Here is a 57,671-nt window from a genome sequence, read left to right as displayed (position 1 = left end):
CACAGTGGCACCGCTATTCGACTGAATATATTTCATGTCTGCGACATGATCTTGATGACAATGTGTTAAAAAGATATAATCAGGTTTTAAAAGATTGATATCAATATCTTTTGCCAACGAATTATACCTAATAAAAGGGTCTAATAAAACCTTAGCATCATTAAAATCAAATACTACACACGACTGTCCATAATAAGTAACTTCCATATATCTTCCTTAAATAAAGCTGTAAGCCGGTGCCAACACTATTTATTGCCACCAAATAAATTTCCTAAACCGCCAAGACCACCTAATAAATCTTGTGAAACCACTTGCATCTCCGCTTGGCTAACATTTTCTGCTTGCTGCAAAGCCTTGTTCAATGCAACGACCAACAATTCTTCCAACTCTTCTTTATCATGGAGCTGCTCAAGAAATTCATTATCAATCGTAATCTCTCTTATTTCTTTACTAGCAGAAGCTACGACTCTCACTTTGCCTCCTTCTGTTTCTCCAAAAACAGAAATGCTATCTAAACGTTTTTTAACCTCTTCAGCTTTTTGCTGCGCTTGAAACAACTTGTCAAACATAATATTCCTCGTTTTATAATGCAATTTACGAAACCTATGACATAGGGGCAAAAAAGAACAAACAAAAACTTAACTTTGCAGGAACTTATAGGAGCGTAACATACATGCAGAATCTTAATTTTTACACGACATTACTCCACCACATACAACAGACGGAACCCGATATGGCCGAACATTTGGAGGAGGAGGTCAATATTCTCATACACAAACTCAAATTCATTTCCGAAGACCAACGTCCCTCGGTTCTCATATTAACACAAACGGGATTTCATCCCCTATTTAATGAACAGTTGGCGGACAGTGTAGCTATCGCGGGAGGAAAATTACTTACGGAAAAATACGATAACCCTTCACTACTATTCATTGTTCAAGAAAACGATAAACTTTATGCGGATGTTCCCGACATTCTTCAGGACGAAATATTAAGTAGGACTGACGCTTTACAATCAAATAACATTTATATTATCCAAAAAAGAAATTTTGGAACACAAAGTATCGATTTTCTACACGACGTCGAAATTTGTGCAGAAATTGTACAGCCAAAATATTTTGTTTACGGGCGAAAAGGAACAGACTGGGTCCAGTTTGAGATAGCATAAAAGAAAGGCGACAGGCCTTCTTTTTTATAACATAAATTTTTTGCGCAGAATAGCATAAAGTTTCTCTACCGTTTGCGGTTTATCCGCCCAGTTATTTTTCAATGCATAGTTCGTCTGTAGAAAGGCATCCGCTTCCGCAAACGTAACGTATCTATTCAAAAGCTCAATGGCTTCACTATACGCTAAGGAATACCCGTTAAACAAATCCTTAATAAACAACAGCTTGTCATTTAAGCTAATAGATGATTTGAGATCAACTATTTTATCTTTATCTACTCCAGAAGTTATATTCGAATCTACTACTCCAGTTTTACGCTGCTGCTGAAGAATTTCGTTCAGTGTCAGGGGACGTACTGGTTTTTCCTCCTCAACATTCGGTATATTCAGACTTTCGTCCAATATAATCTGCTTAGGTTCTTCCACCACTTCGTTCACAACAACCTCTGGTTGAGCGCCTTCCGCAGGAGCTTGCTCAGACTTAACTTCTTCCTGCACAGGACGCGACTCTTCCACTACAAGATGGGGCTGTTCCTCTTTTTCAATAGGCGTAGATTGTATTGATGGGGCCAAAGGCTCCTCCTTATCATCGGCAATATCAGACGGATCTTCTGCTAACGGAGCCACGTCCGTCTGCATTTCATGGATCGGAGTATCGGCTTCTTCGGGTTGCCGTCCCTCTTTCTCTATTACCTCTTGAATTTCATCATGTACGGGTTGTGTATCTATTTCTCCCTCTAAAGCAAATGAAGACGTAGACCTTTCTTCATTTACGGACGCGCTTTCTTGTCCAACCGTCGCAACTAATTTTCGTAGTATTTCAATATGGCTGGTCAAATAGATAGCTTTTGCTTCCAATAATAACAAAACTTCATCTGAAGCTGCCATACTTTTATCTGATAACGTCGTGTAATCGTCATTAATCTCGACCAACAACTCTCCTATTTTTGAAAATATAGTTTCCTTTGTGTATGCCATTAGATACCTTTTTTGATATAGAACACTCAAATTTACATAAAATGCGCTGTATTCACGAACCGAATTTTAAATGAGCTCATGCACGCCTTTAAAAATAAACAAAAATGCATAAATCCTAATTAAAAATAATTGAGCCACATATAAAATGAATTTATATAATTACTTTCAGAGAACTCGCAAGCTCGGTTCTCCTCAGCAATCAGCTGTATTTAATAGAAGAAATTTAAGGAAATAATTTCGATATTAGTGTCGATTGTAGGAAAGAATAATTTAAAGAATCATCATGCTATTTTCCGAACATAGCTTTATCCATAGAAACAGACAGGTAGGCACGATAGAAGTTATTTGCGGTTCCATGTTTTCCGGCAAAACGGAAGAGCTTATCCGACGAATGAAAAGAGCACAATTTGCCAAGTTACCCGTTGAGATTTTTACGCCAACAATAGATATTCGCTATGACCATCACGGTATTACATCGCATGATAGCAATACCATCGCCTCCACTCCCGTACCACATTCCTCCGCAATTTTACTGTTAAGTGCCGAAACAAAGGTAGTCGGTATTGACGAAGCGCAATTTTTCGATGAAGAGCTGCCCCATGTCTGTTCACAGTTAGCCAATAAAGGCGTCCGTGTCATCGTTGCCGGGTTAGACATGGATTACAAGGGGGTTCCTTTTAATCCAGTTCCCGCACTGATGGCTCTAGCAGAACATGTTACAAAAGTACACGCCGTCTGTGTTCAATGTGGCGCACCTGCAACCTATTCTTACCGAATAACAGAAAGTCAGGAACGTATACTTTTAGGGGAGAGAGACAGCTATGAACCACGTTGCCGCGCGTGCTATTTTGGGTTAATCGACAGCGACTTATAATTTGCCGACTATAGCTACATCTAAAGGATTGACGCGAGATCGATAGCGATGTACCAGTTTCCCTTCTTTATCTATTAAAAACTTTTCAAAATTCCATTTGATATCTCCTGTAAAGTCAGGGTTTTCCTGTGTGGTCAAAAACTTAAACAGGGGATTGATGTCTTTCCCCTTCACATTAATTTTTTCAGACAACAAGAAATTAACCCCATAATTTTTTTCACAAAAATCTAGGATTTCCGCATTGCTATCAAGTTCCTGCCCACCAAAGTTATCAGACGGGAAACCAATAATCACCAAGTCATTACCATACTCGTCGTTTAAAGCTTGTAAGTCTTTATATTGCTTCGTGAAGCCACATTTTGAGGCCGTGTTGACAATTAAAATGTTCTTTCCTCTAAAATCCGATAGCTTGATCTCTTTGCCATCAATGGACGTGAAACTGAAATCATAAATCGACATTGTTGGCGACATCACCGAAGCCCACAATATTATGCTCGCTATTATATTCATTTTATCTCCTTTTATGTGATTGGGTTTCCCACACACCACGGATTATGCTTTATTTAATAATCAATCTCGTTTCTCTTTCAACAACGAAATGAAATAATTGTTCTATTGGATTACTTAAAATCGACCCGACACGAACGCCCAACACTTCACATACTTCACGCAATTGCAGATCAAAATGATAGGCAATACCACCGACAAAGTTAACCTTATATTCCCAAAAGTCTGGATAAGTAATAACATGTGTTCGAATAAACTCATCAAATCCATTTTTCAACAAAGTATCAATATAGGGGTGTAATCGGTTTTCAGCCATAAACTCTGCGAAAGAAGCTAAATACGCATTTGGTCTATCCTTTTGGTATACATTCTTAATGACAACGTCTTTGCTAACACGGTATTTCTCAGCGAATTTTTTTTGGAGATCTTTCGGCATCTTTTCATAAAGAAAATCAATTATTAATCTCCTTCCAAACCAAGCTCCCGAGCCCTCGTCACCGAGCACGTAGCCTACTCCATGCAAGCTAGGATGTAACCCTTCGCCATCGTAAAAGCCAATATCGGATCCTGTACCTATAGTACAAACATATCCTTTATTATGTCCACAAGTGGCGTAGGCACAACCCAACATATCACTTTCAACAGAAATAAATGCTGTTGGGAAAATTTCGGTAAGCGCATTGGAAACAATCTCTCTTCTATCCGGTGTCACACATCCAGCGCCAAAAAAATAAACTTCATGAATCTCATTCGCATAAGGCAGTATTTCCGGCACCTCCTGCATCACACGGGCAATTTCTTTTTCATTTACAAAAAATGGATTCAGTCCCTTTGTACGAAAGGATAGAGGTGCGCTGTCCGGTAAATTAAGCATCCAATCAGAACTGGAAGAACCACTATCTGCAACTAAAATCATATATGGTGTTTAAATTTACATTGTGCACCCCAAAGGTAATAATTTTTCGTGTATAAAATACTTTTGAAGCTTTGCTTCAATCTACGTAGATTTGCGATAAAAATCAACAATCATGTTAGAACCCCGCATACATTTCACCCTCTCTTTTACAGAACCTCAAGCACATTATATGGACGTTGAAATGGATCTATTCGATTTTACCGAAACAACATTGGATATTGCGATGCCCGTATGGACACCCGGATCCTATCTAATTCGCGAATATGAGCGTCATGTGGAGAATGTGGAAGCATTTTCCGAATCAGATAGGGTTTCTTGTATGAAGATTTCTAAAAATATATGGCGTATAGCACAACCGTCTCGTCATACCAAAATACGGTATAGAATATATGGTTTCGAAATATCTGTGAGAACCAACATGATCAATGCCGATCGGGCATTTATTAATCCGGCGGCAACCTTTATGCATGTAAAGAACTGTATCGATCTTTCTTGTATGGTGAAAATTGTGCTTCCAAAAAGATGGCATCATATTTCAACTGGATTACCAAAAAATACCGATCATGAACACACTTTTTATGCGGAAGATTTTGATATTCTGTACGATTCACCCCTCGAAATTGGAAACCAAGAAATATGGCACTTCGACGCAGCAGGCGTGCAACATGAGTTCGCGATGGTAGGCGGTGGAAATTACAACAAGCAGCAACTAACCGCTGATATAACAAAAATCGTAGACGAAGAGACTAAGATATGGGGCGAGAATCCAAACACGAATTATGTTTTCATCACCCATAACTATCAAACAGGTGGTGGCGGACTCGAACACCTTAACTCTACAGTGTTGGGTGCGAGCCGAAATGCCTACAAAGCACCAAACTCCTACAAAAATTTTTTGTGTCTCGTAGCACATGAATACTTTCATCTTTGGAATGTTAAACGGCTTCGGCCAAAAGAGCTGGGACCTTTCGACTATAGTGAAGAAAATTACACAACTGGCCTTTGGATTATGGAAGGATTCACTTCATACTATGATAATCTCATCATCCGGCGATGTGGATTTTTTTCTGTACAAGAATACCTTGATATGCTCGCCAACGATTTCAACCAAGTGTATAATCGTCCAGGGTACCGAGTCCAATCCGCCGCTTTAGCCAGTTTTGACGCTTGGATAAAGCATTACAGACCGGATGAAAATTCGGCCAACACCAGCATTTCCTACTATAATAAAGGAGCGATGCTCGCCGTTGCACTGGATCTTCATATTCTAACGGAGACACGGGGAATAAAGCGGCTAGATAATGTGCTTCGAGCGGCCTACCAAACTTTCTACAAAAAAGAAAATCGAGGTTTCGAAGAAAAAGAATTTCAATCATTGGCGGAAATTGTAACAGGCGTCGATCTTTCTGCGATCTTTTATGCGGCGCATAGCACAGAAGAGCTTGATTATAACGTATATTTTAATCGGGTTGGTTACGAATTAGTCGATTTAAACCATGACACGCAAGAGCTTTCGTTGGGTATCAAAATAGCAAACCAAGAGGGACGGATACTTATAAAGAATGTGGAACGTAACTCAAGTGCCTGGGACGCAGGGCTAAATGTTGACGACGAACTTATTGCCATCAATGGAAACAGACTCGATCTGGCAGGTAAAGAACTGGAATTTATACTACAACATGGTCAAATAGATGAAATTGTTGACGTGTTGGTTTCCCGAGATGGATTGGTACGTACCATCCACGCACCTCTTCGCCGCTCTATCAAACAGCAGTGGTCAATTCGAGAAAAGCTGGATGCCACCGCGGCAGAGAAAGAATTGGGGAATCTTTGGTTATCGATATAAATAATGCAGAGACGCTACATCTAGCGTCTCTACACTATCTTCACACCCACTTCAACCAAAAATTTATTTCAAAATTAAAATATTCGCGAACATTTCAACAATAGCAAATTGGTCTAGTAACCATTTTCGCTCATTTTTCTTCTCTCCTTTCCAATCCTTGTAAAAAAGACCATTTTCATCTCTATTGGCCATCCATGCAAAATCTAGATTTTTACGAAATGCTTGTAAGTAAGTGGGATTATTGTCTAATTTATAGAGCTGGACAAATCCACGCATCATGACAGCGATAAACCAATTATCACTATTTTTTAACCGGTGTGAGCCATCTGTCTCAAAAAAATGATGGAAAGACGCTTTGGCTACGTGCTGCGCTTCTTCAAGATAATGCGGTTCGTTCGTTATCTTATACAACAAAGCAGCAGCTTCGATCATTTGCCCCGAGTTATAGGGATACTTTGCCCGATCTCTGCTCCCATCTAAGCGGACATTATCCATATAGACGCCATCTGTATCTTGCAGATGGGTCTTGGTCCATTCATATAGGGACTTACCCATTCCTAGATACTTACCTTCCTTAGTGGCTTCATATAATTTAAGTGCAAAAACTGCCGCTGGTGCATTCGAACAGGTATTTTTAGATGTCTTTTTTTGCTCACACCAATAAATGCCACCGCCCAATAAATCATCATGACCACTATAAACGAAATCCCAAACTATCTTTGCTTTTTCCAGGTATTTCGTCTCACCTGTTAACAGATAAAGATTGGTGAAGTCGATCCCGATCCAGATATTATCATCATAAAAACGGTCAGATACGGGTGCAGATGAGATGTAAGAAGCATATCCTGCTGGCTTTCTTTTATCGTCATAATATTCTTCTAATCCAGGGATGAGCCGTTTATCAATGATGGATTTATATTTTTTGCTTTCACTGTGTTCATAGAGCGCAACCGTAGCAGACAAACCTCCTGAATACGGCCAAAGGTAGGCATACTCTTGTTTACCGCTGGCACCATCGCCTAAATAGTCTGCTTTGTACCCCCCATCTACTGGGAAATTCTCCCGAAGTAAAAAGGTTTTATTGCTTCCATACTTTTTTAGAATCACATCCAATGAGCTATCCGCAGATTTCAACATATCTACCGATGTTGATCCATGTATTGATGAAGACTCTTGGGAAAAAACGTTTCCTGTCAAAAAAACTAAAATTACTATTGTGCAATATTTTATCATGTTTTTTTCGTATAAATCTTGCGCTAACTTACGCCATGCGCGTTTGCTGTTATTTTTTTATTTGCTAAATCGACTCAGCCAATCTTTAATCTATTAGCCCGTCACCCTTTAATATTGCCATTGCTTCCATTAGCATGGCACCACTGAGGGCAGACCGCAAGTCTCCCCAAGTCTCGGCATCACCCGGATTTTTCCACCAGCTGTAGCTAAACTTGATATCGGGCGACTTTTGTGTACCCGCCATCCACAGATATTCGGCATTGTTCGTGATAAATTCAATGTAGCGATCTCTGTCGGCAGTAGGGAGATCAGGATGCTGTATCAATAAGGTAAAGTAACGGATAAATATGCCTTTGAACAGATTGACATCGTGACCGCTGCCTCCGCCGGGCTGCTCCCCGTAATCAGTCAGTACACCATAGCTTTTGTCTACATTGTAGGTAATATGATAGTTCGTAGCCTTTATAGCATCGTCTAAATAGATTTTATCTCCAGTAATATCATACAATTCCAACGCTGCTCCTATATATGTTCCCACATTATAGGAAAAATCATTATTGGTGTTGTCTAAATGTTCAAATACCCTTCCTGATGAAAGGATAGTACGGTTGTATTTCATCCAATCATAGATTCTTTGAGCCCATTCGAGATTGTTAAATCCTCCATGACTTTCTTCGGGATATTTTACATATCGCCTTGCAGCAATGATTGCCGCAGGGCCATTTGCCGGGATACCCTTTGCTTCGCCGAGGTTATCCGACGGTTTGCGCCACTTGATCCCGCCGCCTTCGTAATCGGTCCAGCCTTCCGTAATCCAGCGCCATAAGTTTTTTGAGGACTCTGCATATCGCTGGTCATTTGTGACTTCCAACGCTCTCATGTGCGCTAAGCCATGCCAACCCATGTCATCATAGTATTCATTTTCCCAAGTATTGCTATACCAGTTTTTAATCCGAACTCCTTCATAAAAATCAAAAATGGCCTGCTTAAACTTATCGTCGTTCGTTCTTACATAGGCGTCTACCAGTACATCGAGACCGTGCGCTTCTGGCCAGTAATCGTTCCAGGCTACTTGCGCGTCATACGTATTATTGAAAACATGCGATGTGGTATTCCAATATCTATCAAAAAAAGAATTCGTACTGCTATCTGCTGCCGCGGTCCAGTCGACTGCATAAAAATTGTCCTTTGCAGATGGCGATGGCGTGTAAGTGTCATCATATTTAGTACATGACGCAATAAGCATAACCATAACCGCAAGACAGGGTATTATTACATTCCTTTTCATATATTTCTTCCTTATTAATATAAAGCGCGCTGAAGATATCCGACCGTATCGTAAATAGTGTTCAGCGGCATGCTTCCATTTGATTTATAGCAGGTTTTCCAGAGCTATGTGTTCCGGAAAAGCTCCTGATCTTAGTTAACCTTCACCAAATGGGTATATGGCCCACTCGCATTCATAGTTACGGTAACCGTGGTATTAGCACCATCTACTGCTGATGAAAATTTCCACTTGTCATCCCACTGCGTGGTCTGGTCAAGTAATTTGACATAGTAGTAAGAAGCTGGACTAGCTGCGGTTGGCTGACTATCTGTTCCGTTCACAGTTCCCAATTGCCTGGTTCCTAACGATGTTTGTAACTGGAATTTATAACGCTCATCTTTCCCCCAGCTTTCCTGTCTGAAATTGATAACGCCCGTTCCGGACCATACACCTGCACCTTGATAGGGAAGGTCAAGTATCACCTTGTTTTCTGGGCTGAAGAATACCCCCATACTGGTAATTTTCATCGTGCTCACACCTTTATTGGTGAAATCTAACGTGATCCGATAAACAGCAGTTTCGTCTACATTGGACTGTTGTTCGCCGTCAGATTCTGAAAGTTTAGCATTTTCATCAATATAGTAGCTCACCGCCTCTCCGGTCGTACGGTCTACAAACCGATATCCACCTTCGTTTTTCAACTGCGTATAGATTTCAAATCTGCCGTCGTCTGTTTTTGTCAAGGACAATGCTTGTGAAATATCGCTACCCGTTTCTGTCGCCTCTCCGGTAATGAACACGGCATCCGGTATCACTTCAAAGCCTTCCAGACGTTTGATAGTTAATTTATTTTTTTGGGCCGATACCGCAGAGCTTAAACCTCTCCAGGAGGCTACAGACCAATAGATTGTCCCTATCTCGCCAGTGGGTATCCCTGCTGCGGAAGCAGCCCTGTTGATATCGAGGTGTGAAATAGAGGCGTAAAGCTCCTTCCCTCCTTTTTCAGAAACAATACGATAAACCGGTTTTTCTAGATCAGCTTCGTTGTAGAACACCACTTCGTACGAAACAAGTTGTCCGTCCTGAGAATGGCTTGATGCCCACTGAAACAGTGCGGTTGCACCCTGATCCGAGCGCAAAGTAATCTGCTGGTTTTGTGCCGGAGCATATAATGCGTCAACAGCACTAACTGCAGGATCTTTATACTCCATATCATTTTTACTACAACCTGCTACAAAAAGTATCAGGAAAAGTACGATAGAACTGTTGGTTAATTTAGCTTTCATATTTTTTTAGTATTACGTATTCACCTATTTAATTTGTTATTAATAACCGGGATTGTTTGGCTTAAGATTAGCGTTTAAGTCCATTTCGTCCAATGGTACCGACCATAGATAATCGCGATTGTCATTAAACTGGTATTGCTCTACCAGCACATGGCCCTCATTTACGCTTGGATCGCTACCCGCGAATCTAAAACCGTACACTGGGCCGTTTAAAACTTGTTGGCCTATTCTCCAGCGTTTAATGTCGTACCAACGCAACCCTTCAAACGCCAATTCAACTCGTCTTTCGTTGCGGATAATAGCACGTATCTCTTCCTGCGATTTTGTCGCTGGGTAGTTTAAAGCCGCAGCCGCTTGAAATCCAGCACGCTCACGTATAGGCTTGATAGTCATATCCCACTCATCTTGGGATATTTTCCCGATCTCATTACACGCCTCCGCGTACATCAACAAGATATCCGCATAACGAAACATGATAATATTCAACCCAGATCTGTTATTTCTCGTCATGTTCCAATCGTAGTACTTACGCAGATAATAGCCGGTTTTAGTCTGACGTTCGACAGGCCCTTTGTAAGAGTCGTCGGTATTCGTGCCTACCGCTGTCCTTATAACGTCTACAGTGCCATCTTTATTTAACCAACGATAGTTATCATACACGATGGATGCGGTTAGACGGGGATCCCGGTTAGTGTAGGGATCGTTTACGTTATATGCAGGATCACGATCTGAACCAGTCACGGGTAACCCATTCAGCGTCATATACGAATCTACTAGGCTTTGAGTCGGATTGTCCGCAGATATTTCTGCATATTTTGTGATAGGAGCCATAGCACTCATGTTCGTCCAAACTTTGGATATACCGTCATACGTGATATCCAATATAACTTCGTCGTTATACTCGTTCTCTGGCGTAAAAAGGTAAAAATAGCTTTCGTTTTGTGTCGCGCGTTGGAACAATTGGTATGTACCGTATTTTGCTTGCTCATTGATCAGTAAGCCGGCATACTCCCTCACTTTCGGAAAGTTGCTTTCGTACAGATACGCACGTGCTTGAAAGGCTACCGCCGCTCCCGTTGTAATGCGCCCTCTTTCGGCTGTCGCCAAGTTATCTTTCGTCGGCAGATTGCCATTTTGAATGATCTCGTCAAGCTCCTCATGGACAAAAGATAGGACTTGGGCACGGGGCGTGCGACTGACAGTGTAGGCATCATCAAGCGATACCTGCGTTAGAAAGAATGGTACATCACCATAGTAATTTACCAATCTGAAATAAATGTACGCACGGATAAAGCGGATTTCGTCGATCATCCTATTTTTAGCATTCTCGGACATGTTCGGTACGCGATCTACATTTTCTAGAAACACCAGACATGTCTTGATGCCGCCATAAGCATCATCCCACTCCGTATTGAACAAGTTGAGCGCGGAGGTCGCCTGTCCTTTTCGGATCACGTAAGGATCGTTTGTACCATAGGTATGCACTAGGTTATCGCTCAAGAATTCATCCCTCCACATGCGGTCTGCACCATACATTTGGTTGTATGCCATATTAAGTACCAGTTGTGCTTTTTCGGTACTCTCCCAGTAGTTGGCATCTGTAAACCTGTCGATAGGCGCTATATCCATGTCCTGACAAGAATGGAGAAACAATAGGGTTATCGGTGCAAGAATAATATATACTATTTTTTTCATTTTCATACTTTTAAAAATCCACGTTAATACCTCCTCCAAAGAATTGGAGGGTAGGATAGTTTCTCCCGCTGTTGCCTCCGCCAGCACCCAGCGTATTGCTAAACTCTGTCGATTCAGGATCGATAAAAGAGTTTTCGCTAAAAGTGAAAGGGTTCTGCGCATTAGCATACACACGTATTTTACCCACGCCCAGCTGTTGGGCCACTTGATTTGGCAAGGTGTATCCTACCTGTATATTTTTCACACGGATGTATTTCGCATTGAGCATATACATGTCTGAGGCCGGGCCCCAATTGTTGGCAAAAGAATTACCGCTGTTGGTAATTAGCCGCGGATACCTCGCATCGGTATTGGTTACGGTCCAGGTATCAAGCTGGTGCTGGAAAATCACCGGATACCAACCCCCATTGTGAAAAGGAGTGTAAATATCCCCCCGCAACGATTGTAGTCGTTTTCCCACACCTTGTATGAGGATTGAAAAATCAAAGCCTTTGTAATTCATGTTATAATTAAGACCAAAATTGTAATGAGGGAGCCCATCACCGAGGTAATAGCGGTCATCGTCGTTGATGACGCCGTCCCCATTGCGATCTATATATTTTACGTCGCCCGGTTGAGGAGATGCTCCAATAGGCACTGCAACATTCTCAATCTCACTATAGCTTTGGAAAAGCCCGCCAGTTTTCAAACCGTAATATGCACCTAAAGGCAATCCATTGCGCCGGATAAATCCGATGTTGTCCACCGTATTGATCTGCGGATTACCAAGATCTACAGCGATATTTGTGGTGTTTCCAATATTGAACGTCGCCCCATGTTTCACAGCGCCGGTGACGAAATTATAATTAACATTTAGCTCCCAACCTTTGTTTTCCATAGAACCAATGTTAACATCCCCGAGAGCTGTTCCAAATACACCAGGTGTTACGGGTTGCAGTAGAATGTCCGTCGTTTTATTCGTGAATGCATCGAAGCTTACTGCCAAAGATCTGTTTAAGAAGGTTAAATCTATCCCGATATTTTTACTGTTGACCTTCTCCCATTTCAGGTTTGGACTGGCTTCCTGAAATCCAGTACCAGAAACGGGATTGTTATTAAATCCTGCGATATTGTTATAGACGGTATAAGTCGTGAAATACTGGAAATCGCTAATTTCCTGATTTCCTAAGATCCCCCATGATCCGCGAAATTTAATATCGCCGACAGTCGTCTTATAGCTGTCCATGAAATACTCCTCTGAAAGCGACCAGCCCAACGAGACGGAGGGAAAGGTTCCCCATCTGTTTTCGGCGGGAAAACGACTGGATCCATCCATACGGATAGTAAAATCGGCCGAATAGCGGTCGTCGTAGTTGTAGTTGACACGGGCAAATGCAGACTGGATTACCCGGCGTAGCGTATTATTGACTTCGGTGCGACTGTCTTCAAAAATGGTTTTGTCATCTTCGCCGTTATTGATCGGAATACCAAGATCCGCATCGGTATTTCTGGTTTTAACATCTATTCCCCTATTATGTAAAACTTCTTGGGATCCTCCCCCTAGGGCCGTTACGGTATGCTTACCAAAGGTTTTGTTATAATCTAAAAGTGCCTGCGAATTGATGAATATCCCCTTAAAAGCATAGTTCTCCGTTTCCCTATTTACGCCCTGTAAGATAGGGGTTGTGCTTTCTGCACTATTATAAACAGGATACTGCAACCTTCTTATAAATCGCCAGTCGGATGTATTGTCCAGTCCAAATATTGCCCTCGCCTTGAGGTCGTTCGAAATCTTGAACTCTAGTGCTGTGCCTACGTTGATCCAATCGTTATTGTGCCTGTTGTATCCACCCAATTGGAGCGCTGCGCCAGGACTTGTTCCCACCGAACTCACCAGATATCTTCCATCTTCCGTCTGAGCGGTATTGTAATAATATTTGGGTGTACGGCTGGCATCAGCTATTTTAAAACCAGCGTTAGCCTCATCACCTTTTGCGTCGTTACGTACATAACCGAGGATGAGATCAATCTTCAGCCGCTTGTACTCTGTACTTAGCTTTGTGCGAAGATTGTATCGTTTTACGCCATATCCCGGGCCGATAAAGTTACTGCCTTGATCGTAATATCCACCCGATATCATATACGTACTATTTGCCGAACCGCCAGATATATTCAAATCATAATTCTGCTGATGCGCGCTCTTAAAGATATAATCCATCGCCCACTCTGCATCTCCATGCTCCTTAAGGTCTTGTATTTGTTCTGGGGTATATGTGGGATCTTGCCCACCATTTGCCAACGCAACGTTCATCAATGTTGCATTCTGCCAACCTTCAACTGGACGATATAGGATATCCGGTGTCTGCACACCGTACGAAGCTCCGACGCGTATATGAGGTCCAGAGTTCTTTCGCCCTTGTTTCGTGGTGATGAGAATGACGCCACTCGCCGACCGCGACCCATAAATCGCCGCCGTTCCAGCATCTTTCAATACAGAAATATTATCGACATCGTTCGGGTTCAGTTTATTCATATTGTTGATATCGGATATCATTCCATCGATAACCACCAAGGGCGAAGCACTCGTAACGGTGTTGACACCACGAATATTAACATTCATGGCGTTATCGTTGGGATTCATGCTTTTTTGCTGGATGAGCAAACTAGGCGCAGCACCTTGTAAGGCTTGGGTAAGATTACCCACTGGCCGATTCTCTATCTGGTCTGCAGCTATTTGGTCTACAGCTCCGGTAATCCGCTTGCGAGTCGTAGTTCCATAACCGATAACAATCACTTCATCCAGCTCTGTATTGGCGGATTCTTTCAGCACAACATTTAAGTTAGTTTGTTGCGTTAAAGTTACTGTCGTCTGCTCGTAGCCCAGGAACGAGATCTCAATAACTTCTCCCACGGATGCACTTATTGAAAAATATCCATTATGATCTGTCGATGTACTAGCTACCCTACCTTTCACCGCTACACTAGCTCCCGAAATAGCGACTCCTAATTCATCTTTTACAACCCCGATATAGGTTGATTGATTTAGATCATGCTTATCTTCCTTGATCGGCTTTGCAGTTATAGCGTAACCAAGGACGCTAAAACCAAAAAGGTAAATAAGCAACGGAATTATGATACATATTCTTCTCATAAAATAATCTATGTATGGTTTATAATAATGTTATTTAACGTAACAACTCCGGTTTCTCTTGGTACACCTTCCATAGTAATTCACCAAACAACGTGTTTGTCCAGGCAAACCAGTGTCGGGTAAACTTCTTCGGATCATCCTTATGGAACGATTCGTGCATAAATCCGGTGTCACCATGCGTGTTTTTCAATGTCTGGATACATTGCCGTATTTCGGCATCACTTGTGGACGTTAGCGCTTGAATAATCAGTGCCATCGGCCATATCATATCACGGCCAATATGTGGGCCACCGATGCCAGCAGCTACCTTTCCTTTGAAATAGAACGGATTGTTTTCCGACAGCACAAAGCGCCGGGTACGCTGATAGACCTCGTCATTGACGTCCACCGCACCCAGATAAGGTAACGATAACAGACTAGGCACATTGGCGTCGTCCATCATCAAGTAACTACCGAATCCGTCTACTTCGTAAGCATAGACACGTCCATGCACTGGATGGTCAATGATACCATATTTGTTAACCGCATCCTCGACTTCATTGGCCAATGCGTCCATTTTAGCCGCCAATTCCGTATTGTTTTTGACTTTACGCAATATTTCGGCCGACTGTCGTAGGCTAACTACCGCAAACAGGTTGGCTGGGATCAAGAATAAGAATATACTACAGTCGTCGGATGGGCGAAAACTTGAACAGATCAAACCTACTGGATTGACAGGATAACCATATCCGTCGACCTGCAAAGTGTCTGTTCCACGCGACGTCGTACGTTCGAATTTATACGGCCCTAAGTTTTCCTTGCGTTGTTGCTCGACAAATGTCTTATAGATATTTTCTTGCGCTCGCACCCATTCGTTGTCAAAAGGACTCGTATCTTTTGTTTCCTTCCAATAGGCATAAGCGAGGCGTATGGGATAACAGAGTGAATCAATCTCCCATTTACGTTCATGGATTCCCGGCTTCATATCGGTATGATCAGAAAACCATTCGCCTTTTTTGTTTGGGTCGTTATAGAACGCGTTGGCGTAAGGATCAATATTAATACATTTAGATTGTTTGTTGATCAATCCGAGAATTAGGTTCTGAAGGTGCTCGTCCCTTCGCATAAAAGGGAGATACGGCCATACCTGCGCACTACTATCCCGCAGCCACATCGCATCAATATCTCCTGTAATAACATAAGTCAGCTTTTGTTGTGAGGTTGATTCATCATAAATAGTCGTGTCCAACGTATTCGGCAAACAATTGTTGAACAGCCAGCCCAGCTCCTTGTCTGCTACATTAGTTTGGAACTCTTTAATGAGTTTCTCAATGACCGGGCTTTTAAAGTGCCGATCTTTCTCGCTAACTCTGACGACGGGAAATACCTGACTAGGGCCGCCAAAAGAAAAATTGTGGGCTAACATACCTGCTCCAAGTATAGCCGAGTTTTGAATAAAGGTTCTTCGTTTCACAGTTTATTAGTTATAAAGTGTAAATTAATTGTATGCTATCGGAAATGCGAGTATCCCCTATAAAGTCGCTTTCGCATAATTCGGGATAAGCGAGGTAGCGGATACTTCCTGATATCGGATATTATGCCGGCATTGTTCATTTAGTAAGTTTACCATGGGCAAAGATTTATAAGTTAGCTTTGAGAAATCAAAGTTATCAGATTTTCAAGCGTTCTTTTATACTGATTCTTTCAATGTAGTAAGAATATAGAACATAGAATATTTAAAATGCTAATACACAGAATATTAACAAACAAACAACCTATGTATAATGTAGAAGATGAATACTTTAGTTTTAATCATATTGGAGATTTTCAGTCACTTTTCCAATAAAAACAGCGACTAAAGAAGCCTTTTTTTACACATACAAGTGGTTATGAAATAATATTATTTTTGTAGCTTTGGAGAAGCGTATTATCCGATTATTTTTATACAAACCTTCTATTGTATTTAACTCGCTCTGTATTATACCAAGTATGAAAAATTCATTGTTATTAATTATATTCCTGATATCTTCAATCTTTACAGCTCCTGCATACAGTAAACAACTTGATTCCTTACTGCATGTATTGGATAATGCTATTCAGGATAAAGATATATATACAGCAAAAAAAGAAAGCAGTATAGATAGTTTAAAGACAAGGCTACACTCTTCCTCCGATGTGAAAGATCAAATCGCTATTACAAAAGATATCTGTCTTCATTATATTGTATTTATGACCGATTCAGCACTTTTGTATACCCGAAAATTAGAAAAGTATGCATTACAGGCCAACGATTATGAAGAATACATTGATTCTGAGCTTTTCCGCGTCCGTATATTAAAAACGATGGGATTACTTAAAGAATCGACCGATATATTGAATAGTGTAGATACATTGAGAATCTCTGATGATCTAAAAACATTTTATCTATATACAAAACTGTCTGTCTATAACTTATTAATTAAAACTTCCGAAAATAACGATGAAAAAAAGAAATATGAAACCATTACGACCTCACTAAGGAACAGACTGGTCTCAGGTGAAGTTTTATCACCGATGGACTATATTTATGTTAATACAGAACGCCTTATTCAACAAGAAAAACAGTATGATCAAGCCTTAAAGGATCTTCATGAGGCATACGCTGATCTAGATCCTGAGGAGCGTGAGGCGGCCATTTTAGCCTATTCTATAGCTAAAGTATATGAAGAGAAAGGAGAGATGGACACAGCTATCGAGTATCTTGTAAGATCCGCAATAGCTGATATCAAAAGTGGGGTAAAGGAGTATATGTCACTCCGAAGACTAGCGGCTGTAGTATTTGAAAAGGGGGATATAAACCGGGCATATAGTTATATGAAATGTGCAATGCAAGATGCGATATTCTATAACGCCAGACTCCGCACACTTGAATCTTCCGAGATGTTCAATTTTATTGACAAAACGTACCAGAAAAAGGAAGAACAACGCCAAATATTATTGCTAACTATCCTTATCGTTATCTTAGTATTGTTAGCTTTCATCTTTTTTACACTACTGTATGTGTATAAGCAAAAGAGAAAATTATCCATCACTAAAGATGAATTGTCACGATCCAACAAACTGCTCACGGAAAGCAATCAAGGGCTCGCAGATTCGAATATTCTCAAAGAAGAATATATCGGTTTATATATCGGACTTTTTTCCGACTACCTTTCAAAGATAGAGCAGTTCAGACTGAAAGCGCATAAGATAGCTAAAACACAGGGGGAAGAAGCACTAATGAAATTTATTGACTTATCGCTAGACCCAAAGGATAATTTGGAGGAATTCTATAAGAATTTTGACGAGACCATATTACGCCTGTTTCCAAATTTTGTTGAGGAAATAAATAAGCTATTGTTAAAGGAAGAAAGAATCAGTTTTAAAGTCAATAGCAACCTTACGCCCGACCTTCGCATTTTTGCGTTGATCCGTTTAGGTATTACCGACAGCATAAAAATTGCTTATTTTCTCCGTTACTCTGTCTCAACTATTTATAATTACAGAACGAAAATGAGGAATAAGGCCGCAGGAAACAGAGACGAGTTTGAAGGTCTGGTTATGAAAATAGGTATCGATAAAAATATAACATAGCTTTAATAGCATGTGTACCGCAACGTCCGTACACATGCCCTTAGTGTGCTCAGCTAAAACTTATATCGAATGGTCAACCCGAATGGGTCAAAAAGCCTGATACTGCTTTCTTGAAGAAACTCAAAATAAGGCTTAACATCAACAGACACTGCCAGTGGTGTTGTCGGAATATTATATTCTATACCGATAATACCGTCAATACTCAATGCCAGTTCTGAACGAGGATTAGTTCGTTCTGTATTTACCCATGTTTTACCATCCTCGTCAGTATGTTGGGTTTGCGTGACAATCTCCTTATATTTAAAGCTACCTATACTTCCCCCAAAACCGTAGAACCAAGTAAAATTTTCGGCTAGCGGCCTATGGTATTGATAAAGTCCCCCTAGACGGAAACGTCTATATTTGGAATTGCTTTGTATGCTAAGAAGGCCTTCCACGGCCCTATCATCGGCCAATGTATAACGGTAACTAAACCCTGTGGCGCTTCCAAAACGTCCACCCACAGCATGCTGACTATCCAATTGCGCCCATGATGTATCAAATGAGAATAGAATAATCCCTAATGTCAGTAATAGCAAATTTGCTTTCTTCATGAATATTATACTAAGTTTTACGTACGTCAAAAGTAATACTTTATTTAAACGTTCAAAAGTTAAATTCTGTTATCATTCGCTCGGAAATTTGTGAGATAATCAACATTTTTATCGATAAAACGTTATCTTAGTATAGAAAAAACAGATTGTGAACCTCTTAACGGAAACACTATATGAGTCAGTTAAATAGATTGTTTGATGTTCTGGATAGATATACTTCGGCAAGCGCCAACACCTGTATGGTTGCAGGCAAAAAGGATGGAGAGTGGCAACCTTACTCGCTCGATCGTTTTACTGAGCTTAGCGACAATTTGAGTAAAGCCCTCCTATCCAAAGGATTAAAAAAGGGCGATAAGATCGCTTTGATGTCCGGCAACCGACCTGAATGGAATATCGTAGACTTTGCTTGTAACCAACTGGGTATTGTTACTGTTCCCTTGTATCCTACGTTAGCGGCTCACGATCTCTCGTACATTCTCAACAACGCCGAAGTAAAATTACTCTTTACAAGTAATGCGGAATTGACCCATAAAGCAGAACAAGCTATACAAGATCAGCAATTATCCGTGGAAATTTATACATTTGATGCTGTAGCAGACGAACCACGCTACCAAGAATTGATAGAGTCCGGTTCGCGGCAGGACATCGACCTACAACCGTATCGAGATGCAGTTCAAAGTGATGATTTGCTCACCCTGATATACACTTCAGGTACCACCGGAAAACCTAAAGGAGTACTCCTTACTCACAAAAATATTCTCAGCAATGTAGAAGCCTGTCAGCATCTGGTTCCAAAAGACACGAATAAAGCTATAAGTTTTCTGCCGCTCTGTCATATTTTCGAACGAATGGTTGTCTATATCTACCTCTCAAAAGGTATCCAAATCTATTATGCGGAGAATTTGGATAATATCGTCGCCGATATCAATGATGTAAAACCGCAGATTTTCACGACCGTGCCCCGGGTCTTAGAGAAAGTATACGATAAAATAATCGAAAAAGGGAAAGCGTTGACTGGCCTAAAAAAGACTCTTTTTTTCTGGGCTGTAGAACTAGGGCATCAATACCAAGAACCCAAAAAAAATGGCTTCTTCTATAACGCCAAATTGGCCATTGCACGAAAACTTATTTTCTCTAAATGGCGAGACGCTCTCGGTGGCAATATTAATTTAATCGTATCCGGCGGTGCCGCGCTCCAAGAACGTTTAGGTCGCGTTTTTTGGGCTGCGAACATTAAGGTCTTAGAAGGATATGGGCTAACGGAAACATCCCCCGTTATAGCGGTCAATTCACATGTTGATACGGATGTTAAATTTGGCACTGTAGGGCGAGTGTTGAAAAATCTAGACGTAAAAATTGCGAATGATGGAGAGATTCTTGTTAAAGGACCAAGCATTAGTCCTGGATACTATAAAAATGAAGAAGCCACCCGAGAGGTAATCGACGAAGAAGGCTACTTTCATACAGGTGATATCGGCGAGATTACATCCGATGGTTTCCTCAAAATTACCGACCGGAAGAAAGAGATGTTTAAAACTGCTGGAGGCAAATACGTCGCACCGCAGGCACTAGAGAACAAACTGATGGAGTCTATCTTAATAGCGCAGGTCATGGTTATTGGTGAAAACCAGCGTTTTCCAGCAGCACTCATAGTTCCTGCTTTCGAGGAATTAGAAAATTGGTGTAAACACAAGGGCATACCTTTTGTTTCCAAAGAAGAAGTAGTCAAAGACGCACAGGTTATCGAGAAATATCAGCGAGAGATTGATCGCTTAAATGCAGGCTTCGGACAATGGGAAAAAGTAAAAAAATTTGAGCTTCTTTCCAAAGAATGGACTATAGACGATGGTGAACTGACGCCTAAGCTGAGTCTAAAACGAAAAGTTATTCTAAAAAACACAGAAGAGATCATCAACCGGCTATACGAAGAATAGAAATATACACTGTTTTCATGGAAAAAGAAACACTATGGCAGAAGTTGAAAGGATTCGGGCAATTATTACTGGATACTATCAATAGCTTTCTTAACGATAAATGTCTTAAAAAAAGTGCTTCGTTAGCATATTATACCGTATTCTCCATCGGACCCCTGATTTTAATATTAATTTGGGCATTAGGTTTTTTTTATGGCAACCAGATGGATTCTCCTACGGGTGCACGCGATGAAATTATGACGGAGCTTAATCAACTATTCGGACCAGACATCACTAATATGTTGGATAATGCGATCAAAAAAATATCTCTAGAGAGTAAAAACAGCATTGGTCTTTATATCGGTATTGGCGTGCTCGTTTTTTCTTCCACAACTATTTTTGTAGATATACAAAATTCCATCAACGAAATCTGGCATATTAAAGTCAAACCTAAAAAAGGCTGGCTGAAAATTATTATTGACCGCCTTCTTTCTTTTTCCATGATTCTCGGTCTGGGATTTCTCCTTATGGTTTCTCTTATTCTCAGCAGTGTAATTGGATTGCTGATGGGCAAGGTGGGTGATTTTTTGAGTGAATATATCCCAAGCATCAACCTCCAGCTGATTAAGCTTATTAATACGGGTGTTTCTTTTTTAATTATTGCGACCTTATTTGCGTGTGTTTTTGCCTTTCTTCCCGACGCAAAGACGCGTTTTCGGGATGTGCTATGGGGTGCGGTCTTTACTACATTGCTTTTTCTTTTAGGGAAATCGCTTATTTCCTGGTATCTGTCCTCGAATGTTACCGCAAGTTCATTTGGGGCAGCCGGTTCAATTATAATCTTGCTGAGTTTCGTGTATTACTCCGCCGCTATTTTGTACTTCGGCGCCGAATTTACCAAACATTATGCGATCAAATATGGACGAGGAGTGCGGCCCCGTTCATACGCAGTTCGTATTGAAATAAAGGAGGTGGAATAACAGATAAAAACAACAACTTCCCTCTTAGGTTTAAAGAGAGAAGTTGCTGTTAACGTTCTGAATTCACGTCTTAAAAATTGCTAAACTAATTACGTTAATTATTATAGATTGTAAAATCGTCCATATTGAGACGACCGTTGTTATCGGCCCCTAATGCCAACTTATGGATCCGAAAACGCACTTGACCTTTGATATCCATATCGAATTCGGCTATTTTAGGCATTTTGTTATTTGCAATGACATCATTACCCATTTGGCTCCAAGTTACACCACCATCAGTCGAATATTCCAGTCGCCAAGAGCATCCTGGATCGGTACCGTAAGAACCGTGCGAAATAGTCACCTTCGAGGCTCCTCGATAAACATCAAAGTTCATTTGTAAATATAAGGGTACTTCATTGCGTTGGTTGAACTGCACGCCTTTTGTTCCATCGACATTAATAGGACGTAAATCAGTTTTAGTAACCAATGTCGCACCATCAAAAGTCCAATTACCCGAAGCTAAATCTAGGTTTGCCTTTGCATAAGCGTCTTTGACCAAACTGGTATTGAACACTTCCGGAAAGCCTGCCGGATACGGAGATGGGTTATATTCCTCTAAATCGTTATAATCACGCATCCATAATTGTATGGTCGAACCATTAGAAGCGTATTGTACGATACCTGTGAAAGTACCAAACGACGGTATCTCTTCGTTAGCAAAAGAAGCAGATCCATTCGTATGCAATTGTATTTTTCCACCAGTGCCATCATCTAATTCTTTATCCCCTTGAAAAGTATCGTTAGCTTGATGACCAAGGATTTCAGCACCGACAACTTTAACAAGTGAACCCGCATAATCTGCAAAATTTGCATTCAGTTCCGCTACCACTGCCGTCCTAGGTACTATGGAGACGTTCTCTTTCAATACTTCAACGTCCGAAGATTTTATGCCTGTAACCGTAATATTCTTACGGATAGCTGTAAGTGTTCCTGCTTCTATATTTACGCGAACAGAATCACCAAGTTTGAATAAAGCATTATCATCGAGCAACACATTGATACCAATCCGCTCTTCCTGTATAACTATTCCTTTTTCTATAGGAAGGTTTCCAGAAGAAGCAGATGACACAATTATCCCCGTAATAAAAATCTTCTTAAAGTGCTGTTCGCCATTTAGAATTAGATCTTCTCTCTTATAGAATTCTTTTAGCTCTTTAATGGCTACGTTAATCTCCTCGTCAAACGCAAAAGAGTCGTTTTCTTTTTCACACGAAACGGTAGTCAATAGGGTGACTATAAGTAAAAAATAGGCTGACCAGCGTCTACATATATAAATTATATTTTCCATAATATTTTAAAATAAAAATACATATACTGTATCTCATTAATAATTCGGATTTTGTCCCAAAATAGGATTCAAATCCCGCTCTACATCGGTAATGGGCCACCAGTAATCCCGTTGTGGGTTAAAGCTTCGTTGCTCGATTATTTTATTATCCCATGTATAAACGCCCGTATTCATAACCGTCTCCGCAATCTTCCAACGCCTTACATCATTATAGTAATACCCTTCTCCTGCAAATTCAATACGTCGCTCTCGTTGAATAATCCCCCTTACTTCCTCTTGATTCAACCCTCTTGGTATATCAGGCATATCGACACGACGACGAACAGCATCAATCGCGTTGTATACAGATTCATCCGGACCAGAAAATTCATTTTTTGCTTCAGCATACATTAATAAAACATCGGCATACCGTAGGACAATATAATTAGTATAGGATTGTCCCGCCTTCAAATCAGCTAAGGCATCGTCTGGCTTATCTTCCGTATAAATACCATATTTTTTTAATCCAAACCCCGTGATTGCGAAACGCGTATTTGAAACTATTTCTCCCATATAACGAGAACCTGGATATACTATAGTAGCTTCTAACCGAGGATCTCGATTGGCATAAGGATTATTAGGGTCATATCCTGATGCCGGGTCTAATATTGGCAATCCGTTTTTCATTTCATATGCATTTACGAGACTCAGTGTAGGCGCATTCGTATTATACTGTCTATTAATAAGGTCAAAAGAATTTCCCAGAAATGGGAAAATAAACTGCACGTCAAAAATTACCTCCTCATTATTTTCGTTATCCGGTAAAAAGAGGCCACGATAATCGCGATAAAGACCATACCCGGTTTCATTAGCCATATCGATTACCTCTGCTGCTGCATCAGCCGCATTTTTCCATTTCTGCTGATCGTTTGTCGGATTAAACAACGGACTTGCTTCAAATAACAGGACCTTCGCCTTTAAAGCTTTTGCCGCTCCTTTTGTTGCTCTTCCGATATCATTGGATCCATAATGAAGAGGAAGAATAGCTGCTGCACGGTCCAAATCTTCCCGTATCTGTCGAATCACTGTTTCCATGGGATCCCTTGGCAAATTTGATTGGGTTGCTGGGTTTGGGGGATCCAATATTAACGGAACATCTCCCCAATAGGCTGTCAAATTAAAGTAAAACAATGCACGTAGAAATAACGCTTCACCTATCATACGTTGTTTTACACTTTCCTCCATAGGCACTTCTTCAATTCGTTGAATTAGCGTATTACAGCGACCAATTCCACCATAGGCATGAGACCATCGTCCTGCAATAATTCCGCCGGTACTTCCAGATTGAAGTCCGACAGCTATGGAATTCCAAGAACTGGTGTTACTGTTGTTATACGCGTTTGGTGACGCTGTCTCTTCAAATAAAGGTGTAGCATCACCTCCATACAAACCTGATGTTCGTAATGCAGCATAACAGGACGTTAAATAGCGGTCGGCAGAGCTCTCCGTCACCCAAAAGTTTCCCTCCGTATATCGATCTTTCGGCTGAAAATCTAACATACTATCACTACATCCTCCTCCTACAAAAAGAAGTAAAATGGAGAGCAAAAAAGATAAATATATATTTTTCATAACTTTCATTGTTTATATCATTTACAGACTACCTAAAAGGTGAAATTTAGGCCCATACTCAACGTTCTTAACATTGGATAATGGCTCAGACCAACAGCATTATACATCGATTCTGGATCGCCCAATTTAAACGGTGTAAATGTCAACCAATTTTCTGCATTAACGTATACGCTTAACGCGTTTATCTTCACTTTGGAAAGAATCCTTTCGGGAATAGCATAACGCAATTGCAATGTTTTTAATCGGAGATAGGAGGCGTCTTTCAGTAAGAAAGTAGAAAATCTAAAATTATCGCTATAATTTGCTTCCGTCAGAATGGGCAACGATGCGTTAGGTCGCTCGGGTGTCCAACTGTCATTTATCCAATCCCAGGTAAGGTTAGCTCCATTATTCAAGGGTGTCGCCGGTCTATTTAATGGCGCTGTTTTTATTCCCGAAACGCCCTGAAACTGTGCCATTAATGTAACGCCTTTATAATCGAGGTTAAAACCAAAAGAATAGTTGTATTTTGGCATTATAGAAGAATAGTTCTGAATCACGCGGTCATCTCCATTTATGATACCATCTTTATTTACATCTTCATATTTTAGATATCCTGCTCTGGTATCGCCACTCTGAAATGCACTTTGTTCCACTTCTTCGTCACTTTGGAATATTCCTTCCACATTCAATACATAGAATGCATTAATCGGATAGCCTTCCTTCGTTATCGTAGGCAAGTTGGTGTCATGTCCATATATAATCTCCCCTTTTAAGTCCACCACCTTATTTTTATTATAGGAAACATTTCCAAATACGCTATACCCCAAGCCGTTCTCCAGGACATCCCGATACCCTAAGCTGAGTTCAACCCCTGCATTACTTACAGTACCCACATTTTGCTGTGGTCCAGATAGATTACCGACTTGAGAAGGAAGGCTAACCCTCCTCAATATTCCACTGGTTAGCCGCTTATAGACGTCTGCGGTGAAACTAAGTTTATTATTAAAAATCAACAAATCTAGTCCCGCATTATAATTTGTTGTGGTTTCCCAAGAAATCGTTGGGTCGTTTGCAGCTGTTGCGGCGGCCCCGGAAGTCAGCACACCGTTTCTTCCACCAAAACTGTAATCGTGTCCCAATGTTACCATATTTTGATAACTATATAACGGTACGGCCTGATTACCCACCTGTCCTACCGAGGCTCTTAATTTCAATTGGTCAACAAAATTTATATTTTCAAAAAATGGCTCTTGATCTATTTTCCATCCAGCCGATACTCCGGGGAAAAAACCCCACCGGTATCCGGGTGCAAAACGAGAAGATCCATCATATCTAAATATCCCTTCCAATAAATACCGATTCTTAAAATTATAATTGACCCTACCAAAATAAGAGATAATGGCTTCCTGCGTCGTTCTGCCGGTGATTTCAGCAAGCACTGTCCCCGCATTAAGATCGGTTAAAATATCGTCAGCGTATCCTTGCATTTGTGCGCCGGTGGCAATATCCTCATAGTAATCATATTGCGAGCCTAGCATTGCGCCAATATCATGGTCCCCAAAGGTCTTCTTATAGTCTAACGTATTGTATATATGCACGTTGGTTTGATTATCATCATAACTATACGATCTAGGCGCAGTTGCTGGACTGTTATAGTTCTGACGTTCCCCTGTTTTGGCATCGAGTTTATACATGACCGGAACAAACCGCTCCAACAATCCGTCATATTTATCGGCTCCGAACTTTACTGTATAGGACAAACCAAAAGGTAACTCATATTTTGCCTGAAGTGTAGTCAAATATCTTACTACACGTTTTTCTTGTGAACCTTCATGGGCAAGCATACGGGGATGTTCCCAGTTATTTCTACCCGGAATACGAAGGAAAGGATATCCATAGTTCCCATCTGCCAAAAGATCATTTTGAAGCGGCAAAGCACGATTTACCAAACTCATAAATTCCCCGATACCATAGGCGGGTTCCGTATAATTCCGAAAATATCCATGCATAGACAGATCAACAGTCAATCGCTCTGTTACCTTCGCGGATGTATTCAATCCTAATGAATACCTTTTTTCCTGATTTCCAGGACCAAAAATAACTCCATCCCTGTCTAGGTATCCAACCGAAAATCTGTAGTTGTATTTCTCAGAGCTCCCCGATGCGCTCAAATCATGTTTGTTCATGATACCATTTTTAAACGCAATATCATACCAGTTATTCGCCGGATAAGTATAAGGATCCAGCGTCATCCCCAACTGATACCCACCTATATCTTGTTCTGAAAATGTTTGGCTTGCCTTGCCCTCATTAAACTCTGCTTGGTTCAATGCCTTCATATAGACAATAGGATCCCATACCAAATCCAACATCATCGTAGCCTGCTGGATACCGTGATAATACCCATAATCTATTTTTGATTTACCCTTACCTCTTTTGGTCGTAATTAGAATCACGCCATTAGCCGCTTTCGAGCCGTATATGGCTGCGGATGCATCTTTCAAAACAGAAATGCTGGCGATATCATTCGGGTTAACTTCGTCCATTGGATATTCGATACCGTCCACTAGGACCAATGGATTGTTATTATTTAATGTTCCTATACCACGTATCCGAATCATAGCTCGGTCAACTCCAGGCTGGCTTGTATTCAGATTTACATAAAGTCCAGATGTTCCATACAAAGCGTTACTCACATTGGTTAAGGGTCTCCCTTCATTGTCCTCCATATTGATTGTCGCGATTGACCCTGTAATGTTCTCCTGTTTTTCGGTACCATACCCTACAACGACGACTTGGTCTAATTCTGTCGAAGACGATGTCAATTGGATGTCTACTATATTACGGTTGTCAATCGCAATCTGTTGTTGCCTGAATCCAACGTACGTAAATACCAAAACGGCATTCTGCGGAACGTCATCTAATCGGTAATTTCCCCCCGCATCAGTCGTCACCTCCTTTGAAGCCCCTTGAACAGAGACCGTTACTCCGGAAATTGGACGACCTGTTTCATCTGTTACTTTGCCTCGAATATCGCCGTCTTGATATATAGAAGATACCGTGGCGTTAGTCAGACTATGACGAGCCGATAAATGTCCGCCAGCCAAGCAAAAACAGAACATCAATAGTAGTGCTCTTTTTTTAGTTAGATCTGTTATTGTATTCATAACTTATGCTTTATTTAATAAAGTAATTTTAGGTGTAAAAAGAGGTGTATTTCACTCACGTGCTCCATCATATTTAAAGATATTTGCTCTTCGGTAATTTTCAGTTTCTTGGTAGGAGGCAAATCCTAGATATAACTGATTGCCTCTTATTTTTATTCCCTCTGCTTCCATATATCCACTACTATTGGTGACACCTGTTTGCATCAATCTATTTATATCAGATAGCGCTGCCACCCTGGTGCGTGGGTATACGATGTTTCCTTGAAGATCGAAAACAGTTACATACGCCTGAGATTGACCAACAGAACCGCTAGTTTCTGTCCAATTTCCTTCAAAAAAATAAACGTGACGACTTCCGTCTATATCGTACCCTTGGAAAGGAAAGGAATTAACATCAACAGCTTTGTTACTGCCAGCCGGAACAGAAAAACTACCCAAAGGAGTTAGCTCACTTAAGTCTCGTCCGTTAACCGTTCTGGAAATAATCTGTTCTACACCGCCCACTTCCTCTCCCCCGACTTTAACAGAAAATGTAAAATTCTTTGGATTCAATGATTCCGCTTCACTCAATTTATAAGTATAAAAATGTCTTTCGCCTCCTTGCGTAGCGTTAATACACAGCAAATCGCTTTTCCTATCCACCGCGGCTTGGATTCTAAGTAAACCATTATTCAGAAAGTAGGACTCACCCGCATAACCATTATGTATTTGTCCTGATCGATAGGGTATGCGTGAAACGGATTGCTCATCCCAATATTCTCCCGAAGCGTACTTAGTCGCATTACTGCCCACCCAGACATACAGTTCGCCGTTGTCGTCTTCCTCAATCGCAATATTGCCCCCATGGCCAAAATATTTCAACGTCATGTAATCTGTTTTCCCTGTCAGGTTAGGTTGACTTTTGATGATATAGACCTCATGTGCTTTGGTTCGGCCTGGCTCAAATCCTCCTGCAACACCAATCTGACTGTAATAGATATTTCCAGATTTATCAAAATCAAAAGATTGCATCACACGAAAAGGAGCAATCAATGGCACGTCGATACTATACGCCATCGGATCTGAAAAAGGTTGAGACAAAGATTTTGGGTTTAATGGGCGATCATAATTTGTATCTTTTACCTCTACTTCGCACAGCGCTTCTACAGATTGATAAATTGCTTTTATTGATGCTCTTCCCGGTCCAACGGCATTCACCTCTCCAGCATTCGTGACGATTGCAACCTGTTCATCGGACGATGTCCACGTTAAACTCAGTGAGGAGACTTTCGTCTCTCCTGTTGAAAACTTAATGAGATATTTCTCTCCCGTATTCATCTTGGTGCTGTTTTCCCCGAATGTTAGATCAAGAACATCTTTTCCAACTTCTTGACTTGGCTTATTACAAGAATGAAAGGGCAGCAAAACCATAACGGTTAAGACATACGCTATTATAATTTTTTTCATAACAATGCTGTATAAATAATTTTAGTTTATCGCCTCACTCACCTCAATAGGTAAATCGGACTCTAATATCGTGGCACCATCAGCAAATACAGCGCGATATTTCTTTGCCCGCTCCTCTTTGGTTGGCAACTTATCATACGTTGGCGCAGTCGATATCATGCACATCACGCCTTTGGATTTAAAGAAATCATACATCGCTTGGTTGACTACTTTTATTTCAGGTCCGATGTAAACAATCATCCGGTCATAGGGTAATCCAGACGCTTTAAACTCCTCCAGGGCGTTTTTATCTTTTATGTGCATGGATAGGTATTGGTTGGGATTTTTGTCCAGGTAAAACCTCGCCTGTTCGACATTATGTACCGTAACCCATACCCATTTATAAGCATTATGCTTCCGGATTATTTCACCTGTTACCTCCAAAGGCAGGTCTTTTTTATCTAGGTTAAGGATGGTCTTTCCTTTCGCCCACTTAATCATTTCGTCTAACGTGTTGATACGATATTTAGTGGGATTACCCTGATGGTCTTTCAACCGTAATTTTTTAAGTTCTTTCCAAGTATAATCAGCAACTTTCCCTGTCCCGGTCGTCGTGCGGTCTAAGGTTGCATCATGCACCATAACCGGCACACCGTCTTTGGACAAACGTGGATCGATCTCAAAAATAGCGGGCGTATGTTTCAACACCTCTTTCATCGCCACAATGGAATTTTCAGGAAGCCCTTCCTCCATTGTCCCACGATGCCCGCTAATAATCTTTTTACCGGGCGCATATGCAAAGTATGCGTACATCTCCTCCAAATTGTTAAAATTTAGTTTATGAAGCTTTTGTGCCGTCACAGAGGCGACGGTTAACATGCCTGCGCAACAAAATGCAATAGCGTGTAGAATTGTTTTCATCTGTATAAATTTGTAATGGATAAATCTATTTATTTAGGCATTTAACTTTAGCAATTGACAACCTCGATGATGCGTTAAGGTGAGTAACGTAAGCGCTGAATTCTCTTGAACCAGTCGTCTGTAGTTTTTTAATGGCATCCCCAATTGACTTGCTAAAAACAGTCGGTTCACCCCGTTATGTCCAACAACCAAAATGGTTTTGCCACTATATCTCGCTATCAAATCGTCATAGAAGGATTGCAGTCTAGAGATCACCTGCATAGCGGTTTCTCCAGTTCTTCCCGCTGGAAAACGTTCGGGCGCCGCTAGCCAATTGTCCCAAGATTCGGGATCTTTTGCCTGAAATTCTTCCGGACGCATCCCTTCCCATTCCCCAAAATCAACCTCTATCAAACGATCGTCTAGCAATACTTTTTTAACACCACCGGAAGCAATCTCGGCTGTTTTTTTAGCTCTTTGCAACGGGGAAGAATAAATTGCATCAAAGTCGTATGCTTCTAGCAACTCATACATTCTTTTTGCCTGAGAAACCCCCTTTTCAGTGAGTTCGACATCTGTCCGTCCACAATACCTATTGCCATCGGCGTTAAATGACGTTTCACCATGTCTAAGCAAACAAATTGTAACCATTTTTATAAATAATTAAGTGCCTTGAGTTTTTCTTTGAATTGTTGATATTGTGCTTCATATTTAGCCCTCAATTTTATCTCGGGAAAAATCGCTTTTTCGATTGCGGTCATATATGAAGCAGCTTCTGTGACAGATGAGTAATAGGTTTTAGAAGCGGCCATAATTGCAGCACCTAATGCACCGCTTGCAGCTTTACATTTATAGATAGGCACGTTCAATACCGCTGCCCTTATCTTTAACCACACCTCGCTATTGCTGCCCCCCCCCGCGGTATACACCGCAGCAATTTTTTCGCCGGAGAGTTCTTCAATACTTTCATAGGCAAGCCGTTCTATACATGCTACGCCTTCCAGATTCGCAGCATATAATTCGGATTTCGATATTTGTTCCGGCACAATCGCTCGTGCTTGTGGTGCCGATAACGGATAGCGCTCGCCTTCCTGAAGTAAGGGCCAAGCGATCTTACCCGTAGGTATTAGTTTCTCCGCCGCTTGGTTCCATTGTAATATGTCCGATGAAAAATCAATGGTAATCCAATCTGCACCCGTATTGCTTGCTCCGCCCGGCATCCAATACCCTTCGGGGTGTCGATGGCTATATAACCGGCCCAAAGGGTCGATTACTTGATTTCGTGTTACACCTTTAATGACCAACGTAGTGCCGATAGTCGTATTCCAATCACCCGGTTTAACCGCACCAGATGCCACCTGGCTTGCGCAACCGTCTGTCATCCCGACGACCACTTCTATTTCTTTTAGTCCCCAGCGGATAGCTAAATCTTCCTGTAACTGTCCAACCACCGTACCCGACGGAACCACTATTTGCAGCCATTCTTTTTTCAATCCCAGTTCATCAATTATATACGTCGGCCATTTTAAATCAGCTACATCATAACCCGATTTCAATGCATTCGTATAATCCGTTGTGTTATACACACTAGATAATTTGCCTACTATATAATCCGATGCGTGAACCCACAGGGCAATACCGTCTCTCTGTTGGGGATAATTTTCCATAAACCAAAGCATTTTACTGATACCGCTAGAGGCATTAAATCCGGTATAACCGTCTTTCACGTGTCGTAAGGCTGTTTTCTGAATACGTTTTCCTTGTTCAGCAGACCGTCCATCGCTATACATAATAGCATGATGAAGCGGCTGGTTATATACGTCCAAAGGGATAACCGTACCAGACGTCGAAGTAACGGATACAGCTTGTATAGCTGATTTATCAAAATCTGCCGCTAATCCATTCAATATCTCATCAAGAAGCTCTACACAAGCATTCCACCATACAGCGGGCGACTGCTCTTCTCGTGCGCGATTATCTAACACAAAAGAACGAGACGCAGAAGCTATTGATATTCCCCGCTGATCAACAAGAATGACCCTTGCCCCCTGTGTTCCAATATCTATTCCTATAAAGTATATTCGCATATTAGGATAAGAGTTGTTTAAAGGTTTTACGGGCATTCTTCCACTCTAGATATAGCTGTTCAAATTGTTCATGGCTTTCCGGAAATGTTTCATCCAGCAACACGGGTGTTGTATTATTTATTCCGAGGGCATTATTACAGACGAAAACACCACCCAAAACAGATGCCTGCCGATAAGTTTCTCGAATTCGAATGCTTTTGCCAAGTAAGTTCGCCAAAAACTGTCGTAGCTTTCTACTTTCTATCCCACCGCCACATGCCCAAATATAGCTTTCCTTATGTTGCGAAACATCACACAGAAATTTGTAGTTCTCATAAATAGAACAGGCAATATCCCATAAAATAGAAAACACGAAACTCCCACGTGTAAGCTGGTGTGAGACCGGCGCATTAAAAATAAATCCGCCCTTCGTCAGTGGTTCATCTTCATCAGCAATCAACGACCCCAAAGACGCTACACACTGGGAATAACTCGTGTTGTCCAATTCCCGTTCGATGACATCATAACCTTCATTCGGATAAAAGATCTCTTTTAAACGTTGATAGTTCAAGCCCGTAACACCGGCATTAGCTTCCAAAATAAAATGTGATTCGTCAATGTGCCTACTTGTCCACGTACGTTGGTTGCTATCTTTAACATACTGTGCAACCATTTTAATAATTGGTGTAGTCGTCCCCGAGACGATAACAACATCATTTGTTGATGGCTCCATGCTGCGTATGGCCAACTGCGTATCTCCACCACCTACTACAACAGCAGCTTCTGTCGAGATGTGCAGTACCTGAGCGACGTCCGAAAGTACTTTACCCAATACCGTTCCGGATTGTTTCAATGTCGGGAAAATACCATCGGGAATATCAAACAACCTAATGAGTTCTGTAGACCACTTTTTCTGCTCAACATCATACAACAATGTTTCGGACGCCTGTGAATGTTCGTAACTAGTAATGCCTGAAAACTTAAACTGTATCCAATCACTAATGCTCATAAAACAGGTCATCTTTTCAAACAAATCAGGATATATATTACGAAGACCTATCAATTTATATACGGAAAATAGGGATGTCGGATAACGTCCTGAAAGTTGGTAAACCAGATCCTTTTGGGTCAGCTCTTTCTCCCACTTGCGACCGCGATGATCAATATTGGGCATACCCAAAAGGGACAATCCCTCACTGTCGACCACAACAATTCCCTCGCGCTGACTGGTGGCTGTAACGGCTTTAATAAAGACTTCTCCTGCATCCGACAACGCCTCTGCTGCCAATTTTAATATCTGCTGCCACAACACGTCCGGATTAAAATAAATAGATTCCTCATAATTAGCATCAGCATGGTACTGTACGTTTTCTCTTTTTATAGCCAGTATGTCGCCTGCTGGCGTTGCTACACCCACCCTGGCATTACCCGTACCAATATCGACGATTAAATACGCTTCTTTTTCTACCATAATCAGTTTGTTGTTTGTTTTTCCAAAACCGCTTTATTTACAAGTTGTTTGATAGTTTTATCACCCTCATGAAAAAATGCCCGCAAGTTGTTGTTCATAATAAAAGCGTGGTGATCTTCCACCTCATAGGTCGCTCCCGCAATATGTGGCGTTGCCAATACATTTTTGTGGTGAATCATCTTGTAATCTATCTCATCGGGAGGCTCATGGTAAAATACATCCAATACAGCTCCACGAATCTGTCCCGTTTCCAACGACGCCAAGAGGTCTTCCCGATTTACTACAGTAGCACGAGCGGTATTCACAAAAATGGCATCTTTCTTTAATAAGGAAAGATATTTTTTATCTATCATACCTTTCGTTTCCGTGGTAACCGGCAAATGAATCCCTACTATATCACATACAGAAAACAACTCTTCTAATTCGACCTTTTTATACGTTGGATTGGGATCCTCATAATAAGGATCATAATACAAAATCTCCGTTGGAAAGCTCGACAACATCCGTGCTGTATATTGCCCTACTGCTCCAAATCCTACCATTCCGACTTTTTTCCCTGCTAACTCATTTCCTTTAAATTGGAGATAGGAAGTATGTGCCCCTTCTCCCCAGTTCTTGCCTTCCAACCAATGAATAGCAGGCATTGTATTCCGAATAAGCGTAATCACATTCGCAATAAACATTTCTGCTACCGCTTGTGCATTTCTTGCCGGTGTATGGAAAACCGGAATTCCCAACTCGGTAGCAACAGTTAAATCAATATTGGATGGTGTACCTCGACAGATACCCACAAATTTTAAATGCGGGTTTGCACGCAAAACATCTGCTGTAATCTCGTCGTGCTCGGATATTAACGCGTCCGCTTTTGTTTCTGCTAATAAAACTTTTAATTCCGTTGGATTATATGCCCGCCCGTGAGGCTTCCATGACCTATAGATGATTTCATCAAATAACCCCTCTAATTCTCGAAGCGCTTTCTCATTCTCATAAGGCGCAGTCAGTAATACTTTCATCATTATATGCTCGTGTTTAATCTTGTTATTCTGATACTATTTCCTTTGCTTCTTTCCATTCAGCGGCCTTAGCCTTATCTATAGTGATAAACTTGGTTAAGATAGCGCTCAACAAATAAAGCCCCGCCAATACCCAGACGACACCTGCACTACCAATCATACCGATCAGAATACCAACCAGTGCAGGTCCAACAAATACAGGGAGTCCTGCTCCTAAATTCAAAATAGCCATAGCTGCGCCTTTGTCTTCCTTCACCAATGAAGGCACCAAAGCCGATAGAGGTACATATCCAGCTAACAACGCACCCCATGCTACACCTGCTGCCATAACCGCCCAATAGCTTCCGTCAAACCATACCGGTGCATAGTAGAACAAAACAGTAGTGATCGCACACCCCACACCGCCAAACCACATAATAGTGTTTTGCCAACCCATCCGATCACCAACAAAGCCAAAAATCAAATTGAAGATGATGTTACTTGTGAAAATCGTTCCCCATATTTGCAGCCATTCTTTTGTTGTAAAGCCATGTTCTGCCATATACAAAGGAAGAAATACAGGAAAAGCAAACTGTGCTGTTGTATTGATCACACGCACAATCCCACCCAGTAATACCTTAGGTTCCTTTTTTACAATGGTAAGTCCATTGGCCAATTCTCTCCATTTCGATCCTTGGGAAGCCTTTGTTTCGAATTTGTCTTTATTGAGTACTAACGCGAAAAATGCACCTACTAAAACCCAGAATATCGAACTCCATAACGTGTTTTCATAGCCTAGACGCCCTATTGCCCAACTGGAATAATAAGCCCCAAGTACATTCAATCCTCCCGTGAAAACAAACCAAAACCAGCCAACTGCTCTTCCCAACATATGTTGTGGAGTACGGTACGTAACCCATACCATAAATGAATAGGCAAAGAGTGGATATCCAAAACCACGGATAGCATAGAAAAACAACATCGCTCCATAATCCAGTTTTGCCATCCCGATACCGACAAACCCGAGGGTTCCAATAATATAAAGGAGTAAGCCCATAAGCATCGCTTTACGCGGCCCATAACTCTCCGCCATAACGCCCGAAAACCAGGATGAAATAGCTATCGTAATACCATATACGGTAAAGAGCGAAGCGGACTGTTGAATGTTCATTCCGTGTTCGATAAGATAAGGGCTTAACCAACCTTGCTCTACCCCATCTCCCATCATGAAAATTAAAATACCCAGATAGCCCCACCCTAAATGGCTAGGCAGCCCTGCTTTGTTTAATAGATTTTGGTTCTGTGTCATCAAGAAAAGATTTATAACGGTATTCTTACATAAATACAACTCAAATATAACTAAATAAAAGATTATTAAACAAAATAAAAATGAAATAAAATATTTTTTAACTATATAATATTAAAAAATTAACATTATCTTTAATTTCACTTCAAAGTCTTACTTTTGATTTTAATAAGATTATGGGCAATGGAGCACTTTTTTAAATGAGCGTAACGATGGACATGAAAAATATTACAGATCGGCATGGATTTATCATAAACCATATCAATACACATGGTCGTGCCACCATTAATGAGTTGACGGAACTCACGGATGTTTCAGGTGTAACTATTCGTAAAGATTTAAAAGTTTTGGAAGAAAAAGGATTGCTTTACATTACTAGGGGAGGCGCCTCTATCAACAACCCTTACTCTAGCGATCGACCAATTCAAGAAAAAGCAACGATTAATGCAGACCAAAAGAATAATATCGCACGCGCTGCTGTTAAACTTATTGGTTCAAACGATTCGATCATCATCGGATCAGGGACAACGGCTTATTGCATAACACAGCACCTTCATCCCTCCACCCCCCTAACGGTTATAACGCCCGCGATAAAGGTGAGCTTAGAACTTTGTGATCGCCCGAATATCGAGGTGTTACAACTTGGCGGCGTCATTCGCAAAAATTCTTCTTCTGTCGCCGGCTTTTATGCAGAATACATACTGGAATCCCTATCAAGCGCGCTAATCTTCATTGGAGTAGATGGCATTGATTTAAACTTCGGTTTCTCTATCAGCAACCTCACTGAAGCGAATATTAACCAAAAAATGATCAACACCTCCCAGGTTGTCGTCATAGTGGCCGACAGCACAAAATTCGGAAAGCGGGGAATAGGTAAAATCTGCAATATCGAAGATGTGGATTACGTCATTACAGACAATAAAGTTCCCAAAGAATACGTGATTTTTTTGGAAGAGGCAGGAATACAAGTTATTATTGCATAAGCGGCAATGGAATCCCATTGCCGTCTTCTATTCATTCTAACAAAATTATTTCACATTATAATAATATACCGCTCGTCCAGCGTTACCTGTCTCATCTTGCCCCTCGACAACTACCTTATATCTACCGTTACCGTCACCATTGTAAAAATCTAACACAGCTTTCCCTTCGTCGTCTAAAACCACATCCGGATTCCAATAGATAGTTGTCCGGTAATCATTTGTATTTTTACTATCCGGCGTATCGTATTTTGGTGCGTAGAATTGTCTTTCTTTTACATAGCCGAGAGGCACCATATCAATTACATTTGTCTTCGGCAACATACTTTCAATTTCGGCCAGCGACATTCGAGGTTGCTTACTTTGATCTTTCTTTTTCGTCATAATCGAAACGACGCCATCGTTTTGATAAACCCTACTTACCGTTCCCAATTCATCTCGTAAAAAAATCTCAATGGCTTCAATGTCTGACGGAATAATAGAATTCAAAGCGGGTTCGTCAATCGGCATTCCATCTAAGAAAAACTGAACTGGTACTCGACTCCCTTGGTTATAATTTCTTGTAATATGGTATTTTAGCGTTTGATTGTCGTAAGTTATGCCCGTCAACATGGTTGTTAAACACATGGTCAACACATTACAACCTGAAAGACGTTCTCCTTCTATACGATGTTCCGGCATGGATAGCCCGGATAGCGACGAGAATTCTTTACTCGTAACCATTTTCCGTTGAACGCCTGTAACCTGGACTTCATCAATCAAAATCGAAGTTCTATATTCATTCTTACTATTATTTAAGTAAGCTTTCATTTCTTGATCAATATTTTGCACTTGATCGCTTGCATAAGGGTTTCCTTGGTCTATTCCAGGGAAATACGTTTGATCCATGTTAATGACCAAATTTCTAAAGTTATCGTTACCCCGTGCATTTATAGTTACTTTGGAAGAATCGGGAAACACCAAGTTCTCAAACGCAAATCTTCCTTGATTATCTGTATAAGCATCCTTCCGTATATTTCTCGATGGAATGGACAACAACAGCCCTCCATTAGGTTGAGGACGTCCCGTATTCAATCGTAATATTCCCGAAAGCGTAATCCCCTGTTCGGGCATAAACTGGACTTGAGGAAATTTTTCGGCAATTAAATCATCATACGAAAATCTTCGGAACCCCTGCGTCATTAACAACGCATTTAAGACGTCCTTTCTATTTTTATTTTCTTCATTAAAATAATAATTCGGTTGTTCCACATAACCCTTAAGATCAGAGGTCAATAAATAATTGCTCAAAATTCCCAACTCCTGATCATCGTTATAGGGTGTTTTAATGTCGTCAATCACCGAAACGGAATAATTACTTTTTAATGAGTCCGTAACGGGTACATGCAGCGTCAATTTCACTCCCTCTTTCTTGGCATATGCTGCTTTATCTGTTTTCACATCGATATTCAACAAGGGTTGAGACTGATTGAACACCAGACGTTCACTCAGCAGTTTTCCGTCCGGCTGCATAATCGATAGTTGCACGATACCGTTTGGAAGCTTATCCTTGGGCAGGTTAATCAATACAGAGGAATTTTTTAATGTCGCCTGTGCAGCATACACCAAATGCCCATTCGATTGGCCTAAAACATAAAATGGCTGATTGGCCATTTTTTGGTAAAAACCATCATTTGCTACCAATCCCATCTGCAAAGAAGTATCATCTTCGCTATGCAGGATGACGTTGATCCCTTCTGCCTTAACTTCAGGTAGATCATATGTCCGTTGTTCTCCATTTTCGAAAGACACCGTCGCCTTGTAACTTTCACCCGCCACGGGCATAAAATCAATTGCTCCCATACCAAATTGAATATCACTAAAAGACGCAACTTCTTTCTTTTTACTATCGATGATCTTACCTTGAATTTTCAAGCCCCTACCTGTAGAACTTACGGCCTTAAATGCCAGTTTTTTCATCACGCCAGCCAAGAGGTCACCACCTTCCGGAAAAAACTGTACATCGGCATCCCATAATGCATGTCGTAACGAATAGCTCCCCACCAAATCTGGTTCTAGTTTGTCTCCGTCCACCGTCACATTAAGCCTCCCCTTTTTCAAATACTCTTTGTCTTTTATCGTGAGATTAATAGTCACACGCCCCATATCGTCTGTCTCACCTTTTCCTTTACTAAACGGGTCCCAGCCATCAATAGCTTCCCATGTAAGTTTTCGGCGTCCTAATAAGTTACCCTCTCTGTTTCTAAATTGGATAGTGGCCTTTGTCTTATTGCTACCATCTGGTGTATATATAATTTCAGCCCCTAACTTTTTATTAATGGCGTCTCCAATCGGTACAATCTTATTGTAGAAATAACTATTATCAAAGTTCGCCATCCATTTTGTATACGCCCGAAAACGATAATTATCCTGGCCGATGAATTGCGGATCCAAGACCAACTGTCCTTTTCCACTATTGCCACTAAGCGGGATGCGCAACGTCTGGATCAAGGAGTCTTTGCTAGTTAACATCTCTACGTAAACAATCTTGCTGGGGCTATATTCAAACAAATTATGCTGTAGATACGTTTTGAACCACAACGTGTCTCCTACAGCATAGTACGGCTTATCAAAATGTAAATGCACTTTCTCCACAGGGTAAACACCAAAGTATTTTTGTACTCGCTCCACTACCGTGTTGATAGGTATAGCGGGTAGCTGTTGGGCAACCCCCATTCTCCATTCAAGTATAGAAAAAATAACAAATAAGAAAATAAAAAGCTTCTTCATTAATATACAGTTTTTTCGCGGAGTTAAAGATATTTATTTTTTTCCGAAAACGTATATTTCCGTTTCGGTTTAACACCTTATAACAAAGGAGCGAGCAAGCGACATACAGAATCAAGACCACGTTTCCACACGTTCCTCTTTTTCCACTCAACCAATGTCATACGCTCACAGTCTTCCTTATCACGTTCAAATTGTTGTTCCAATTGCTTGCAAACCGTAATATCAGAGACAACAGCCGCTATTTCGTAATTGATATAAAAACTACGCGTATCTAAATTAACAGTGCCAATATAGGAAAGCTTACCATCAATATTAATGGTTTTTGCATGGATAAAGCCTTTTTTATAAAAATAGACCTTTACTCCTCGTTCTAAAAGCGGTTTGATAAACGAAAGGCTAGCATGTTGCACAATGAACGAGTCTGATTTCTGGGGCAACATCAGTTCAACTTCCAAACCAGAGGCGGCAGCTATTTTTAAAGCTGTCGATAATTCATCGCTGGGCACATAGTAAGGTGTTACAAGTTGGATTTTTCTGTCTGCCTCTCCCAACCCTACGAGAATAGCCTCCATATTAAAAGGACCACGTGAACCGGGATCACTTTCCACAAAAGAAACCGCCGAACTTCCTTTCTTTTCAACAGCAGACAAACGGTGGAGCAAGTACCCCTCTTCTAATTGAAAAGGCGTCCCGTCGGCTGCATTCCAAGAATTCCAAAAACCAATTTGCAGCATCGTAACGGCAGGCCCTTCTATTCTCAAGGATGTATCACGCCAAAAAATAGAATTATTATTGGATGGATCGTTGATATAACGGTCTGAAATATTGATTCCTCCAATATACCCTATTTTTCCATCGACGATAGCTATCTTGCGATGGTTTCGATAATTACTACTCCCCATCGAGGTAAAAGTTACAGGTAGAAAACGGTGGTATTCAAAGCCTAAATCTTTTTTACGCGACAGATGCCTTACCAATGCCGGCGAGCCAAAACTATCGACCAACAAACGCACGAAAATTCCTTCTCGGGCTTTCTCTTCCAAAAGATGTAGAACTTCCTTTCCAATACTATCCACTTCAAAAATATAATATTCTAAGTGGATAGAGTGTCGGGCCTCTCGTAAGGATTGTAAAAAATCAGGAAATTTTTCTTCACCATTGATCAGTAGTTTCACACTATTTCCGGTCGTGGGTGATGACACGCGTTCGTTTTTCAAAAACGTAAATACCCTCGCAAGGGTTCCTATTTTATTACTAATATAGGCGATACTTTCGTCCATATAGGGCTCTAGGCGTTCCCACTCTTTTTTCAAGCGTATCATTTGTATTTCGTTCTCACGCTTGAGACGCCTGACCTTATTAAATTTCTGTCCGAAAAAGTAATAAATCAGTAAACCTATAACAGGTAGAAAAATAATGACTAAGATCCAAGATAGAGTTTTTGTAGGATTTCTATTCTCAATTAAGATCGTACTGAGAATTCCTAAATAAAGGAAAACAACCGGTACCCAGTACCATTGCTTCAAAAAATTAAGGATTTCTTGCGTAAATTCCATATCTTGATCACCGGAATATAAAAATAGCGGTTTTATTTGAAATATCCAGCATAGCAAGCTGAACTGGGTACCCATGGATGCAATTGGAAACAGACGATTCTCAATAAATACAACAATGCATGGCCCGAAGTAGTATGCACCCTACTTCTCCACCAAAACGTGCGTACTATAACTTGGATATTCCCAAAGACGATCAAAGGGCAAACCGAGTGTGCCAAGCCCATTTATACGATGAAATCTAACGCTGATATTATAGTTATACACATGAATAAACGAACTATTAAATTAAGTTAAGAATTGTTAAACAAACAACTATTTTATATGAAAAACGTTATCATTGCGAATACACTGTAACTAAACCGTTACAACAGTAAAAAAGTGACAAGATACAATGCAAAAAATGAACATAAAAAAAATGACGTTAAAACAATTTGCGTATACATCTATGATAGTAGCTTCTGTGGTTACTTTCACAAATTGTAATACAAGCAAATCGGAAGATATTGGAAATAAACCATTGGCGTTACCGGTACATAGTGTGGACACAAGTAGCGCCGTTACGGTAAAAGACTACTTAGGAACTATTGAAGGCAAGGTAAATGTGGAAATCCGTCCGCAAGTTGAAGGAATATTACAAGAGATATATGTGGACGAAGGACAATTCGTAGAAAAAGGGCAACGTCTATTTAAAATAGATGCCTCCGTTTATCAAGAAGGCCTCAATAATGCCGTAGCAAATCAAAATGTAGCAAAAGCAAAATTGGAGAATGCAAAGCTGGAAGTAGAACGTCTCAGGCCTTTAGTGGAGAACGATGTCATATCTGAAGTTAGGTTGCGGAAAGTAATGTCAGACTATGATGTTGCAAAAGCCTCTCTAGACCAAGCTGCGGCCGAGGTCAGGAATGCCGAAATCAGTAAAGAATTCACTATTTTAACAGCGCCAGTAAGTGGTTATATCGGTCGGATTCCAAAAAGAATCGGAAATCTTGTAACAAAAGGTGATAAAGAACCGATGACGGTGTTATCTGATGTTCAGGAAGTATATGTTTATTTCTCTATGAATGAATCGGACTTCCTTTATTTTTCAAAGCTCAAAGCACGGGAGGATAGTTTGCGAGGCATTAAAAACTCCAAAAACAGACTTGTTTTCCCCGAAGCAGACCTCATTCTTGCTGATGGCGAACGATATCGGGAAAAGGGTATCGTAGATGCCATCGATGGTCAAGTTGATAGAACAACAGGTGCCATATCATTGCGAGCATCATTTCCAAACGAAGATAACATCTTAAGAAACGGTAGTACGGGAACGCTGAAAATTTCAGAAACAAAAAAAGGTGTGATTCAAATCCCGCAAGTTGCAACAAGCTCTTTACAAGATAGAACATTTGTATATACGTTGAATGATAATAATCAAGTGGAACGTCGTTCTATTAAAATAGAAGGCACGAGTAAGGATAACTATATCGTTTCTGGTTTAAATATTGGCGATAGGGTGCTACTTTCGGGAATCGATAAAATTACGGATGGATCAGTAGTAACCCCTATATCACAATAACTGCGGATATTTCCCTCATCCGTATCCCTTTTTACCAGATGGATTTTAAAAGTATCGATCAATGTTAAAAACATTCATAAATAGACCGGTCTTAGCCACCGTAGTATCCTTAATTTTAGTCATTTTGGGCCTCGTAGGAATGATGATACTTCCTGTTAGTAGGTTTCCGGAAATCGCCCCGCCTAGTGTCGTCGTGTCACTAAGTTACCCAGGAGCAAACTCGGAAACCGTGGCAGAGAGTGTGTTGTTACCAGTAGAAGAGGCAATAAATGGTGTAGAGGATATGACCTACATCCGATCTACAGCAACAAATTCAGGATCAGGCAGTATACAAGTATTTTTCAAAACAGGGACCAACCCCGACATTGCGTCGGTGAATGTGCAAACACGTATCTCCCGAGCAATATCCACTATTCCTTCAGAAGTTAATGAAAACGGTATAATCGTACAACCGAGGCAAAGTGGGGCGATCATGACGATTAATCTCTATTCTGACCATAAAGATTCTATCTATGATGAAACCTTTCTACAGGCGTATGCACAAATAAATATGATTCGCCCTCTTTTGCGCGTAGATGGGGTTGCTCAGGTTGCGAGAATTGGTGCACGAGACTACTCGATGCGTGTTTGGTTGAATCCGGAAAAATTAGCATTATATAATTTAGTTCCACAAGATGTCACGAAGGCCCTAAGCGATCAGAATTTCGAGATGGCTCCCGGTAAGTTTGGCGAAGCTACCGACGAGGTTTTTGAAACAGTCATTCGACATAAAGGACGTTTTTCACAACCAGAAGAATTTGAAAATATGGTCATTAAGACCAACGTCGACGGTTCCGTTCTCTATTTAAAAGATATCGCCCGCATAGAATTTGGTGCAACAAACTTGAATAGCGATAATAAGGTGAACGGTTATCCAGGATTGACACTTAATATCACACAAACCAGTGGTTCCAACGCACATGCTATTGATCAAGAAGTACGAAAAGTGCTGGAGGAAATATCTGCTGCTTTTCCAAAGGGTGTACATTACGAAATATCTTATAGCGTACGTGATCAGATCGACGAATCTATCAATCAAGTGAAACACACCCTTTTTGAAGCCTTTATACTAGTATTCATTATTGTTTTCATTTTCTTACAGGATTTTCGTTCCACGTTGATACCCGCGATTGCGATTCCAGTTTCTCTTGTCGGTACATTTTTCTTTCTAAATCTTTTCGGTTTCTCACTGAATGTGCTCACGATGTTTGCTCTTGTTCTCGCTATCGGTATTGTTGTCGACGACGCTATCGTTGTTGTCGAGGCTGTCCATCAAAAAATGCATGAGACAGGTTTAAAAGCAAGAGATGCTACCATTCAAACCATGTCCGAGATTACCAGCGCCATTCTATCTATTACCATGGTTATGGCTGCTGTATTTCTCCCCGTAGGCTTTATGCAGGGGCCGGCGGGTATTTTTTATCAACAGTTTGCTTATACACTAGCTACAGCGATATTGATATCAGCCGTGAATGCATTGACACTTTCTCCTGCCCTTTGCGCCTTATTACTCAAACCTGTACATCCGCAACAAGTGGAAGAAGAGAAGAAACTGAATACATTTCAAAAATATAAAACTCGGTTTTTCACGGCCTTTAATAGCTCGTTTGATCGATTCACTAACAAATATATCACTGGTGTAAAGTATTTATTGGATCATAAAAAAATTGCTTTTCTAGGGTTGGCCGCTATCACCCTTATCGGCACGGTGTTTTTGATGAACACACCACGGAGCTTTATTCCAACCGAGGACGATAGTTTCGTAACGTACTCATTGGCTATGCCTCCAGGTGCATCATTAGCTAGAACGACTGCGGTATTGCGTAAGGCAGACAGTATCTTAAAAAAACGTGAAGATATTGCGGGTATGACGACTGTATCAGGGTTCAATGCCTTAGACGGAGGAGTTAGTCCGGCATTTGCTGCAGGTTATATCAACCTCAAATCCCATAAAGAACGGAAGAATATTACATCCATCGAAGCGTTTATGGACACGGTCCGAAATGATCTCTCTCAAATAGACGAAGCGACATTTACTGTATTTCCACGTCCTACCGTGCAAGGTTTTGGTGAGTTTGCAGGCTTAGAACTTGTATTACAAGATCGTTTGGGAGGCGATATCCGCGACTTCGATCTCGTTGCCGATACGCTTATCCGTCAAATCAATGAACTCCCCGAAGTGGACAATGCATATACGACCTTTAAATCTAATTTTCCGCAGTTTGAAGCGGATATCGATGTAGTCAAAGCGAAAAGTCTAGGAGTCGACATTCGAGAGATGATGAGCACCATTCGGTTATATTTTGCGCGTGTAAACGGCGGGGATTTCAACCGCTTCGGTAGAACATATCGGGTATATTTACAAGCCGATTTTGACTTTCGAACTGACCCCGAATCACTCAATTCCATTTTTGTCCGCAACAAAGAAGGTAAAATGGTTCCTGTAGGAACATTAATGACATTAAATAAAGTTATTGGACCAGAATCCGTGTCCCGCTACAACCTTTATAATTCAATTACGGTGAACGCGACACCTGCCTCGGGATATAGTACCGGTGATGCTATGACGGCTATCGAACAGCTTGCTGCCGCCGAACTTCCTGTTAATTATGGTTATGAATGGACGGGAATGGCGTACGAAGAAAGTCAGGCAGGTTCACAAACCATCCTTATTTTTGGACTCTCGTTCATCTTTATTTATTTCCTTTTAGCAGCACAGTATGAAAGCTATATTCTCCCTTGGGCTGTCCTATTGTCAGTACCCGTTGGATTAGTTGGTGTATTCTCAACCATTTGGATAGCAGGTTTGCAAAACAATATCTATGTGCAAGTAGGATTGATAATGTTGATCGGATTATTGGCCAAAAACGCGATCCTTATTGTTGAATTCGCTGTACAACAGCGTAACAAAGGCTTAAGCATTTACGATGCAGCCATCATGGGTGCTAAATTACGTCTCCGCCCTATCTTAATGACCTCTTTTGCTTTCGTAGCCGGACTGGTACCATTAATGTGGACAGTCGGCCCGTCAGCGATAGGAAATCACTCGATCAGCTTTAGTGCTGCAGGGGGAATGCTTTCGGGTGTAATATTTGGTATATTTATCATCCCCGTATTATTTATGGTTTTTAAAGCACTAGACGAACAAGTAAGGGAGAAACTTAAATCTTCTGAGGAATAAAGCATGAAACTTATGACACTGAAACAACTGGTATATGTAACGGCAGTATTGGTCAGCTTATCAGCATGCAAGGTCGGTAAGCGCTATGTCCAACCAGAATTAAATCTCCCCGAAAACTTTCGGGGAGATACACTAGCCTATCAACAGGACACGATCACTTTCGCACAGTTATCCTGGCGTAATTTTTTCAATGATCCGCAGCTCGTTGCACTTATCGATACGGCACTCGTAAATAACTACGATATGCGCACAGCGTTGAAGAATATTGAGATAGCCAATCGTAATCTGAAACAAAACAAACTGGAATATCTCCCCTCTATAGAAGGAAATATCGCAACCGTAAATAAGCAATTCCGCTCGAAGGATTTTTATAGCAACCCTTCCTCACGATGGTACGGCGAAAATGGAAAAGAAGCACCTGAACATCTATATGCTTACCAATCACAATTTAGTGCGGGGTTGGAGTTTAGTTGGGAACTAGACATATGGGGTAGAATCGCGCATCAGCAAGATGTCTTAAAATCAGATTTTTTAGATTCCTATGAAGCAAAAAATGCCATCCAGACTAAACTAATTGCGGATGTTGCAAAAGGTTACTTTAACTTGATCATGTTGGATGCACAGATTGAAGTCGCTAAACGTAACTTACAACTTAATGACAGTACGTTACGCATGATTCGATTGCAGTATGACGCCGGAGAGATTACCGCATTAGCCATTCAACAAACAGAATCGCAACGATTAGTTGCTGCTTCACTCATCCCGGAATTAGAGAAAGAAATTGCCTTACAGGAAAACGCGCTGAATGTCTTGATAGGGGAAATGCCAAACGTCGTAACGAGAGGTTTTAAGATAGACAGCTTGATGAATACCGAAAACAGCATCACATTAGGTGCTCCATTAGAAATTGTCAGAAACCGACCAGATATCAAACGGGCAGAATATGCATTGGTTGCTTCCAACGCAGAGATGAATATCCGACAGATTATGCGTTACCCCCAGCTTTCGCTCAGCGGTGTCCTCGGTACAAATGCCATGCTGCCTAAAAACTGGTATAATATTCCAGGAGCCTTACTTGGTGGGATTGTCGGTGGATTGACTACACCAGTCTTTAGAAATGGACGCTTAAAGAACGCATGGGAAGTGGCAAAGATAGAACGAGAAAAGACAGAATTAACGCTACAACGGACAGTTATGGAAGCCGTCCATGAAGTGTCCAATGCTGTCATTACCGTCGAGAAGCAGAAAGAGCAAATCCAACTGGCAAGAAAAAGAGTAGAAAATTCTGAATTAGCCGTCAGAAATGCATCACTTCTCTTTATGAGCGATTATGCAACCTATCTCGAAGTAATCACCGCTCAAAGCAATGCCCTTTCCAGTGAACTTGCGCTGGTCGACATCAGACAAAAACAATTGGATGCTTATGTAGATTTATATAGAGCGCTCGGAGGTGGATGGCAGGAAACAACAATAGATTAATATCTGAAAGGGTACCCGTTGTTAATTACAATTAATTGCTCCATCTACATGTAATAGCGGGCTTAGATAAGGAATGTCTAGGTTCGCTCCTCTCAATATGAACCAAATACCCATGATCAAATAAAGAAATGGCATTACCCGGTTAAACCCACGTTTAAAAAGGGGTTTGGAAAAGCTTCCTGCAAACGAGAAGATGAACAGCAAGGGCAACGTTCCCAAGCCAAAAAGTACCATAAAAAGAAAACTGTTTGCCGAAGAATCTGCGTTCATAGCCGATGCCAATGCCATATAAACCATCCCACAAGGCAGGATACCATTTAACGTTCCTGCGACAAAAGAACCTCCGGGCCTATAGAGCCATCGCCCCATATATTTCGTAAACGGCTGGACTGCTTTCGTTTGAAAGCGAGTTAACGCTTGTGTATTTTTCCCAAAGAGATAAAACATGCCGATGGTCACGAGCACGATTCCTACGGTCACACTCAATCCTTTTTGCCATCCTTGTACTGTTGCCATCCCCCCTAATATTCCCAAAAAGAATCCCATTATCCCATAGGTAAGAATACGTCCTGTTTGATAAAGCACCCTATTAAAAACCACTTTCCAAGATAACCCCATTTGGCTGTTTATAGCGATCAATAGCGGACCACACATGACGGCACAATGCACACTACCGAAAAGTCCCATAAAAAAAGCTAAATAGTGGTAAGTCATTATTAAAAGTATAAATTATGATCGGAAATATAGGGTGTTCTGTCTTGTTGCCAAGAAATTTCCAGTCGCCAGCTCCCTCTTGTAAAGCTCCCTACGGATAATCTGTAATGCTGACTTTCCGTTACAAAGGGCAACGCCATATCCAACGTATTATCGGATGGCCGTTTAAAGATTAGGTCTCCTCGATTATTCGGCTGACTAAAGGTTATATACAATGTATCATTTTTAACACGCACTGTTGGACGAGCATGATCATCCAATACGTTCTGTTTACGTTGATAAACCTCATCATAGAATAAACTTCTTTCATAGTAGTCCTCATCTTCCAGGGTATCCGTACTCTGGGTCACCATATATATACCTGCACTCAGAATAAATAGCATAAAAGCCCCCAATACTAAAACAATCTTTAAACCCCAATTCATATCGTTCTTATTCTTTATTTGGAGGAGCTATAAAGGTCGTCTTTAAGGTCTCCATTACTTTTCCCTCAGAAACAATGTTCACTTTCACATTCTGCTTATATTGTTCTATTTCCCCCTTATCCATTAGCAGAAAAAAACTTAATGTCGCGCTCCCTTCTTTTTTCAAGTCATGAATTTTGTTCACCATCTGCACACCAATTCTGCCTTCAGCACTTTCTATATTAAATTGAATATCTTTCCCTGACTTATTCAGCAATTCCAACGTATACAAGTTACTTACCTTTCCGTCTTCCCGAAGTTGATAAGAACTTCCGGTTGCGCGCAATAGGCGCCCGTCTATCTCCGAACGGCTAAACAATAAGAAACCAAATACGACAGTCAATACAACTAATATAGCAGAATAAGCTATAGCACGCTTATTATTTTTCTTACCTGTCTTTCCTCCTTCGGATAAGTCATCCATGGAATAAAAACCAATAAGGCGTCTAGGTTTTCCAATTTTATCCATAACGGTATCACATGCATCAATACAAGCGGTACAATTCACGCATTCCAATTGTGTACCATTACGAATATCTATACCAGTTGGGCATACATGCACACAAAGTTTACAGTCGATACAGTCACCTTGTTCCGTATCATTTTTTTTCAGCTTCCCTCTCGGTTCCCCACGATTCAAATCATACGCTACCGTTAAACTTTTTTCATCGAGTAATACACCTTGCAGCCTACCATAGGGACACAACGCTGTACAGACAATTTCACGTACATATGCAAACACACCGTAAAAAGCGAGGGTAAACACAATAATGGATGCAAAGCCAATGGCATGTTGATCCACCGGATCGGTCATAATCTTAAGTAGTGCATCAACACCAATAATATAGGCTAAGAAGATATTCGATATAAAAAAAGATATGACTAAGAAAATCGTGTGTTTCAATACTTTCTTCCAGGCTCTGGCATCTGAATCAGGCCCCTCATTTAATTTCCGCTGTTGTATCCAATCACCCTCGATAAGATATTCTATACGTCGGAATATCAATTCCATAAAAATAGTCTGCGGGCAGGTCCATCCACACCATACTCTACCATAGACCGCCGTAAAAAGAACAATACCTACCATCATAATCAGCATGCCGAAAACGAAAATATGTAAATCCTGCGGATAGAAAACGGAACCGAAAATAGAGAATTTTCGTTCGATGATATTGAACATCAAAAAGGGATTTCCATTTATTTTAATAAACGGAGCGGCAAAAAGGAACAGTAATAACAAATATCCTACCCATTGCCTATAGTTGTACAACTTACCACTGGGCTTTTTTGCGTAAATCCATTGACGATTTTCCTTCCCAGAATTTGTACGGGCACTATTTCCATCTACCACTGTTCCCATGATTGTTTTTATAAAAATTATCGCATTTATACTGATTATGCCCCATTTTCGGCAGCCACCGGTTCTGCTGAGGCTTCAGCACTTTCTTCATTGGCTTTCGGCGTCACCTTTTCTCCTTGGGGCTCTTTAGGATTCGGCGGATTTGTACCGGTCAACGTGATAATATAATTGCTTACTTCCGCTATCTGCCCCGGTGTCAACGTCTGCTCCCAAGGCACCATTCCTTTCTCTGGAACACCATATTTCACCACGGTGAAAACATCCTTAATATCACCTCCATGTAGCCAATATTCATCACTCAAGTTCGGACCAATTCCTCCTTCACCTGCGTTTCCATGACAAACGGCACAATTCGTCATATAGATTGCCTTCCCAGACGCGGCCAATGTACCTGTAGCGTCTACTTCTATCGTACTCTCGTCGATTTGACTTGCTGATTGGGCCAAAAATTCCTGTTTTGCCCTTTCCGCCAATGCCATTTCTCGTTGATACTCTTGGTCTTGATTAGGTCCCCACCCAAAAACATGATAAACCAGCAAGTAAACCACACCAAACGTAATCGTAGAATAGAACAAAGCATTAAACCACGCAGGAACGGGATTATCCAATTCCTTGATGCCATCGTATTCATGGTCGATTTCTAAATCTTTCTCCTCTTCGATTGGTCGCAAACTTAGCAACTTAGCCCAGATAGTCTGCCAATCTATTTTTTTAGTCTTTCTCTTCTGTTGTTCAGCTGCCAATTGCGGCATCGTCAAGTTAATAATAGATTTCATTGCCTTATTTACCACCAATGCTGATGCCAGAAGGGCTATCATAACAATGATAAGGGCGATAATAAGAATATCGTTGTATATATTTCCCGACCCAAAGACCCATTCGGAGGTTCTTGTAGTAGTTTCGGCTGCTAATAATAATGTATTCATAAATCTCTATTTCTGCAATGATTGGTCACTCCCCTTTTCCGACTCCCCATCGTCAAAAGGAATATCTTTCATATGGTCGATGTGATCTTTCTTCATCCAAAATAACATACAGGCCACGAGTACAAAAAATACCAGAAAGACCCATAATGATGCGATTAGATAAATCTCATCTCCATTTAAATTTGTTATTTGCTTAAACATAAGTCCTCCTTTTAGTTATCTGATAACACAATCTCCTCAGCTGCTTCCGGTGCATCAGCTTTAATATCTTTGCCTAAACGTTGCAAATAAGCGATCATAGCGATGATCTCACTATCAGATCGAACTTCCACTTGGTTTGCGGCGAGATCTGTTGTTATCCTATCTGCTTGCTTTCGCAAATCTGTTAATGCATTTTGGATTTCCTCTTCTGAATAAGGCACACCTAAAACACGCATCGCATTCATCTTTTTATCCAAAAGGTTATTGTTCAATGTCTGTTCAATTAGCCATGGATAAGCAGGCATAATACTTTCTGGAGAAGTAATTGTCGGATCCAGCAAATGATCAAAATGCCATTTATTCGGGTACTTACCTCCAAGACGGTGTAAATCCGGTCCGGTACGTTTAGAGCCCCACAGGAATGGCATATCGTAAACAAACTCTCCTGCTTTGCTATATTCGCCGTACCGAGCGGTCTCCGAACGGAAAGGTCGCACTGTTTGTGAATGACAGTTGACACACCCTTCCCGGATGTACAAATCACGTCCCTGAAGCTCTAGTGCTGTATAGGGTTGTACAGAAGCAATTTTAGGAACGTTGCTACTAATCGTAAATGTCGGAATCATCTCTACGATACCACCAATGAGAATAGCAACTAAGGCTAATACCATAAATAAAACCGGTTTGCGTTCCAAACGACGATGCTTCGTAGGTTCACTTTTGACAACAGGTTCCAAGGTAGGTGCTTCAGCGGCTTCGTCGGCAACCAATTTTCCGGCTTTCATCGTCTTAATTAAGTTGTACGTCATGATGATAACACCCGTTAGATACAACGCGCCACCTACAGCACGCATCATATGCATCGGAAGAATCTCCAAGGTGGTAGCTAAGAAGTTTGGATATTTCAACACCCCTTCCGGCGTAAACTCTTTCCACATCAGGCCCTGTACTACAGCAGCCCAATACATCGGGATAGCATAGAATAAAATCCCTAATGTGCCGATCCAGAAGTGGACATTCGCTAGTTTTTTCGAATATAATGGTGTTTTATAAATTTTCGGAATGATAAAATATAAAACAGCAAATGTCAAGAAGCCGTTCCATCCCAATGCACCTACGTGTACGTGCGCCACAATCCAGTCCGTAAAGTGCGCGATAGCGTTTACTTGTTTTAACGATAATAAGGGGCCTTCAAAAGTCGCCATACCATAGGCTGTTAACGCGACCACCATAAACTTTAGCATGGGTTCCGTACGTACTTTATCCCAAGCTCCGCGTAACGTTAATAACCCGTTGATCATACCGCCCCAACTTGGTGCTATCAACATGATCGAAAAAACAACCCCCAAGGATTGAACCCAAGACGGCAATGAGGTATAAAGAAGATGGTGAGGGCCTGCCCAGATATAAATAAATATTAAAGACCAAAAGTGAAGAATACTCAATTTGTACGAGTACACCGGACGGTTAGCCATTTTAGGCAAAAAGTAATACATCATACCTAAATACGGCGTAGTCAAAAAGAAAGCAACCGCATTATGTCCATACCACCATTGAACTAATGCATCCTGCACGCCGGCATACACATAATAACTTTTCCAGAAGCTAACCGGAAGTTGAATAGAGTTCACAATATGCAACACGGCTATGGTGACAAAGGTTGCGATATAGAACCATACCGCCACATACATGTGTCGTTCGCGACGTTTCAAAATGGTACCAAACATATTGACTCCAAACACTACCCAAATCAACGTGATAGCAACGTCGATCGGCCATTCCATTTCTGCATACTCATGCGAAGACGTATATCCCAGCAACAGCGTAATGGCAGAAGCCACAATAATTAATTGCCAACCCCAAAAATGGATTTTACTCAATAGATCGCTAAACATCCTTGCCTTAAGAACACGTTGCATGGAGTAATATACGCCCATAAAGATTGCGTTTCCTACGAAAGCAAAAACAACCGCATTTGTGTGTACGGGGCGTACCCTACCGAATGTCGTGTACTGATTTAGAAAATTCATCTCGGGCCAGATCAATTGCGTGGCTACGAGTAGGCCGATGGACATCCCCACCAAGCCCCAAATAATTGTTGCGATACCGAAGTTCCGCACAATCTTGTTGTCATACTTAAATCGCTCAAGCTGCATACCTTAATAGTTGATTTCAGCCAAAGGTAGCTGTTTCATTATGGCATTCTAATGACACATCCGTTATAAAAAAATGATTTTCATCACTTAATATAAGCACTCTCACAAAACATGTATGTACAAAAAAAGGCTTTCCGTTTGGAATGCCTTTTTTCTTCTACTTGTCCTTAAACTATAGACTACAATAAATTTCGTTCATTTGGATGCTGATATTTATCATAGGTTTGTGCATATCTTTTATATCCATGTTTATATGGATTCTCTATCACCTGCTTCATGGAAACCAGTTTATAGACATAAGACCCCGTCTCTCTATTCAATTTTAAGTAGTAATAGTCGTTTACTCCTTGGCGACGTATTGTATTCTTTAGGCTACCGCCACCTACATTATAGGCTGCCGCTACCAATGTCCAGTCATTAAACTCTTTATATAGACTTTTTAGATACCGCGCTGCAGCATGGGTGGATTTGACTAGGTCCTTACGCTCGTCCACATTCCCATTAACTTTCAAGCCGTAAAGTCGCGCTGTAGCTGGCATAAATTGCCAATAACCGCCCGCCCCCTTATGGGATATTATCTTGGGGTTCATATCGCTTTCCACAAGCGGAACATATTTAAAATCTTCTGGAATACCGTAGGACTTTAATATAGTGGCTATCTGTGGCAAATGTTTTGCGGCCTTTTTATGTAAATCATACGATTGCTGTTTGCGAAACGAGAAATTAGCAAGATATCTTTCAAACTTTCGCTCTACAGAAGGATTGTGCAGGGGAACCTGCTCATTTGCAAACATAACGGAGCGGTAATACGCTTCTTTTTGTCTTTCCGGCGATAAGGCTATCCCCTCTTTTTGTTTCTCAATTTGCGCCAACAAGGTTCTCTTTATGGGATCCTTTTTGGCCATTGAGTTTGGTGTGGAGTATAGCTTCGACAAAATCATCATGGACAAAACTATACTGCAGCACAGTACTCTTTTTTTTATCATTCACTCCCTTACTGCTATCTATCCACGACAATTAAGATAAAACTTAACTTCGATCAAAAATAGCTTGGTTCAATTTTAGCCTGCAAATGTACAAAGGATTTTCTTATCTTCCAAACCACCTTGACGTTCAACAAACCCCTCTCAAACCGAAAAACAAAGTATAAGACTAACGCTAACACCTTTTTGAGACAATAATATTTTTCTTAGAGACAAATAAAAACGCTACCTTTGTGTCTTAACTTTAGAAATATGCCATTCCATAACAAAAGGAACAGTCGTGACGACAACTCCAGAAAAAGTAGAAGTAACTCCGAAAGCTTCCGCTCAAAAAATGGTCGCCCACAAAGGCCGTCTTCCACAAATGAATTTAAAAAGTCCAGATTCGAAGATGAAGACAACAAGAAATCCAACCCTTTCAGCAAGTTTGAAAAAAAAGACAGAATAGATAATTCCAATCGTTCCTCTAATAAATTTGATAAACTTATAAAGAGAAATTCCGAAAATCCTTTCCAGAAAGAAGAAAAAAGAAATCGTGATGGTTTCAAGAAGTTTGATAATGCAGGAAAAGGGTCGTTCAATCGATTTGACGGTAACAATAAAGATAAATTCAAAAATAAAGAGACATATAAACCGTCATACCCAAGAAAAAAAATCGCTACTGCGGAACCCAAAGATGACGGCTTAATCCGTTTAAACCGTTATATCTCCAATGCTGGAGTATGCTCACGTCGTAAGGCGGATGAACTAATTGAATCTGGCGTAGTAATGGTCAATGGTGAAGTCGTGACCGAATTGGGCACAAAAGTCGATCCCGCTAAAGATGAAATAAGATATAACGGAGAGCGATTGAAACGCGAAAAAATGGTCTATGTACTCTTGAACAAACCCAAAGACTTTATCACGACCACGGACGATCCACAAGAGCGCAAAACCGTCATGCAACTGGTTGCAAAAGCAACAAAAGAAAGGATATATCCTGTAGGCCGTCTTGACAGAAATACTACAGGTTTGTTATTGCTTACAAACGACGGGGCGTTAGCAGAAAAGCTTTCCCATCCTCGGAATAATATTAGTAAAATATATCATGTGGAGTTAAACAAAAATTTAACACAGGGCGATTTTAATAAAATACAATTTGGCCTTGAATTAGAAGATGGCTTTATTAAACCGGATGATATAAGTTATGTACAAGGAGGTGGTAGAAACGAAATCGGTATTCAAATCCACTCCGGTAAAAACAGGGTAGTTAGACGTATCTTTGAATCATTGGATTACGAAGTTGTTAAATTAGATCGTGTTGTTTACGCCAACCTAACAAAAAAAGATTTACCACGTGGAAGATGGCGGTACATAGAAGAAAGGGAACTCATCCAATTAAAACATTTTATCAAATAAGCGAAACATCTTTAGATAACAAATTTTAACTTTTGACATTTATAATATGACAGATCCTAAGACATTGACTGCTGTAGCTGAATTTCATAAGACCTTCCAACACCCTATTTTGAATGAACCAACTATTCCTTCGGAAACACGTTGCAACCTGCGCGTTGCACTAATTGCTGAAGAACTAAAGGAATTACAGGAAGCTATTGAGAATAAAGATATCATAGAAATCGCGGATGCTTTGTGCGATATCCAATATGTACTTTCAGGTGCCGTTCTCGAATTTGGATTGAAAGATAAATTCAACACACTCTTTGAAGAAGTACAACGTTCAAACATGAGCAAAGCGTGTAAAACAGAAGAAGAAGCAAAGGCTACCCAAGCACATTATCTCGATAAAGGGGTTAAATCATACTACAAGGAGATCGATGGACTGTTTTTAGTCTTTCGCGATGGTGATCATAAAACGCTTAAATCTATAAACTATTCCCCCGCTGATCTCAAGAGCATTCTAAATAAATAGAGTCTATTAATAGGGGTTAAATCAGCCCCTATTAATAGACTCTATTTATATTGGCTTCCCTGCTTTACTCCACGACTTTCCAACCCCTTATCGATATGCGTCTGTATTTTTGATTTAGGGAACCCCCAATTCGGAGCGATTAACAATTCCCTGTCTGCAATACCGAAAATACGCTGAATGATAATATCAGGACGTAATAAAGGAAGAAACTTCGCTAAGAAATCCGTATATTCTTCAATAGAAAACAGTTTAAACGGGTCGCGTTTATATTTTGTTCCCATAATTGAACCTTCCACAATATGAAGATGATGCAGCTTTACAAACTTAATCTGTGGATGTCGATTAATCTCATCGGCGTATCGAAGCATCATTTCCTCTGTTTCCCAAGGAAACCCAAAAATTGTATGCACACACAACGCTAACTTGGTTTGCTTAAGCATATCCATCGCGCGGAGGAATTCGTCATGCGAACATCCCCGGTTAATCCGTTCCAGTGTATCATTATAAATAGATTCCATACCCATTTCCAAATCAACATCAAAACGATCGGTGTAGGACTCTAATAAGGCAATTTTTTCAAAATCCAAGCAATCCGGCCGCGTGCCTACAGACAAACCTAATGTATTATCCTCATCGATACTTAACGCCTCATCATACATCATCTTCAATAGGTGTGCAGGCGCATACGTATTGGTGTTAGGCTGAAAATAAATAATAAATTTTTCCGCCCCGTAAGAATTTCGGGCTCTAGCTATACCATTTTCAACTTGTTCTTTAATAGAAGGTATCTTGCGCGCAGTATCAGGCGTAAAAGAATCTACATTACAATATGTGCAGCCACCGTACCCTTTGGTGCCATCCCGATTAGGACACGTAAAGTTTCCATCAACGATAACTTTAAACACCTTTTGTCCGTCATACTTTTCTTTTAAGTATGCCCCATAATGATTGTACGGTTTTATGCCGCTATCTAGTAAAGTACTCATCTCCTGCAAAGGTAATAATTAGTAGCGAGTAATGAACGAACTTTGATATCCGTCCATAAAAAAAGCCCCTGCATATGCTGCAGGGGCTCTGTATAAAGATCGGCACCGACCTACTCTCCCACCTGTTACGGCAGTACCATCGGCTCTGGCGGGCTTGACTGCTCTGTTCGGAATGGGAAGAGGTAG

44 protein-coding genes and 1 rRNA gene (1 of these 45 running past the window's edge) are annotated in these 57,671 nt (G+C 40.8%); 12 read left to right on the top strand and 33 right to left on the bottom strand.

Going from position 1 to position 57,671, the window contains the following annotated elements:
• A protein-coding gene (locus H8B17_RS12480) for a metal-dependent hydrolase (RefSeq protein ID WP_190309563.1) crosses the window boundary here: on the bottom strand, window positions 1-207 show its beginning. The gene continues 477 nt to the left of window position 1, outside the view; 207 of the gene's 684 nt are visible here — the first part of the coding sequence; it begins with the start codon at window positions 205-207; its stop codon lies off the left edge, out of view.
• Window positions 208-245: 38 nt separating this feature from the next.
• Complete coding sequence (locus tag H8B17_RS12475; protein ID WP_190309562.1) at window positions 246-569, bottom strand: YbaB/EbfC family nucleoid-associated protein; 324 nt, start codon at window positions 567-569, stop codon at window positions 246-248.
• A 104-nt stretch (window positions 570-673) separates the two neighbouring features.
• Here H8B17_RS12475 and H8B17_RS12470 point away from each other — a divergent pair, with 104 nt between their 5' ends.
• Complete coding sequence (locus H8B17_RS12470) at window positions 674-1,168, top strand: hypothetical protein (RefSeq protein ID WP_190309561.1); 495 nt, start codon at window positions 674-676, stop codon at window positions 1,166-1,168.
• Window positions 1,169-1,192: 24 nt separating this feature from the next.
• Here H8B17_RS12470 and H8B17_RS12465 read toward each other — a convergent pair whose 3' ends face one another.
• Window positions 1,193-2,143 (bottom strand): hypothetical protein, encoded by a 951-nt coding sequence (locus H8B17_RS12465; protein WP_190309560.1) that lies wholly within the window; start codon window positions 2,141-2,143, stop codon window positions 1,193-1,195.
• A 283-nt stretch (window positions 2,144-2,426) separates the two neighbouring features.
• Between H8B17_RS12465 and H8B17_RS12460 the strand changes: the two genes are divergently transcribed.
• The gene (locus tag H8B17_RS12460) at window positions 2,427-3,017 is read left to right on the top strand and encodes a thymidine kinase (protein ID WP_190309559.1); all 591 of its coding nucleotides are present in this window, start codon (window positions 2,427-2,429) and stop codon (window positions 3,015-3,017) included.
• On the opposite strand, the gene H8B17_RS12455 is transcribed toward H8B17_RS12460, so the two are convergent.
• Together H8B17_RS12455 and H8B17_RS12450 are read right to left on the bottom strand one after the other, a co-directional pair.
• Window positions 3,012-3,527 carry a glutathione peroxidase gene (locus H8B17_RS12455; protein WP_317171030.1) on the bottom strand — a complete coding sequence of 172 codons (516 nt, stop codon included), beginning with the start codon at window positions 3,525-3,527 and terminating at the stop codon, window positions 3,012-3,014. The two genes, H8B17_RS12460 and H8B17_RS12455, sit on opposite strands and share 6 nt — an antisense overlap.
• A 49-nt stretch (window positions 3,528-3,576) precedes the next feature.
• Complete coding sequence (locus H8B17_RS12450) at window positions 3,577-4,440, bottom strand: N-acetylglucosamine kinase (protein WP_190309558.1); 864 nt, start codon at window positions 4,438-4,440, stop codon at window positions 3,577-3,579.
• 112 nt (window positions 4,441-4,552) lie between these two features.
• Between H8B17_RS12450 and H8B17_RS12445 the strand changes: the two genes are divergently transcribed.
• Window positions 4,553-6,286, top strand: coding sequence for a M61 family metallopeptidase (locus H8B17_RS12445; RefSeq protein ID WP_190309557.1), 1,734 nt, complete (start codon window positions 4,553-4,555; stop codon window positions 6,284-6,286).
• A gap of 63 nt (window positions 6,287-6,349) precedes the next feature.
• On the opposite strand, the gene H8B17_RS12440 is transcribed toward H8B17_RS12445, so the two are convergent.
• The 6 genes from H8B17_RS12440 to H8B17_RS12415 all read right to left on the bottom strand — a co-directional run bounded on the left by H8B17_RS12440 (window position 6,350) and on the right by H8B17_RS12415 (window position 16,350).
• Window positions 6,350-7,423 (bottom strand): glycoside hydrolase family 76 protein, encoded by a 1,074-nt coding sequence (locus H8B17_RS12440; protein ID WP_223816546.1) that lies wholly within the window; start codon window positions 7,421-7,423, stop codon window positions 6,350-6,352.
• 181 nt (window positions 7,424-7,604) lie between these two features.
• On the bottom strand, window positions 7,605-8,807 hold the full coding sequence (locus H8B17_RS12435; protein WP_190309555.1) for a glycoside hydrolase family 76 protein: 1,203 nt from the start codon (window positions 8,805-8,807) through the stop codon (window positions 7,605-7,607).
• Window positions 8,808-8,938: 131 nt separating this feature from the next.
• Entirely contained in the window at window positions 8,939-10,072 is a 1,134-nt protein-coding gene (locus H8B17_RS12430; RefSeq protein ID WP_190309554.1) for a SusE domain-containing protein, read from the bottom strand.
• A gap of 39 nt (window positions 10,073-10,111) precedes the next feature.
• Window positions 10,112-11,767: a RagB/SusD family nutrient uptake outer membrane protein gene (locus H8B17_RS12425; RefSeq protein WP_223816545.1), complete on the bottom strand. Its 1,656-nt coding sequence runs from the start codon at window positions 11,765-11,767 to the stop codon at window positions 10,112-10,114.
• Between the two features lie 10 nt (window positions 11,768-11,777).
• Entirely contained in the window at window positions 11,778-14,897 is a 3,120-nt protein-coding gene (locus tag H8B17_RS12420) for a SusC/RagA family TonB-linked outer membrane protein (RefSeq protein WP_190309552.1), read from the bottom strand.
• A gap of 34 nt (window positions 14,898-14,931) precedes the next feature.
• Window positions 14,932-16,350 carry a glycoside hydrolase family 125 protein gene (locus tag H8B17_RS12415; RefSeq protein ID WP_190309551.1) on the bottom strand — a complete coding sequence of 473 codons (1,419 nt, stop codon included), beginning with the start codon at window positions 16,348-16,350 and terminating at the stop codon, window positions 14,932-14,934.
• A gap of 515 nt (window positions 16,351-16,865) precedes the next feature.
• Between H8B17_RS12415 and H8B17_RS12410 the strand changes: the two genes are divergently transcribed.
• A complete protein-coding gene (locus tag H8B17_RS12410) occupies window positions 16,866-18,488 on the top strand; it encodes a DUF6377 domain-containing protein (protein WP_190309550.1) in 1,623 nt (540 codons plus the stop codon).
• Between the two features lie 53 nt (window positions 18,489-18,541).
• On the opposite strand, the gene H8B17_RS12405 is transcribed toward H8B17_RS12410, so the two are convergent.
• Window positions 18,542-19,081, bottom strand: coding sequence for a hypothetical protein (locus H8B17_RS12405; protein WP_190309549.1), 540 nt, complete (start codon window positions 19,079-19,081; stop codon window positions 18,542-18,544).
• A gap of 173 nt (window positions 19,082-19,254) precedes the next feature.
• On the opposite strand from H8B17_RS12405, the gene H8B17_RS12400 reads away from it, so the two are divergent.
• Together H8B17_RS12400 and H8B17_RS12395 are read left to right on the top strand one after the other, a co-directional pair.
• Window positions 19,255-21,015, top strand: a complete 1,761-nt coding sequence (locus tag H8B17_RS12400; protein WP_190309548.1) for an AMP-dependent synthetase/ligase — start codon at window positions 19,255-19,257, stop codon at window positions 21,013-21,015.
• Between the two features lie 17 nt (window positions 21,016-21,032).
• Window positions 21,033-21,974: a YihY/virulence factor BrkB family protein gene (locus tag H8B17_RS12395; RefSeq protein ID WP_190309547.1), complete on the top strand. Its 942-nt coding sequence runs from the start codon at window positions 21,033-21,035 to the stop codon at window positions 21,972-21,974.
• A 94-nt stretch (window positions 21,975-22,068) separates the two neighbouring features.
• Here the strand turns inward: H8B17_RS12395 and H8B17_RS12390 are convergent, their stop codons facing one another.
• From H8B17_RS12390 to H8B17_RS12345, 10 genes are read right to left on the bottom strand one after another with little or no spacing between them, the layout of a single operon-like run.
• Complete coding sequence (locus H8B17_RS12390) at window positions 22,069-23,304, bottom strand: DUF5689 domain-containing protein (RefSeq protein ID WP_190309546.1); 1,236 nt, start codon at window positions 23,302-23,304, stop codon at window positions 22,069-22,071.
• A gap of 36 nt (window positions 23,305-23,340) precedes the next feature.
• Window positions 23,341-24,915 (bottom strand): RagB/SusD family nutrient uptake outer membrane protein, encoded by a 1,575-nt coding sequence (locus H8B17_RS12385; protein ID WP_223816544.1) that lies wholly within the window; start codon window positions 24,913-24,915, stop codon window positions 23,341-23,343.
• Window positions 24,916-24,947: 32 nt separating this feature from the next.
• Window positions 24,948-28,064, bottom strand: coding sequence for a SusC/RagA family TonB-linked outer membrane protein (locus H8B17_RS12380; protein WP_190309544.1), 3,117 nt, complete (start codon window positions 28,062-28,064; stop codon window positions 24,948-24,950).
• 51 nt (window positions 28,065-28,115) lie between these two features.
• Window positions 28,116-29,510 (bottom strand): Ig-like domain-containing protein, encoded by a 1,395-nt coding sequence (locus H8B17_RS12375; protein WP_190309543.1) that lies wholly within the window; start codon window positions 29,508-29,510, stop codon window positions 28,116-28,118.
• A 21-nt stretch (window positions 29,511-29,531) separates the two neighbouring features.
• A complete protein-coding gene (locus H8B17_RS12370) occupies window positions 29,532-30,410 on the bottom strand; it encodes a glycerophosphodiester phosphodiesterase family protein (RefSeq protein ID WP_190309542.1) in 879 nt (292 codons plus the stop codon).
• Window positions 30,411-30,443: 33 nt separating this feature from the next.
• Window positions 30,444-31,040, bottom strand: coding sequence for a histidine phosphatase family protein (locus tag H8B17_RS12365; protein ID WP_190309541.1), 597 nt, complete (start codon window positions 31,038-31,040; stop codon window positions 30,444-30,446).
• A 2-nt stretch (window positions 31,041-31,042) separates the two neighbouring features.
• On the bottom strand, window positions 31,043-32,476 hold the full coding sequence (locus H8B17_RS12360; protein ID WP_190309540.1) for an FGGY-family carbohydrate kinase: 1,434 nt from the start codon (window positions 32,474-32,476) through the stop codon (window positions 31,043-31,045).
• Window position 32,477: 1 nt separating this feature from the next.
• Window positions 32,478-33,926, bottom strand: a complete 1,449-nt coding sequence (locus H8B17_RS12355) for an FGGY-family carbohydrate kinase (protein ID WP_190309539.1) — start codon at window positions 33,924-33,926, stop codon at window positions 32,478-32,480.
• 2 nt (window positions 33,927-33,928) lie between these two features.
• Window positions 33,929-34,942, bottom strand: a complete 1,014-nt coding sequence (locus H8B17_RS12350) for an NAD(P)-dependent oxidoreductase (RefSeq protein WP_223816543.1) — start codon at window positions 34,940-34,942, stop codon at window positions 33,929-33,931.
• 22 nt (window positions 34,943-34,964) lie between these two features.
• The gene (locus H8B17_RS12345; RefSeq protein ID WP_190309538.1) at window positions 34,965-36,227 is read right to left on the bottom strand and encodes an MFS transporter; all 1,263 of its coding nucleotides are present in this window, start codon (window positions 36,225-36,227) and stop codon (window positions 34,965-34,967) included.
• Window positions 36,228-36,436: 209 nt separating this feature from the next.
• Between H8B17_RS12345 and H8B17_RS12340 the strand changes: the two genes are divergently transcribed.
• Window positions 36,437-37,207: a DeoR/GlpR family DNA-binding transcription regulator gene (locus H8B17_RS12340; RefSeq protein WP_317171028.1), complete on the top strand. Its 771-nt coding sequence runs from the start codon at window positions 36,437-36,439 to the stop codon at window positions 37,205-37,207.
• A gap of 45 nt (window positions 37,208-37,252) precedes the next feature.
• On the opposite strand, the gene H8B17_RS12335 is transcribed toward H8B17_RS12340, so the two are convergent.
• Together H8B17_RS12335 and cls are read right to left on the bottom strand one after the other, a co-directional pair.
• On the bottom strand, window positions 37,253-39,973 hold the full coding sequence (locus H8B17_RS12335; protein WP_190309537.1) for a carboxypeptidase-like regulatory domain-containing protein: 2,721 nt from the start codon (window positions 39,971-39,973) through the stop codon (window positions 37,253-37,255).
• Between the two features lie 77 nt (window positions 39,974-40,050).
• The gene (cls, locus tag H8B17_RS12330; protein ID WP_190309536.1) at window positions 40,051-41,529 is read right to left on the bottom strand and encodes a cardiolipin synthase; all 1,479 of its coding nucleotides are present in this window, start codon (window positions 41,527-41,529) and stop codon (window positions 40,051-40,053) included.
• Window positions 41,530-41,929: 400 nt separating this feature from the next.
• On the opposite strand from cls, the gene H8B17_RS12325 reads away from it, so the two are divergent.
• The 3 genes from H8B17_RS12325 to H8B17_RS12315 all read left to right on the top strand — a co-directional run bounded on the left by H8B17_RS12325 (window position 41,930) and on the right by H8B17_RS12315 (window position 47,783).
• The gene (locus tag H8B17_RS12325; protein ID WP_223816542.1) at window positions 41,930-43,084 is read left to right on the top strand and encodes an efflux RND transporter periplasmic adaptor subunit; all 1,155 of its coding nucleotides are present in this window, start codon (window positions 41,930-41,932) and stop codon (window positions 43,082-43,084) included.
• Window positions 43,085-43,145: 61 nt separating this feature from the next.
• Window positions 43,146-46,304, top strand: coding sequence for an efflux RND transporter permease subunit (locus H8B17_RS12320; protein WP_190309534.1), 3,159 nt, complete (start codon window positions 43,146-43,148; stop codon window positions 46,302-46,304).
• Between the two features lie 12 nt (window positions 46,305-46,316).
• Window positions 46,317-47,783, top strand: coding sequence for an efflux transporter outer membrane subunit (locus H8B17_RS12315; RefSeq protein WP_223816541.1), 1,467 nt, complete (start codon window positions 46,317-46,319; stop codon window positions 47,781-47,783).
• Window positions 47,784-47,804: 21 nt separating this feature from the next.
• On the opposite strand, the gene H8B17_RS12310 is transcribed toward H8B17_RS12315, so the two are convergent.
• The 7 genes from H8B17_RS12310 to H8B17_RS12280 all read right to left on the bottom strand — a co-directional run bounded on the left by H8B17_RS12310 (window position 47,805) and on the right by H8B17_RS12280 (window position 54,509).
• Window positions 47,805-48,497, bottom strand: coding sequence for a sulfite exporter TauE/SafE family protein (locus H8B17_RS12310; protein ID WP_190309532.1), 693 nt, complete (start codon window positions 48,495-48,497; stop codon window positions 47,805-47,807).
• 2 nt (window positions 48,498-48,499) lie between these two features.
• A complete protein-coding gene (locus H8B17_RS12305) occupies window positions 48,500-48,922 on the bottom strand; it encodes a FixH family protein (protein WP_190309531.1) in 423 nt (140 codons plus the stop codon).
• Window positions 48,923-48,929: 7 nt separating this feature from the next.
• Window positions 48,930-50,321 (bottom strand): cytochrome c oxidase accessory protein CcoG, encoded by a 1,392-nt coding sequence (ccoG, locus tag H8B17_RS12300; protein ID WP_190309530.1) that lies wholly within the window; start codon window positions 50,319-50,321, stop codon window positions 48,930-48,932.
• A gap of 35 nt (window positions 50,322-50,356) precedes the next feature.
• Window positions 50,357-51,247: a cbb3-type cytochrome c oxidase N-terminal domain-containing protein gene (locus H8B17_RS12295; protein WP_190309529.1), complete on the bottom strand. Its 891-nt coding sequence runs from the start codon at window positions 51,245-51,247 to the stop codon at window positions 50,357-50,359.
• 6 nt (window positions 51,248-51,253) lie between these two features.
• Complete coding sequence (locus H8B17_RS12290) at window positions 51,254-51,448, bottom strand: hypothetical protein (RefSeq protein ID WP_190309528.1); 195 nt, start codon at window positions 51,446-51,448, stop codon at window positions 51,254-51,256.
• An 11-nt stretch (window positions 51,449-51,459) separates the two neighbouring features.
• Window positions 51,460-53,604, bottom strand: a complete 2,145-nt coding sequence (gene ccoN, locus H8B17_RS12285; RefSeq protein WP_190309527.1) for a cytochrome-c oxidase, cbb3-type subunit I — start codon at window positions 53,602-53,604, stop codon at window positions 51,460-51,462.
• 179 nt (window positions 53,605-53,783) lie between these two features.
• A complete protein-coding gene (locus tag H8B17_RS12280; RefSeq protein ID WP_223816540.1) occupies window positions 53,784-54,509 on the bottom strand; it encodes a lytic transglycosylase domain-containing protein in 726 nt (241 codons plus the stop codon).
• Between the two features lie 330 nt (window positions 54,510-54,839).
• Here H8B17_RS12280 and H8B17_RS12275 point away from each other — a divergent pair, with 330 nt between their 5' ends.
• Window positions 54,840-55,985, top strand: a complete 1,146-nt coding sequence (locus tag H8B17_RS12275) for a pseudouridine synthase (RefSeq protein WP_190309525.1) — start codon at window positions 54,840-54,842, stop codon at window positions 55,983-55,985.
• Between the two features lie 46 nt (window positions 55,986-56,031).
• Window positions 56,032-56,499 (top strand): pyrophosphohydrolase domain-containing protein, encoded by a 468-nt coding sequence (locus H8B17_RS12270; RefSeq protein WP_190309524.1) that lies wholly within the window; start codon window positions 56,032-56,034, stop codon window positions 56,497-56,499.
• 41 nt (window positions 56,500-56,540) lie between these two features.
• Here the strand turns inward: H8B17_RS12270 and H8B17_RS12265 are convergent, their stop codons facing one another.
• On the bottom strand, window positions 56,541-57,485 hold the full coding sequence (locus tag H8B17_RS12265; RefSeq protein WP_190309523.1) for a TIGR01212 family radical SAM protein: 945 nt from the start codon (window positions 57,483-57,485) through the stop codon (window positions 56,541-56,543).
• Window positions 57,486-57,582: 97 nt separating this feature from the next.
• Window positions 57,583-57,671 (bottom strand): 5S ribosomal RNA (gene rrf / locus H8B17_RS12260); the annotation flags it as partial.

Source organism: Sphingobacterium arenae (assembly GCF_014692505.1).
In the GTDB taxonomy this organism is placed as follows: Bacteria; Bacteroidota; Bacteroidia; order Sphingobacteriales; family Sphingobacteriaceae; genus Sphingobacterium; species Sphingobacterium arenae.
The sequence above is the reverse complement of the archived record's forward strand: the minus strand, read 5'-3'. Positions and strand labels throughout refer to the sequence as shown.

Coding starts and splice junctions, on each gene's coding strand:
- cls (WP_190309536.1), bottom strand. CDS start 41,529: ATGGAATTTACGCAAGAAATCCTTAATTTTTTGAAGCAATGGTACTGG.
- H8B17_RS12335 (WP_190309537.1), bottom strand. CDS start 39,973: ATGAAGAAGCTTTTTATTTTCTTATTTGTTATTTTTTCTATACTTGAA.
- ccoN (WP_190309527.1), bottom strand. CDS start 53,604: ATGCAGCTTGAGCGATTTAAGTATGACAACAAGATTGTGCGGAACTTC.
- H8B17_RS12390 (WP_190309546.1), bottom strand. CDS start 23,304: ATGGAAAATATAATTTATATATGTAGACGCTGGTCAGCCTATTTTTTA.
- H8B17_RS12455 (WP_317171030.1), bottom strand. CDS start 3,527: ATGAATATAATAGCGAGCATAATATTGTGGGCTTCGGTGATGTCGCCA.
- H8B17_RS12280 (WP_223816540.1), bottom strand. CDS start 54,509: ATGGCCAAAAAGGATCCCATAAAGAGAACCTTGTTGGCGCAAATTGAG.
- H8B17_RS12375 (WP_190309543.1), bottom strand. CDS start 29,510: ATGAAAAAAATTATAATAGCGTATGTCTTAACCGTTATGGTTTTGCTG.
- H8B17_RS12425 (WP_223816545.1), bottom strand. CDS start 11,767: ATGAAAAAAATAGTATATATTATTCTTGCACCGATAACCCTATTGTTT.
- H8B17_RS12405 (WP_190309549.1), bottom strand. CDS start 19,081: ATGAAGAAAGCAAATTTGCTATTACTGACATTAGGGATTATTCTATTC.
- ccoG (WP_190309530.1), bottom strand. CDS start 50,321: ATGGGAACAGTGGTAGATGGAAATAGTGCCCGTACAAATTCTGGGAAG.
- H8B17_RS12370 (WP_190309542.1), bottom strand. CDS start 30,410: ATGAAAACAATTCTACACGCTATTGCATTTTGTTGCGCAGGCATGTTA.
- H8B17_RS12475 (WP_190309562.1), bottom strand. CDS start 569: ATGTTTGACAAGTTGTTTCAAGCGCAGCAAAAAGCTGAAGAGGTTAAA.
- H8B17_RS12440 (WP_223816546.1), bottom strand. CDS start 7,423: ATGTTGAAATCTGCGGATAGCTCATTGGATGTGATTCTAAAAAAGTAT.
- H8B17_RS12450 (WP_190309558.1), bottom strand. CDS start 4,440: ATGATTTTAGTTGCAGATAGTGGTTCTTCCAGTTCTGATTGGATGCTT.
- H8B17_RS12360 (WP_190309540.1), bottom strand. CDS start 32,476: ATGCGAATATACTTTATAGGAATAGATATTGGAACACAGGGGGCAAGG.
- H8B17_RS12325 (WP_223816542.1), top strand. CDS start 41,930: ATGAACATAAAAAAAATGACGTTAAAACAATTTGCGTATACATCTATG.
- H8B17_RS12305 (WP_190309531.1), bottom strand. CDS start 48,922: ATGAATTGGGGTTTAAAGATTGTTTTAGTATTGGGGGCTTTTATGCTA.
- H8B17_RS12290 (WP_190309528.1), bottom strand. CDS start 51,448: ATGTTTAAGCAAATAACAAATTTAAATGGAGATGAGATTTATCTAATC.
- H8B17_RS12380 (WP_190309544.1), bottom strand. CDS start 28,064: ATGAATACAATAACAGATCTAACTAAAAAAAGAGCACTACTATTGATG.
- H8B17_RS12445 (WP_190309557.1), top strand. CDS start 4,553: ATGTTAGAACCCCGCATACATTTCACCCTCTCTTTTACAGAACCTCAA.
- H8B17_RS12395 (WP_190309547.1), top strand. CDS start 21,033: ATGGAAAAAGAAACACTATGGCAGAAGTTGAAAGGATTCGGGCAATTA.
- H8B17_RS12470 (WP_190309561.1), top strand. CDS start 674: ATGCAGAATCTTAATTTTTACACGACATTACTCCACCACATACAACAG.
- H8B17_RS12435 (WP_190309555.1), bottom strand. CDS start 8,807: ATGAAAAGGAATGTAATAATACCCTGTCTTGCGGTTATGGTTATGCTT.
- H8B17_RS12420 (WP_190309552.1), bottom strand. CDS start 14,897: ATGAGAAGAATATGTATCATAATTCCGTTGCTTATTTACCTTTTTGGT.
- H8B17_RS12460 (WP_190309559.1), top strand. CDS start 2,427: ATGCTATTTTCCGAACATAGCTTTATCCATAGAAACAGACAGGTAGGC.
- H8B17_RS12345 (WP_190309538.1), bottom strand. CDS start 36,227: ATGACACAGAACCAAAATCTATTAAACAAAGCAGGGCTGCCTAGCCAT.
- H8B17_RS12265 (WP_190309523.1), bottom strand. CDS start 57,485: ATGAGTACTTTACTAGATAGCGGCATAAAACCGTACAATCATTATGGG.
- H8B17_RS12320 (WP_190309534.1), top strand. CDS start 43,146: ATGTTAAAAACATTCATAAATAGACCGGTCTTAGCCACCGTAGTATCC.
- H8B17_RS12270 (WP_190309524.1), top strand. CDS start 56,032: ATGACAGATCCTAAGACATTGACTGCTGTAGCTGAATTTCATAAGACC.
- H8B17_RS12385 (WP_223816544.1), bottom strand. CDS start 24,915: ATGAAAAATATATATTTATCTTTTTTGCTCTCCATTTTACTTCTTTTT.
- H8B17_RS12365 (WP_190309541.1), bottom strand. CDS start 31,040: ATGGTTACAATTTGTTTGCTTAGACATGGTGAAACGTCATTTAACGCC.
- H8B17_RS12400 (WP_190309548.1), top strand. CDS start 19,255: ATGAGTCAGTTAAATAGATTGTTTGATGTTCTGGATAGATATACTTCG.
- H8B17_RS12410 (WP_190309550.1), top strand. CDS start 16,866: ATGAAAAATTCATTGTTATTAATTATATTCCTGATATCTTCAATCTTT.
- H8B17_RS12465 (WP_190309560.1), bottom strand. CDS start 2,143: ATGGCATACACAAAGGAAACTATATTTTCAAAAATAGGAGAGTTGTTG.
- H8B17_RS12275 (WP_190309525.1), top strand. CDS start 54,840: ATGCCATTCCATAACAAAAGGAACAGTCGTGACGACAACTCCAGAAAA.
- H8B17_RS12350 (WP_223816543.1), bottom strand. CDS start 34,942: ATGATGAAAGTATTACTGACTGCGCCTTATGAGAATGAGAAAGCGCTT.
- H8B17_RS12310 (WP_190309532.1), bottom strand. CDS start 48,497: ATGACTTACCACTATTTAGCTTTTTTTATGGGACTTTTCGGTAGTGTG.
- H8B17_RS12355 (WP_190309539.1), bottom strand. CDS start 33,926: ATGGTAGAAAAAGAAGCGTATTTAATCGTCGATATTGGTACGGGTAAT.
- H8B17_RS12430 (WP_190309554.1), bottom strand. CDS start 10,072: ATGAAAGCTAAATTAACCAACAGTTCTATCGTACTTTTCCTGATACTT.
- H8B17_RS12340 (WP_317171028.1), top strand. CDS start 36,437: ATGGACATGAAAAATATTACAGATCGGCATGGATTTATCATAAACCAT.
- H8B17_RS12295 (WP_190309529.1), bottom strand. CDS start 51,247: ATGAATACATTATTATTAGCAGCCGAAACTACTACAAGAACCTCCGAA.
- H8B17_RS12315 (WP_223816541.1), top strand. CDS start 46,317: ATGACACTGAAACAACTGGTATATGTAACGGCAGTATTGGTCAGCTTA.